Source organism: Microbulbifer hainanensis (assembly GCF_014904735.1).
Lineage (GTDB): Bacteria > Pseudomonadota > Gammaproteobacteria > Pseudomonadales > Cellvibrionaceae > Microbulbifer > Microbulbifer hainanensis.
Genome location: NZ_JACZCR010000003.1, coordinates 114,456 through 172,126, shown reverse-complemented (window position 1 = coordinate 172,126; position 57,671 = coordinate 114,456). Strand labels below are relative to the sequence as shown.

Annotated in this window: 45 protein-coding genes (2 of these 45 cut by a window edge); 29 read left to right on the top strand and 16 right to left on the bottom strand. The window is 59.3% G+C overall.

What is annotated here, in order from left to right:
* The 4 genes from IG168_RS01215 to mutT all read left to right on the top strand — a co-directional run.
* Window positions 1-511, top strand: the 3' portion of a protein-coding gene (locus tag IG168_RS01215; protein ID WP_193161316.1) for a M23 family metallopeptidase. Its footprint begins 425 nt before the window's first position; the window shows 511 of its 936 coding nt (coding positions 426-936); its start codon lies off the left edge, out of view; it ends in the stop codon at window positions 509-511.
* Between the two features lie 167 nt (window positions 512-678).
* Window positions 679-3,423 carry a preprotein translocase subunit SecA gene (gene secA / locus IG168_RS01210; protein WP_193161315.1) on the top strand — a complete coding sequence of 915 codons (2,745 nt, stop codon included), beginning with the start codon at window positions 679-681 and terminating at the stop codon, window positions 3,421-3,423.
* A gap of 165 nt (window positions 3,424-3,588) precedes the next feature.
* Window positions 3,589-4,806 carry a bifunctional glutamate N-acetyltransferase/amino-acid acetyltransferase ArgJ gene (argJ, locus tag IG168_RS01205; protein ID WP_319024635.1) on the top strand — a complete coding sequence of 406 codons (1,218 nt, stop codon included), beginning with the start codon at window positions 3,589-3,591 and terminating at the stop codon, window positions 4,804-4,806.
* A 10-nt stretch (window positions 4,807-4,816) separates the two neighbouring features.
* Window positions 4,817-5,230 (top strand): 8-oxo-dGTP diphosphatase MutT, encoded by a 414-nt coding sequence (mutT, locus tag IG168_RS01200; RefSeq protein ID WP_193161314.1) that lies wholly within the window; start codon window positions 4,817-4,819, stop codon window positions 5,228-5,230.
* A gap of 44 nt (window positions 5,231-5,274) precedes the next feature.
* On the opposite strand, the gene yacG is transcribed toward mutT, so the two are convergent.
* The 5 genes from yacG to pilB form a co-directional block, all read right to left on the bottom strand.
* The gene (gene yacG / locus IG168_RS01195; RefSeq protein WP_193161313.1) at window positions 5,275-5,499 is read right to left on the bottom strand and encodes a DNA gyrase inhibitor YacG; all 225 of its coding nucleotides are present in this window, start codon (window positions 5,497-5,499) and stop codon (window positions 5,275-5,277) included.
* 9 nt (window positions 5,500-5,508) lie between these two features.
* A complete protein-coding gene (gene coaE, locus IG168_RS01190; RefSeq protein ID WP_193161312.1) occupies window positions 5,509-6,108 on the bottom strand; it encodes a dephospho-CoA kinase in 600 nt (199 codons plus the stop codon).
* Between the two features lie 148 nt (window positions 6,109-6,256).
* Entirely contained in the window at window positions 6,257-7,141 is an 885-nt protein-coding gene (locus IG168_RS01185; protein WP_193161311.1) for a prepilin peptidase, read from the bottom strand.
* A 6-nt stretch (window positions 7,142-7,147) separates the two neighbouring features.
* Window positions 7,148-8,359, bottom strand: a complete 1,212-nt coding sequence (locus tag IG168_RS01180) for a type II secretion system F family protein (RefSeq protein WP_193161310.1) — start codon at window positions 8,357-8,359, stop codon at window positions 7,148-7,150.
* A 131-nt stretch (window positions 8,360-8,490) separates the two neighbouring features.
* Window positions 8,491-10,203, bottom strand: a complete 1,713-nt coding sequence (pilB, locus tag IG168_RS01175) for a type IV-A pilus assembly ATPase PilB (protein WP_193161309.1) — start codon at window positions 10,201-10,203, stop codon at window positions 8,491-8,493.
* Window positions 10,204-10,626: 423 nt separating this feature from the next.
* Here pilB and IG168_RS01170 point away from each other — a divergent pair, with 423 nt between their 5' ends.
* Window positions 10,627-11,073, top strand: a complete 447-nt coding sequence (locus tag IG168_RS01170; RefSeq protein WP_193161308.1) for a pilin — start codon at window positions 10,627-10,629, stop codon at window positions 11,071-11,073.
* A gap of 597 nt (window positions 11,074-11,670) precedes the next feature.
* On the opposite strand, the gene IG168_RS01165 is transcribed toward IG168_RS01170, so the two are convergent.
* From IG168_RS01165 to imuA, 3 genes are all read right to left on the bottom strand, one after another.
* Entirely contained in the window at window positions 11,671-14,832 is a 3,162-nt protein-coding gene (locus tag IG168_RS01165; protein ID WP_193161307.1) for an error-prone DNA polymerase, read from the bottom strand.
* Window positions 14,833-14,894: 62 nt separating this feature from the next.
* The gene (locus IG168_RS01160; RefSeq protein ID WP_193161306.1) at window positions 14,895-16,406 is read right to left on the bottom strand and encodes a Y-family DNA polymerase; all 1,512 of its coding nucleotides are present in this window, start codon (window positions 16,404-16,406) and stop codon (window positions 14,895-14,897) included.
* A gap of 21 nt (window positions 16,407-16,427) precedes the next feature.
* On the bottom strand, window positions 16,428-17,135 hold the full coding sequence (gene imuA / locus IG168_RS01155) for a translesion DNA synthesis-associated protein ImuA (RefSeq protein ID WP_193161305.1): 708 nt from the start codon (window positions 17,133-17,135) through the stop codon (window positions 16,428-16,430).
* Between the two features lie 256 nt (window positions 17,136-17,391).
* Between imuA and dcd the strand changes: the two genes are divergently transcribed.
* The 3 genes from dcd (at window position 17,392) to IG168_RS01140 (ending at window position 19,426) form a co-directional block, all read left to right on the top strand.
* On the top strand, window positions 17,392-17,961 hold the full coding sequence (dcd, locus tag IG168_RS01150) for a dCTP deaminase (RefSeq protein ID WP_193161304.1): 570 nt from the start codon (window positions 17,392-17,394) through the stop codon (window positions 17,959-17,961).
* A 65-nt stretch (window positions 17,962-18,026) separates the two neighbouring features.
* Complete coding sequence (locus IG168_RS01145; protein ID WP_193161303.1) at window positions 18,027-19,235, top strand: BaiN/RdsA family NAD(P)/FAD-dependent oxidoreductase; 1,209 nt, start codon at window positions 18,027-18,029, stop codon at window positions 19,233-19,235.
* A gap of 5 nt (window positions 19,236-19,240) precedes the next feature.
* The gene (locus IG168_RS01140; protein ID WP_193161302.1) at window positions 19,241-19,426 is read left to right on the top strand and encodes a hypothetical protein; all 186 of its coding nucleotides are present in this window, start codon (window positions 19,241-19,243) and stop codon (window positions 19,424-19,426) included.
* 56 nt (window positions 19,427-19,482) lie between these two features.
* Here the strand turns inward: IG168_RS01140 and IG168_RS01135 are convergent, their stop codons facing one another.
* Window positions 19,483-19,758: a hypothetical protein gene (locus IG168_RS01135; RefSeq protein ID WP_193161301.1), complete on the bottom strand. Its 276-nt coding sequence runs from the start codon at window positions 19,756-19,758 to the stop codon at window positions 19,483-19,485.
* Between the two features lie 126 nt (window positions 19,759-19,884).
* On the opposite strand from IG168_RS01135, the gene IG168_RS01130 reads away from it, so the two are divergent.
* Together IG168_RS01130 and IG168_RS01125 are read left to right on the top strand one after the other, a co-directional pair.
* A complete protein-coding gene (locus IG168_RS01130) occupies window positions 19,885-20,097 on the top strand; it encodes a putative quorum-sensing-regulated virulence factor (RefSeq protein WP_226876396.1) in 213 nt (70 codons plus the stop codon).
* Window positions 20,098-20,704: 607 nt separating this feature from the next.
* Window positions 20,705-23,575: a glycosyl hydrolase family 18 protein gene (locus IG168_RS01125; RefSeq protein ID WP_193161300.1), complete on the top strand. Its 2,871-nt coding sequence runs from the start codon at window positions 20,705-20,707 to the stop codon at window positions 23,573-23,575.
* A gap of 251 nt (window positions 23,576-23,826) precedes the next feature.
* On the opposite strand, the gene IG168_RS01120 is transcribed toward IG168_RS01125, so the two are convergent.
* From IG168_RS01120 to IG168_RS01105, 4 genes are all read right to left on the bottom strand, one after another.
* Window positions 23,827-24,375, bottom strand: coding sequence for a Tll0287-like domain-containing protein (locus IG168_RS01120; RefSeq protein ID WP_193161299.1), 549 nt, complete (start codon window positions 24,373-24,375; stop codon window positions 23,827-23,829).
* A 12-nt stretch (window positions 24,376-24,387) separates the two neighbouring features.
* A complete protein-coding gene (locus IG168_RS01115; protein WP_226876395.1) occupies window positions 24,388-25,773 on the bottom strand; it encodes a cytochrome c3 family protein in 1,386 nt (461 codons plus the stop codon).
* A complete protein-coding gene (locus tag IG168_RS01110; protein WP_193161297.1) occupies window positions 25,773-27,815 on the bottom strand; it encodes an FAD-dependent oxidoreductase in 2,043 nt (680 codons plus the stop codon). Before IG168_RS01110 ends, IG168_RS01115 begins: the two co-directional genes overlap by 1 nt.
* Before the next feature lie 266 nt (window positions 27,816-28,081).
* Window positions 28,082-28,603 (bottom strand): hemerythrin domain-containing protein, encoded by a 522-nt coding sequence (locus IG168_RS01105; protein ID WP_193161296.1) that lies wholly within the window; start codon window positions 28,601-28,603, stop codon window positions 28,082-28,084.
* Here IG168_RS01105 and IG168_RS01100 point away from each other — a divergent pair.
* Window positions 28,506-28,763: a hypothetical protein gene (locus tag IG168_RS01100; RefSeq protein ID WP_193161446.1), complete on the top strand. Its 258-nt coding sequence runs from the start codon at window positions 28,506-28,508 to the stop codon at window positions 28,761-28,763. The genes IG168_RS01105 and IG168_RS01100 overlap by 98 nt on opposite strands.
* 355 nt (window positions 28,764-29,118) lie before the next feature.
* Here the strand turns inward: IG168_RS01100 and IG168_RS01095 are convergent, their stop codons facing one another.
* Window positions 29,119-31,539, bottom strand: a complete 2,421-nt coding sequence (locus IG168_RS01095; RefSeq protein WP_193161295.1) for a TonB-dependent receptor — start codon at window positions 31,537-31,539, stop codon at window positions 29,119-29,121.
* A gap of 446 nt (window positions 31,540-31,985) precedes the next feature.
* Window positions 31,986-33,275, bottom strand: coding sequence for a citrate synthase (gene gltA / locus IG168_RS01090; protein WP_193161294.1), 1,290 nt, complete (start codon window positions 33,273-33,275; stop codon window positions 31,986-31,988).
* Window positions 33,276-33,923: 648 nt separating this feature from the next.
* Here gltA and sdhC point away from each other — a divergent pair.
* The 15 genes from sdhC to IG168_RS01020 all read left to right on the top strand — a co-directional run bounded on the left by sdhC (window position 33,924) and on the right by IG168_RS01020 (window position 50,695).
* On the top strand, window positions 33,924-34,298 hold the full coding sequence (sdhC, locus tag IG168_RS01085) for a succinate dehydrogenase, cytochrome b556 subunit (RefSeq protein WP_193161293.1): 375 nt from the start codon (window positions 33,924-33,926) through the stop codon (window positions 34,296-34,298).
* Complete coding sequence (gene sdhD, locus IG168_RS01080; protein ID WP_193161292.1) at window positions 34,292-34,660, top strand: succinate dehydrogenase, hydrophobic membrane anchor protein; 369 nt, start codon at window positions 34,292-34,294, stop codon at window positions 34,658-34,660. Before sdhC ends, sdhD begins: the two co-directional genes overlap by 7 nt.
* Before the next feature lie 3 nt (window positions 34,661-34,663).
* On the top strand, window positions 34,664-36,436 hold the full coding sequence (gene sdhA / locus IG168_RS01075; protein ID WP_193161291.1) for a succinate dehydrogenase flavoprotein subunit: 1,773 nt from the start codon (window positions 34,664-34,666) through the stop codon (window positions 36,434-36,436).
* Window positions 36,437-36,455: 19 nt separating this feature from the next.
* Window positions 36,456-37,160: a succinate dehydrogenase iron-sulfur subunit gene (locus IG168_RS01070; protein WP_193161290.1), complete on the top strand. Its 705-nt coding sequence runs from the start codon at window positions 36,456-36,458 to the stop codon at window positions 37,158-37,160.
* A 207-nt stretch (window positions 37,161-37,367) separates the two neighbouring features.
* Window positions 37,368-40,196 carry a 2-oxoglutarate dehydrogenase E1 component gene (locus IG168_RS01065; RefSeq protein WP_193161289.1) on the top strand — a complete coding sequence of 943 codons (2,829 nt, stop codon included), beginning with the start codon at window positions 37,368-37,370 and terminating at the stop codon, window positions 40,194-40,196.
* A gap of 47 nt (window positions 40,197-40,243) precedes the next feature.
* Window positions 40,244-41,443, top strand: coding sequence for a 2-oxoglutarate dehydrogenase complex dihydrolipoyllysine-residue succinyltransferase (gene odhB, locus IG168_RS01060; RefSeq protein WP_193161288.1), 1,200 nt, complete (start codon window positions 40,244-40,246; stop codon window positions 41,441-41,443).
* Window positions 41,444-41,507: 64 nt separating this feature from the next.
* Window positions 41,508-42,950, top strand: coding sequence for a dihydrolipoyl dehydrogenase (gene lpdA / locus IG168_RS01055; protein WP_193161287.1), 1,443 nt, complete (start codon window positions 41,508-41,510; stop codon window positions 42,948-42,950).
* Between the two features lie 126 nt (window positions 42,951-43,076).
* Window positions 43,077-44,243, top strand: a complete 1,167-nt coding sequence (sucC, locus tag IG168_RS01050; protein ID WP_193161286.1) for an ADP-forming succinate--CoA ligase subunit beta — start codon at window positions 43,077-43,079, stop codon at window positions 44,241-44,243.
* Window positions 44,244-44,245: 2 nt separating this feature from the next.
* Window positions 44,246-45,118 carry a succinate--CoA ligase subunit alpha gene (sucD, locus tag IG168_RS01045; RefSeq protein ID WP_193161285.1) on the top strand — a complete coding sequence of 291 codons (873 nt, stop codon included), beginning with the start codon at window positions 44,246-44,248 and terminating at the stop codon, window positions 45,116-45,118.
* A 170-nt stretch (window positions 45,119-45,288) separates the two neighbouring features.
* The gene (gene mtnP, locus IG168_RS01040; RefSeq protein WP_193161284.1) at window positions 45,289-46,188 is read left to right on the top strand and encodes an S-methyl-5'-thioadenosine phosphorylase; all 900 of its coding nucleotides are present in this window, start codon (window positions 45,289-45,291) and stop codon (window positions 46,186-46,188) included.
* A 37-nt stretch (window positions 46,189-46,225) separates the two neighbouring features.
* On the top strand, window positions 46,226-47,173 hold the full coding sequence (arsS, locus tag IG168_RS01035) for an arsenosugar biosynthesis radical SAM (seleno)protein ArsS (RefSeq protein WP_193161283.1): 948 nt from the start codon (window positions 46,226-46,228) through the stop codon (window positions 47,171-47,173).
* 79 nt (window positions 47,174-47,252) lie between these two features.
* Entirely contained in the window at window positions 47,253-47,939 is a 687-nt protein-coding gene (locus IG168_RS20545) for a TVP38/TMEM64 family protein (protein WP_319024634.1), read from the top strand.
* Window positions 47,936-49,408 (top strand): dihydrolipoyl dehydrogenase family protein, encoded by a 1,473-nt coding sequence (locus IG168_RS01030; RefSeq protein ID WP_226876393.1) that lies wholly within the window; start codon window positions 47,936-47,938, stop codon window positions 49,406-49,408. Before IG168_RS20545 ends, IG168_RS01030 begins: the two co-directional genes overlap by 4 nt.
* Entirely contained in the window at window positions 49,372-50,082 is a 711-nt protein-coding gene (locus IG168_RS01025; RefSeq protein WP_319024633.1) for a TIGR04283 family arsenosugar biosynthesis glycosyltransferase, read from the top strand. Before IG168_RS01030 ends, IG168_RS01025 begins: the two co-directional genes overlap by 37 nt.
* On the top strand, window positions 50,075-50,695 hold the full coding sequence (locus tag IG168_RS01020; protein ID WP_193161282.1) for a TIGR04282 family arsenosugar biosynthesis glycosyltransferase: 621 nt from the start codon (window positions 50,075-50,077) through the stop codon (window positions 50,693-50,695). The genes IG168_RS01025 and IG168_RS01020 overlap by 8 nt, the downstream gene beginning before the upstream one ends.
* Before the next feature lie 41 nt (window positions 50,696-50,736).
* Here IG168_RS01020 and mltF read toward each other — a convergent pair whose 3' ends face one another.
* A complete protein-coding gene (gene mltF / locus IG168_RS01015) occupies window positions 50,737-52,212 on the bottom strand; it encodes a membrane-bound lytic murein transglycosylase MltF (protein WP_193161281.1) in 1,476 nt (491 codons plus the stop codon).
* 406 nt (window positions 52,213-52,618) lie between these two features.
* Between mltF and purL the strand changes: the two genes are divergently transcribed.
* The 3 genes from purL to IG168_RS01000 form a co-directional block, all read left to right on the top strand.
* Window positions 52,619-56,488, top strand: coding sequence for a phosphoribosylformylglycinamidine synthase (purL, locus tag IG168_RS01010; RefSeq protein WP_193161280.1), 3,870 nt, complete (start codon window positions 52,619-52,621; stop codon window positions 56,486-56,488).
* A gap of 429 nt (window positions 56,489-56,917) precedes the next feature.
* Complete coding sequence (locus IG168_RS01005; RefSeq protein WP_193161279.1) at window positions 56,918-57,241, top strand: TfoX/Sxy family protein; 324 nt, start codon at window positions 56,918-56,920, stop codon at window positions 57,239-57,241.
* Window positions 57,242-57,358: 117 nt separating this feature from the next.
* A protein-coding gene (locus IG168_RS01000; protein WP_193161278.1) for a hypothetical protein crosses the window boundary here: on the top strand, window positions 57,359-57,671 show its 5' portion. The gene runs 215 nt beyond the window's last position; 313 of the gene's 528 nt are visible here — the first part of the coding sequence; its start codon is at window positions 57,359-57,361; its stop codon lies beyond the right edge, outside the window.

Genomic DNA, 57,671 nt, shown 5'->3' with positions numbered 1-57,671 from the left:
GCCACAGTTTATCGATTTGATTGAAAACCTGGCGTCCCAGATCGAAAACCGCCAGATGCAGCTCACCACGCTGGAATCTTTACTGGCCAAGCGCCATCTGCAGGACGAACAGTTCATCGCCGGTCGCCCGATCAAGCGCGGCTGGCTATCCTCCCACTACGGTTACCGCACGGACCCCTTTACCGGTCGTCGCGCATGGCACGGTGGTCTGGATTTCGCCGGCAAAATGGGTTCCGATGTGGTGGCAGTGGCCGCCGGTGTCGTGACCTGGGCCGGGGATCGCTACGGTTACGGCCAACTGGTCGAAATCAACCACGGCAATGGCTACAAAACCCGATACGGTCACAACAGCGCCCTCAAGGTGAAAGTCGGCGATGTGGTGAAGAAGGGACAGATCATTTCCCTGATGGGCTCCAGCGGACGCTCCACGGGGCCGCACGTGCACTTTGAGGTGTACAAGAATAACCGTCCGGTTGATCCTGCCAGCTACATCCGCCGCACCGGCAGATAGCATCTATCCTATCCATACCGCGCAGCCACTAGCTCTCAGAGGAGTTGCTAGTCGTTGCGCCTTCCTGTTTACTTGCACCCCTCAGTTAACCGAGTGTCGGTAGCAATGTTTACCCCCGGGCTCCGGATTTGCCCGCAGCGCAATACAGATTAAGTGGTTCCTACATAATGATTGGCAAACTGATAAAGACGGTCTTCGGCTCAAAAAATGACCGCGAATTGAAACGCATGCGCCGTGCGGTAACGCAGGTCAATGCTCTCGAAGACGAGTACCGCCAACTGGACGATGCGGCACTAAAGGCCAAGACTGACGAGTTCAAACAGCGCCTGGCGGATGGCGCGACACTGGATCAGCTGTTGCCAGAGGCTTTTGCTGCCGTCCGCGAGGCGGGTCGACGCGCCCTGGGCCTGCGGCACTTTGACGTCCAGCTCATCGGTGGTATGACGCTGCACGAAGGGCGCATCGCCGAGATGCGTACCGGTGAAGGTAAGACCCTGGTGGCGACACTGCCGGCCTACCTGAATGCCCTCGAAGGCAAGGGTGTTCATATCGTCACGGTCAACGACTACCTGGCCAGCCGCGATGCCAACTGGATGCGTCCGGTCTACGAATTCCTGGGCCTGACCGTGGGCATCATCGTGTCCCAGCAGCACCCGGAGGAGAAAAAAGCGGCCTACGAGGCTGATATCACCTACGGCACCAACAACGAGTTCGGTTTCGATTACCTGCGCGACAATATGGTTCTGCGCAAGGAAGACCGTACCCAGCGCCCACAGAACTTTGCCATTGTCGATGAGGTGGACTCCATTCTGATCGACGAGGCGCGTACGCCGCTGATCATCTCCGGCGCTGCCGAGGATTCGTCGCACCTCTACCTGGCTATGAACAAGATGGTACCGCAGCTGAAACGCGCGGAAGAAGAGGGCGGCGAGGGCCACTACACGCTGGACGAGAAGACCCGCCAGGTGGAACTGACCGAAGACGGTCACCAGCTGATCGAGGAACTGCTCGGCCGTAGCGGCCTGCTTAAGGAAGATGAGTCCCTGTATGCGCCGGGCAACCTGGGGCTGCTGCACCATGTGCACGCCGCGCTGCGCGCCCACGTGCTGTTCCACAAAGATGTGGACTATATCGTACAGAACGGTCAGGTCGTGTTGATCGACGAGCACACCGGTCGCACCATGCCGGGCCGTCGCCTCTCCGAAGGCCTGCATCAGGCACTGGAGGCGAAGGAAGGTGTGCAGATCCAGAGTGAGAGCCAGACCCTGGCCTCCACCACTTTCCAGAACCTGTTCCGCTTCTACCCGAAGCTGTCGGGCATGACCGGTACCGCCGATACCGAAGCCTTCGAATTCCGCCAGATTTACGATCTGGATGTTGTGGTCATCCCCACCAACAAGCCCAAGCAGCGGGAAGACCTGAACGACCTGGTCTACCTGACGAAGGAAGAGAAGCTGGAAGCCATCATCGAGGACGTGAAGTACTGCCGGGACAAGCAGGCGCCGATTCTCGTTGGTACCGCTTCAATCGAGACTTCCGAAGAGATGTCCCAGCGCCTGAGTAAGGCGGGTATTACACACCAGGTGCTGAACGCCAAGTATCACGAACGCGAAGCGCAGATCATCGCTCAGGCCGGCCGTCCCGGCACCGTTACCATCGCCACCAATATGGCCGGCCGTGGTACCGACATCGTGCTCGGTGGCAACTGGGAGGCGGATGTCGAAGAGCTGCGCCAGCGGGAACAGCGCGAACCCACCGAGGCCGAAATCGCCGCGATCAAGGAAGACTGGCAGAAGCGCCACGACACTGTGATCGAGGCCGGTGGTCTGCACATCATTGGCACCGAGCGCCATGAGTCCCGCCGTATCGACAACCAGCTGCGCGGCCGCGCCGGTCGCCAGGGTGACCCGGGCGTAACCCGTTTCTATCTGTCCCTCGAAGACAATCTGATGCGGATCTTTGCCTCCGACCGGGTGAAGAACTTCATGCAGATGCTGGGAATGGAAAAGGGCGAAGCCATTGAGCACCGCATGGTTTCCAATGCCATCGAGAAAGCCCAGCGCCGCGTCGAAGGCCGCAACTTTGATATCCGCAAGCAGCTGCTCGAATACGATGATGTTGCCAATGATCAGCGTCGGGTCATCTATTCACAGCGCAATGAGCTGCTGGAAGCGGAAAATATCAGTGACACCATTGCCGCCATTCGCGAGGATGTGGTCAACGATCTGATCTCCGGTTTCATACCGCCCCAGAGCGTCGAAGAGCAGTGGGATATTTCCGGCCTGGAACGACAACTGGCCGGCGAACTGGGTATGCAGTTGCCGATCCAGGAGTGGCTGGACGAAGACCGCACCCTGCACGAAGAAAGCCTGCGTGAAAAGATCGCCACCGCGGCCCAGGATGCCTACAAAGCCAAGGTCGAACGGATTGCGGAAACTTCTGGTGATGCCAATTTGATGCCGACCATTGAACGCCAGATCATGCTGCAGGTGCTGGACCAACTGTGGAAAGACCACCTTTCCAGCATGGATCACCTGCGCGCGGGCATTGGGCTGCGCGCTTATGCGAACAAGAACCCCAAGCAGGAGTTCAAGCGCGAATCTTTCCACCTGTTCCAGAGCCTGCTCGAGAACCTCAAGCACGAGGTCGTACGCATTCTCGCCCACGTGGAGCCGATGACCCGCGAGCAGATGGATGAGATGGAAGAGCGACGCCTGGAACAGCAGCGCCAGCAGCAGTTGGAACTGCAACACGCCCAGGCCTCGGCGATTCCGGAACCGGAGGCCGCGGAGATGGCTCCGGAGCCTGCTCGTCGCGGACCCAAGGTGGGCCGCAACGACCCCTGTCCCTGTGGTTCCGGCAAGAAGTACAAGCAGTGCCACGGCAAGCTGGCATCTTCCACTCCCAGCTGATCCCTTCTTTGCCCTCTCTCCCGCTTGCGGGAGGGAGGAGCCCCAGATATCTTTAAGATCTCGTCAGGCCGCCACGGGCTGAACCCCGAAAGCTGTACTTGATTTCGGGTTCCTGTGTTCGTCGGAATGACGGTATTAAGAAAACTCCTCCTACAGGCGTGGCCAGTGGCCGCGAAGAAAATGGTCGACCAGAAACTTCCCCAGATTCCCGGTATCCGTCTCGCCGCCGTTCCGGCGAAAATCAAAAACTGGCAGCGCGACGACCTGCTATTGATTGCCATCGACGAAGGTGCAGCCGTTTCTGCCACCTTCACACAAAACACTTTCTGTGCAGCACCGGTCACCGTGGCCAAAGAACATATCCGCGGTGGTCATATCCGCGCGCTGTTGATCAATGCGGGCAATGCTAATGCGGCGACCGGTGAGCGGGGCCTGCGCGATGCTCGTGCCTGTTGTGTGGCAGTGGCGGATGCGCTGCACATCGAGGAGCAGCAGGTACTGCCTTTCAGCACCGGTGTGATTGGCGAACACCTGCCGTTGCAGAAATTACTGGATGCCATTCCGACGGCTGCGGGCCAATTGCAGGCCGACGGCTGGAATACTGCGTCACGCGCAATAATGACTACCGATACCCGCGCGAAAGCGGCCTCCCGCACAGTAAAAATAGCCGGCGAGCAGATCAGTATCGTCGGTATTGCCAAGGGCGCCGGTATGATTCAGCCGAATATGGCCACGATGCTCGCCTACGTCGCCACCGACGCGGCCATAGCGCAACCTCTCCTCGACGAACTGGTCAGGGAGGCAGTTGCCGCATCTTTTAACCGTATCAGCGTGGACGGTGATACTTCCACCAACGATGCCTGTGTACTGATTGCCAGCAGTGCCACCGGGCCACAGATCGATGACCTTAAGAGCGCAGAATACGCTCTGCTGAAAGCGGCCATCACGGAAGTCCATATCGAGTTGGCCCAGGCCATCGTCAAAGACGGCGAGGGTGCAACCAAGTTTGTCACCGTACAGGTAAATGGTGCAGCCAGCAGTGCTGAGGCCATGCGGGTGGCCTTCGAAATCGGTGAATCACCCCTGGTCAAGACTGCGCTCTACGCGTCAGACCCGAACTGGGGACGGCTGGTCATGGCGATCGGCAATGCCGGCGTCGAGGGACTTGACACCGAAAAGGTGGATATTTTCCTGAACGATATTCAGGTGGTGGAGGCCGGCGGGCGTGCTTCGGACTACACCGAAGAGGCAGGCCAGAAAGTCTTCACTGAGGCGGAATTTACCATCACTGTAGAGCTGGGCCGCGGCGGTTGCAGCGAGCATATCTGGACCTGCGACTTCTCCCACGAGTACGTCACCATCAACGCCGAATACCGTACTTAAGGCGCACGTGATGGAGAAGATTGTACATGTGGCCGTCGGGGTGATCCGGCGCGAAGACGGCAAAATCCTGATTGCCCGGCGACCGGAGCATCTGCATATGGGCGGCCGCTGGGAATTTCCCGGCGGCAAGGTGGAAGCGGGGGAAACAGTTCAACAGGCTCTTGCGCGTGAACTGCGGGAAGAGATCGCCATTGAAGTGACCCAGCTGCAACCCCTGATCGAAATACGCCATGCGTATCCGGAGAAAACCGTGCTGCTGGATACCTGGTGGGTAACGGCTTTTAGCGGTGAGGCCCGTGGCGTTGAGGGCCAGCAGACTCGCTGGGTTACCGCAGAAGAGCTGGAGCAGTTTCAGTTCCCCGATGCCAACCAGCCCATTGTCGACGCGATTCAGGGAGTTGTCGGCGATACGCGGAACCTATAGGCGGCTGGCCGCGGGGCTGCCGCCTTTGCGAAAGTTTGCCCTTTTCAGTGCCGGGTCTTTGATGGATCCAGCTCCTCGCTCAACACATCGTCGTAAACCGGCTCTCCGGCAATCTTGTGCCCCTCGCTGGCCCATTCCCCCAAGTCGATCAGTTTGCAGCGCTCGCTGCAAAATGGCCGGTGTGGAAACTTGCTGTTCCACTCGATCGGTTTCTTGCAGGTGGGACAGTTGAGGGTGGGGCTGGTGGAAGTCGAGGATTTCTTACTCATATCACATCATCAGTCGGTTGTGGCCAGCTTGAGGTAGCGCTGGTGTAGCGGCTCTATTTGCGCCTGCAGGGCGGCCAAGTCGCCGGAATTGTCCAGTATATCGTCTGCTTTTGCCAATCGCTCTTCCCTTGGTATCTGGGCTGCGATTATCTTGCGAATCCCCTCCGGATCACTCTGGTCGCGGTTGGATGCGCGCTCTACCTGCAGATTTTCGGGCACATCCACCACACAGATTCGGTCTACCAATCGGTATTGCCCGGATTCGATCAGCAGCGGTGACTCGAGAATCGCATAAGGGCTGGTACTGGCCGCCAGGGCGCGAACGATTTCCTCCCGGATCAGGGGGTGCAACAGCGCCTCCAGCCAGGTCCTTTCCCCGGCACTTTCGAACACCAGTCCGCGGAGCTTGGCCCGGTCCAGCGCGCCGTTCTCCAGCAATATCTCGGCCCCGAAATGCGCCGCTATGTCCGCCAGCGCCGGCTGGCCGGGTTGCACTACAACACGTGCCGCCCAGTCTGCATCCACCACGTTGATACCTAGTGCCCGGAAAGCGTCCGCCGCTGCGGATTTGCCGCTTCCGATACCGCCGGTTAAGCCGATTGTTAACACTTACTGGCCTCCACAGATCCGCTGCTCGACATTGAAAGTTTATCAGTTCGTTGTGGCGGTCTGTGCCGCTATAACAAAAAAAGGCGAACCGCTCGGCTCGCCTTTTTCTCATTTTTGTTCCGGTGAAGGCCGGTTCCCCGATCGAACCTCAGTGGCCCAACCCGGAATAATCCAAGTACCACCCAACAATCTGGTGGCCCCAGAGCATCGCGATCCAGCCGGCACCGGCCAGATAGGGACCGAATGCGATTGGCAGGTTCTTGTCCCGCCCGGCAAGCGCGCTCCAGGTCAGCCCCGCCACTGCGCCCACGGCCGCAGACAGCAGGATGATCAGCGGTAGCATCTGCCAGCCAAACCAGGCCCCAATCGCCGCGAGGATCTTGAAGTCCCCGGCTCCCATCCCTTCTTTGCCCGTGAGCAGTTTGAAGACATGGAAAACCGACCACAGGGCCAGGTAGCCCGCAATCGCGCCGATAACGGCATCTTGCAGGGATACAAACACCCCCCAGCAATTGATCAGCAGGCCCGCCCACAACAGTGGCAATGTAATATTGTCCGGCAACAGCTGCTTGTCGAAATCAATTCCGGTCAGCGCAATCAATGCCCAGGTAAACACGCATCCCGCCAGAGCCTGCCAGGTGAAGCCCAGTTGCCAGACCACAATGGCGGTCAACAGTCCGGTTACCAGTTCTACCAGCGGATAGCGCTTGGAAATGGCCGTGCCACAGAACCCGCATTTTCCGCCTAACAGCAGATAACTAATTACCGGGACGTTATGCCAGGGCTTGATCTCGGCATCGCAATTGGGACAGTGGGAATGAGGCAGGATCAGATTGAATGGTTCATCCAGTTCTTTCTGCTCGGCCGGATCCGGCTTCATCCCAAAGTAGCTATAAAAGTCGCGCTTGTATTCGCGCTCCATCATGATGGGGAGGCGGTAAATCACAACGTTAAGGAAGCTGCCGATCAGGAGACCTAAAACAAAAGCGCTGCCCAGGAGCAGCGCTTGGTGGGTAAGTATAAATTGTAGCATTGGTGATTATACGACTTGTCCCAATTGGAAGATCGGCAGGTACATGGCAATCATTAGGCCGCCGACGAGAATACCCAGTACTGCCATGATCATGGGTTCAAGCAAGGTGGTGAGGTTGTCGACCATATTGTCTACAGCCTCTTCATAAAAGTCGGCGGCCTTGCCGAGCATATCATCCAGCGCACCGGACTCTTCACCGATAGCGGCCATTTGAACCAGCATAGACGGATATATGCCAGATGCGCGTAACGCTCCATTGAGAGGGATGCCAGTAGCAACCGCATCACGAATTTTCAGTGTGGCTTCTTCATAGACACTGTTGCCTGTTGCGCCGGCGACAGATTTCAGTGCATCAATCAATGGCACACCGGCTGCAAACGTTGTCGAGAGTGTGCGGGCAAAGCGCGCGGCGATGGAGTTGTAGGTAATCATTCCCAGAATTGGCAATTTGAGCACCAATCGGTCAAAAAATTCAGCAACTTTCTTGTTTCTTTTTCGAGCTTCAATCGTTCCGCCGATACTGACAAGGGCGGTGATCAATGCAATAAACCAGTTGGCCTGCATCCATTCGGACATTCCAACAACAAGTCGCGTGAATGCTGGCAGTTCTGCGCCAAAACTGGAAAATGTTTCCGCAAACTGCGGCACAACTTTGATTAGAAGTATCGAGGTAACGACAATGGCCACTACAATTACGGCTATAGGGTAAGTCATCGCCTTTTTAATCTTGGCTTTGAGTTGCTCAGTTTTTTCTTTGTAAGTGGCGATACGAGCCAGCATTGTTTCCAAGGAGCCGGACTGCTCACCTGAGGCCACAAGGTTGCAAAATAGGTTATCAAAGTATAACGGGTGCTTGCGCAATGAATCGGCGAAGGATGTGCCAGAAGCAACTTCATCCCGAATCTTGTAGACAAGTTGCTTTACCCCTTCATTTTCAAGGCCGTCTGCGACGATTTCAAAGCTCTGTACCAGCGGCACACCGGCCTTCATCATCGTGGCCAACTGGCGGGTAAAAAGTGCAATATCAGCGGGTTTGATCTTTTTGTTACCACCGAATAGTGGCTTGGGCTTTTTCTGGACACGATTGGCAATAATTCCCTGTCGGCGTAACTGTGCCTTGATCAGAGCCGGGTTAGAGCCGCTAATCTCCCCCTCGACCTTATTGCCCTTGCTATCTACACCCTTGTAGACGTATGCGACTGCGGTGGCATTGGCCATGGTTGTATTCCCGTATTTATTATCGCGGCTTTGGCGCCGCGCCTTTGTCGTATTTAAATATTGTTATTCCGGAGTAGGCCGGAATCCAGAAACTCGAGAGCTCGGATGTGTGCCCCCAGTATTCTTTGTATTTAATCGTTGGTGACCCGGTTTGCCTCCTCGAGGCTGGTAATCCCCATCACCACTTTCCGCAGCGCGGAAGTCCGTAGGTTATTGAAGCCTTCCTTGCGCGCCTGGTCGGCAATCTGAATGGAGTTACCTCCCTCCATTATAATTCTGGAAATGCCATCGGTGATGCGAACCACCTCATAGACACCAACCCGCCCTTTATAGCCCTTGGAGCAGTGCTCACAGCCGACCGGTTGGTAGACCTTCCATTCTTTCCGCTCGATTGTTACCGCGTCGAATCCTTCTTCTTTAAGCACTTCTTCGGGCAGAGTGATCGGTTTCTTACACTCGTTGCACAGCCGTCGGGCCAAGCGCTGGGCGATAATAACGCTGACGGAGGTGGCGATATTGAAGGTCGGAACTCCCATATTCATCAAGCGAGTCAACGTTTCTGGTGCCGAGTTGGTGTGCAAGGTGGAAAGCACCAAGTGCCCGGTCTGGGCAGCCTTGATGGCAATTTCCGCAGTTTCGAGATCCCGAATCTCCCCCACCATCACGATATCCGGATCCTGTCGCAGGAAGGAGCGCAGGGCTTCGGCAAAGTTCAGGCCGACTTTATTGGAGACGTTGACCTGGTTAATGCCCTCCAAGTTGATCTCCACTGGATCTTCCGCCGTTGAAATATTGCGCTCAGGCGTATTGAGGATATTCAGGCCGGTATAAAGGGAGACTGTTTTACCGGAACCGGTTGGGCCAGTCACCAGAATCATACCCTGGGGCTGGGCCAGGGCATCCATATAGATCTTCTTCTGCTCGTCTTCATAACCCAGGGCATCAATACCTAGTTTGGCCGAAGATGGATCCAGGATCCGCAGCACGATCTTCTCGCCCCACAGTGTCGGCAGGCTGTTGACCCGGAAGTCGATGGCCTTGGTCTTGGACAGCTTCATCTTGATGCGGCCGTCCTGCGGAACTCGACGCTCGGAGATATCCATTTTGGACATGACTTTCAGGCGGGCTGATATCCGAGCGGCCAGCTGGATGGGCGGTTTGGCCACTTCATGGAGTACGCCGTCGGTGCGCAGGCGTACCCGATAGGTTTTCTCGTAGGGCTCGAAATGGATATCCGAGGCCCCCGTACGGATCGCATCCAGCAATACCTTGTTTACAAACCGTACAACTGGGGCTTCGTCGCCACCGGGGTCGTCATCATCCTTGGGGCCGGAATCGTCGGAGCCGACTTCCAGCGCATCGAGCTCTTCGTCATCCATGCCCTCCAGGCCACCACCGATATCGCCGCTGTCCGACAGATAGCTTTCTATGGCCTTGGCGAGCTTGTCCGCTTCTACCAGTACGGCATCGGTATTAAGGCCGGTATTGAAGTTGATCTCGTCAAGGCCGGCGAGGTTGGTCGGGTCGGCGACGGCGACAAACAGGCGATTCCCCCTCTTATAAAGAGGGAGGGCAAAATGCTTGCTGATCAGTTTGTCATCAACCAGGTCTTTGGGGATCAGGTCGAAGTTATAGCTACTCAGGTCGAAGAGCGGGGATCCGAAGGCGTGGGCGGCAATGCTGGCCAACTCGCGGCTTTTTACAAGCTTGGTTTCCACCGCATGTTGCGCGAAGGTCTGGTTTTCACGGCGGGCGGCCTTGGCTGCCGATGACGCGGTGGCCTCGTCCAGGATCTGGTCGGCCACCAGCCGCTTGGCCAGTCCGCTCAGGGGTGTGCTGCTCATTCAGAAACCGCGTTTAATAATTGTTCAAATTGTTGGGTGCGAACAGTTCGTTTTTTGCTCGTCAAGTGTCGCTCGATCACTCGTTAAAGCGATATTCAAGAGGGCCAATATAGCGAAATCCCCTTAGTGAGCCAATGACTTAAGGGGACCAACTCGAAAACTTGTGAGCTCGGTTGGATGCTCGAATATGTTGAATGATGACAATTTTTGTCAGTAGATTGCAGCGGCTTGTCAGCTGGCGAGGGCGGTTAAAATTTATTCGCAGTATGGCGTATGACTTTCCTCTCATTCCTGATTCTTATGTTGGATTTGGCGCTTGCCAGAATTGGCACAAAGCTTGTATCTTGTTTCGCGACTTCCTCACGGGATGCCATCCCTTCAGGGATTTTCAAAAAACCAAAAGTCTGTATGGAGACGGTTACAATGAAAAAGCAACAGGGTTTTACTCTTATTGAATTGATGATCGTGGTTGCGATCATCGGTATTCTGGCTGCGGTAGCGCTGCCGGCGTATCAGGACTACACCATTCGCGCGAAGGTTTCCGAGGGCCTGGTTCTGGCCAGTGGTGCCAAGGTTACCGTTGCCGAGAATGCTGCAAACGGCAAGGCGTTTGATGCTGGTTTCACAGCACCTGCAAAAACTGACAACATTGACACTGTGGTTATTGACCAAGCAACCGGTTCCATTACTGTTACCACAACCGCTGCTATTGAAGGTGGTAAGACCATAATCTTTGTACCGACGTCTGGCGGTGCTGCTCTTGCTGGTACTGCTGCTGACTCTACTATTCCGGCTGGCGGTTCCATCGAATGGGATTGCACCACTGGTACGCTGTCTGCCAAGTACCGTCCGGCTCAGTGCCGTGCATAATAAGGGCTGGAGGGGTTAAGTCTTGAAATTTGACTTTACCTGACCGGATTCCTTTTAAAAAATCCCCGCTCTTGCGGGGATTTTTTTGTGCACGAGGCTGGCGCCTCGAGAAAAAGACAATGAAATTTTGACATAACGGTTTTGGTATCTGCGCTTTTCCTGTGAGCCGCACACTAAATCTGGAGTTTTCCGTAGCCTGGTACCACGTGATGAATCGTGGATTGGTCTGATAGGCCATTGTTTGCAATAGCGACTGCTCTCGATATACAGGGTGAAGTGCACCGGTGCACTGGCCTGCAGCTGAGTTCTATTACCTGGTGGATAATCATTGCTATTTGTTGATGCACAGGCCGCGCGGTAATTTGGGCTGGGCGATGCGATATATTAATGGCGTCTATGCACAATGTTTTAATCGTCATCTTCGCCAGGTTGGCTCTTTATTCCGTGGCCGCTACAAGGCGGTTCTTGTGGGCACTGGGAGTTATTGGTTATCACTGTCGCGTTGCACCCAGTGAAAGCCCGTTGAAACGCGCAAGCCGTTGGTTGGCAGTTTGGAAGGCTTCGCGTGGGCCAGTTATCCGGCCCCATTGTGCATTCTTAATGAAAACTTCTCACGGCCTGAATTTCCCTCCACTCCAGGCAATGAATGCTCTGTCCGACGAGATGAATCACTGAATAGCCTTTTTCGTTCTGCCCGGTATTGAATTGTAACGTTCCACTGATTTTCAGAATATTGCCTCGCTTGATTTCCACTCTATAACGCTGTTGCACCTGTTCCCACAGCACGATATTGACCACCCCGGTTTCGTCCTCCAGTGTCAGAAACATCACCCCCGAAGCACTCCCCGGCCGCTGCCGGCAGGTAACCAGCCCGATGACGGTAACCGGTTGGCCATTTTTATAGTGGGCAAGGTCCCGCGCTTTCGCGAAGTGGCGATATTTATCCCGCTTGCGCAGCAGGGCAATCGGGTGTTCGCGCAGGGTGAGGCCGGTGCTGGCGTAGTCGCTGTAGGTGTTGTCCTCGGTGGAGTTGCCCGGGTTGTGCTGGGTATCCGCCTGAGCGCTGCTTTCGCTGTCGAGTGATTGCCAGGTATCCAGGTAGCGGTTGCGGCTGAGGCTTTTGAAGGCGTCGGCGCTGGCGAGGGCGGCGAGCTGGTCCCGGTGGAGCTGGGTCAGCGTGCGGAAGTGGCTAACGGAGATGAATGTATCCGCTTCTCTCCGCTCGAGGATTGTACTGGCTGTCGTTTCGTCCAGGCCTTTGATCAGGCGCAGCCCCAGACGGAGGGCGGGCTGCATGTTTGCCGCTGTTGGCTCCGCTGATTTTGGAGGGGGCAGTCTGCGTCGGGGTGATGGCGAGGTGCCGGTGGGCGCGTTGGTTTCGGGCGCCCGGTCGGAGTTTGTCTCCAGGCGGTGTGCCCAATGGCTGTAGAGCACGTCGATGGGTAGCACTTTCACGTCGTGGCGCTGGGCGTCGTAGACCAGTTGGGCTGGGGCGTAGAAGCCCATGGGCTGGCTGTTGAGCAGGCCGCAGTAGAAGGCTGCCGGGTGGTGGCGCTTGATCCAGGCAGAGAAGTAAGCGAGCAGGGCAAAGCTGGCGGAGTGGGATTCGGGGAAACCGTAGGAACCGAACCCCTTCATCTGGTTGAACAGCTGTTCGGCGAAGTCGGCGCGGTAGCCGTTGCTGCGCATGCCCAGGATCAGTTTGTCCTTGAACTTGACCAGGTTGCCGTTTTTACCCCAGCTGGCCATGGCGCGGCGCAGCTCGTCGGCCTCGCCACCGCTGAAACCGGCGGCGACCATGGAAAGCTGGATGACCTGCTCCTGGAAAATGGGGACGCCCTTGGTGCGTTCGAGCACTGGTTTCAGGTTCTCATGGGGGTAGGTAACCGGTTCCAGGCCCTGCTTGCGTTTCAGGTAGGGATGCACCATACCCCCCTGGATGGGGCCAGGGCGGACGATGGCAATTTCAATGGTGAGTTCGTAGAAATTCTGCGGTTGCAGTCGCGGTAGCATGCTCATCTGCGCGCGCGATTCCACCTGAAAGACGCCGACCGTATCGGCGCGGCATAGCATTGCGTAGACCGCGGGGTCTTCCGGCGGGATGTCCTGCAAGCGCAGGCGCGGGCCGTAGAGGGCAATATACGTCAGGGACTTGCGCAGGGCGGTAAGCATACCGAGTGCGAGCACATCCACCTTCATTAACTTCAGGTCTTCGATGTCCTCCTTGTCCCACTGCACGATGGTGCGGTCTTCCATCGCAGCATTTTCGATGGGCACCAGCGTGTGTAGCGGCTGTTCGGTAATCACGAAGCCACCGACATGCTGGGACAGATGCCGGGGGAAGCCGTAGATCTGTTCCAGCAATTGCGGCAGGGCGCGGCCGGTGGTGCTGGCCGGATCGATACCGACTTTCTGCATCTGCTGGGGGAAGTCCTCCAGTTTGTCCCACCAGGCGCGCTCGGCGATCAGCTGTTCGACGGTGGCCGAGCCGATACCGAGTGCCTTGCCGATATCGCGCAGTGCGCTCTTGAAGCGATAGGTTATTTTTGTCGCGGCGAGACCGGCGCGCTCGCGCCCGTATTTCCGGTAAATGTACTGGATGATCTCTTCGCGCCTTTCGTGTTCGAAATCGACATCGATATCTGGTGGCTCGTTGCGCTCGCGGGAGATAAAGCGCTCGAACAGCAGACCGATCTTGTGGGGATCGATTTCGGTGATGAACAGGCAATAGCAGACCACGGAGTTGGCGGCGGAACCGCGCCCCTGATAGAGGATGTGCTGGCTGCGGGCATAGTGGACGATATCGTGAATGGTCAGGAAATAGTGCTCGTATTCCAGCTCGGCAATGATGCGGAGTTCTTTTTCGATCTGTTCTGCGATCCGTGCTGAGGGTCCCTGGGGCCAGCGGATTCTGGTGCCTTCTTCGACCAGTTCACGAAGGTAGGCGCTGACCTGTTTTTCCGGCGGGACGACTTCCGATGGATACTGATAGCGGAGCTCGACAAGGCTGAAGTGGCAGCGGTCGGCGACGGCGAGCGTGTTATCGATAGCCTGCTTCGGGTAGAGCGCTGCGATATCTTCCAGTGTGCGCAGATAGCGCTCGGCATTCTGCTCCAGGCGGTAGCCCAGCTGTTCCAGCGTGCAGCTGTGATAGGTGGCATTGAGCACGTCCTGCAGGGGTTTGCGGCTGCGGCAGTGCATCAGTACGGCATTGGTGGCGACCAGCGGCAACTGTTCAGCGCGGGCAAACTCGATCAGTTCGGTACTGTGCCGGTTCTGTTTGGGCAGCAGGTGATTGGTGAAGGCAATATACAGGCGGCCGCTGAAAACTGTGCGCAATTCGGCGGGCATCGCCAGTGGTGTTCGTTGTGGCAGCCAGATGGCGATACAGGTTCGACAGTATCTGGTGAGGTCGGCGAGGTGGGTCTGGTAGTGGCCCTTTTCGGCACGCAGGCGCGAGGTTGAAATGACCTGGCACAGTTCGCTGTAAGCGGTCTTGTCTGGTGCAAGCAGTACGACCTGTTGCCCCTCTTCCTGCAGGCGGAAGAGACTGCCGCAGATCAGCTTGAGCTGGCTGCCGGCAGATTTCAGGTTTTCCAGCTCCCGATAGGCGCGGACGACGCCCGACAGGGAGCACTCGTCGGTGATGGCCAGGGCCCGGTAGCCGAGTTGGTGTGCAGTCTGGATCAGTTCCTGCGGGTGCGAAGCCCCCTGCAGGAAGGAGAAGTTGGTCTGGCAGAAGAGTTCGGCGTACTGCATGGAAGGAGGGTAATGCTCGGTTGGCCGTGCCGACGGTTGCCGGCCGGGCGCAAATCATTGGTTCAGGCGTAGAGCCCGTGCAGGTACCAGTCCTCCGAGGTCAGGTCCTGATACACCCAGTAGAGGCTCCCTTCCTCTCCGCGGGCGATGTAGTAATCCCGCGCGTGGCGGCTGTGCTGCCACCAGTAACCATCGATGCGCTCCGGGCCCTGCAGCAGCTGGATTTCACCGCGGTAGAAGAGCTTGTGTTCGCGGCTCTGCAGCCTGTCCGGCCGCGGCAGCAGCCAGGCGGGGCGGGGGGCATTGACCGGTTGCAGCTGGTGACCCTTTGCACTGCGGTTGCTCTGCAGTACCAGGGTGTCGGCGCTCTGCCAGGCCTGTTCCGGCAGGTGGCTCTCTTTCAGAGTGACCCCGGAGAGTGCCTGGTGGCCGAGGCGGGCGCGGAGTTTGTCCAGCAGCTGGTGGCTGCGCTGTAACTGGCTGCTTTCACCAAAGAGATCGTCGTCCAGCTGTCCCTGTTCCAGCGGCAGTAGCTGGTCGCAGGTCAGGCTCAGGGCCTGTATCGGCTGTTCCAGTTGGATCCGTTCCAGCTGCAGTTTGGTCAGCGCAATCAGTCGCTGTGGATCCAACATCGGCCGCGACAGCTCCACACCGAACACCTTGCAGCCGAGCTGGCCGAAATCCAGTTTCCAGCGCAGCTGCAGGCTGTAGAGCTGACGGCGCTGCAGCTGCTGGTAGAGTTCACGCACCAGCCGGCCGGTGGGAAACAGCAGCTGTTCGCTGTTGTCCAGCGGGCTGGGGAAGAACAGCTCGCTGTGAAACTCCGGTGGCGGTGCGTAACTGGGAACCGGATCGTGGCGGGTGCCGTTCAGGCGAGCGAGGTATTCGACAAAACCGCGGCCGAAGCGGCTGCCCACTTCCGACAGCGGAATGGCCAGCAGCTGGCTGACCCGTTTGATGCCACAGGCGTAGAGCTTGGCGATGGTCTTGTGGTCGCAGTCGAGCAGTTTACTGGGAGAGAAACTGATCCACTGGCGCCATTGCTGTGGGGTGGGCGGCGTCTGGGTTTCCCGCAGCCACTGACGGTGTTCGGGTAGCTGGCTGAGCATTCGGGCGGCACTGGGGCTGTGGCCGAGCCCCATAAAATGGCTGATACGCATCTGGCGCAGCTCGCGGCGCAGCTGTTGCAGTAGTGGCGCCAGTCCGCCACTGGCCTTGAGACAGCCGCTCAGTTCCAGGTAGAGGCAGGCGAAGCGGTCGTCGCCGCTGTCGAGGGAGCCTGCGGCCTGGGGGGAGACTACCGGGGTGAAGCTGTAGCCCCACTGGGCCAGCTGCTGCAGCATCTGTGTTTCCCGCTGAACATCGCGGGACAGCAGTTTCAGGCCGGCGCACAGGGCACAGGCAGTGGCGATAGTGAGTCCGGCCTCCACGCCTCGCTCGGCGGCGGTGCGGTTGGCATCGACGACCAGTTGCTGCTCCACCACAGCCTGGGCACAGATCTGGGGGGCTTCGCGCTGGGCGCGGGTCAGCACTTCCAGCGGCAGCTTGGGAAACTGAATACACAACCAGAGCATGGCGGCGGCTCCCCGTGCCCGTCAGTGCAGTGGGCGGTCGCGGCGGACCAGGTCGGGGCTGCGGGCCAGGTGCAGGCGCTGGCCGGATTGGCCGCCGAGCTGTTTCAGCAGCTGCACCGCCAGCTGTTCGCCGTCGCTGTGCAGCTGCAGGCGCAGGCTGGCCGGCGACGGGCTGGCGGCGCTGGACTGTGGGCGGAAGTGAAAGTGAATGCAGTCGCCCTCGCGGGCGGCAACCTGCAGGCGGCGCAGGTCCTTGTCTGCCGGTGCCTGCTTGCCCTGCCAGCTGAGCAGGGCGCCGCAGCAGCCGGACTGCAGGGACTGTTCGGTGGCCCAGAGTGCGTCCTTTTGCCCGTGCGGGTGCAGGATCAGCAGCTTCTCCAGGCGCACACCGGCGGCGGCGAGGGCGGGGGCGTAGGGGATATACGGCGGGTTGACCAGAACCACCATCTGTTCCCGCTGGGTCATGGCAGCCAGTGCCGGCAGCAGCAGGGAGAATTCGCCGATACCGGACTGGTTGACCAGTAGTTCGGTGGTGGCACCGCGAGGCCAGCCGCGGCCGGCGAGCAGGGCGTCGAGACCGCTGTAGCCGGTGGCAATGCCGCTGCGCTGGCGCCGGTGTTCGTTGGCGGCCTGCCAGATATCCGGCCGGGAGAGCAGCTGGTTCAGCCGCTGGCGTTTGGACTGTTCCGCTAACTGATTGTTTTGCAAAAGATTTTCGGCATTGTTCACGACTCAGGCCCCCTGTTGTCCGCCCGCGCTGGGGCGGGAGCTGTATGTGTGTACAGTAGTTACTGTGAATTTATACAGTAGTTGCTGCCGGGCAACAAGGGGGCCGCCGGTCGATTCGGCAAATTTGGTGACAGGATCAGCGTTGCTGACTGGCGCCGCAGGTATAGGAGAGGCGATTGGCACTTTTTTGCACAGTGCAAACCGGCTATGATTCCGCCTCTTTCCAACTAGATGAATATGTACCCAGGGGGGCGGAGTGAGTATCAAATCCGACAAGTGGATTCGCCGGATGGCCGAGCGCGAAGGCATGATTGAGCCGTTTGAGCCGGGCCAGGTCCGCCATAATGGCAGCGGTGAGCGGCTGATCTCCTACGGTACCTCCAGCTATGGCTACGATGTGCGCTGTGCCGGTGAGTTCAAGATCTTCACCAACGTGCACTCCGCCACCGTGGATCCCAAGACCTTCGACGAGAACAGCTTCGTCGATGTTGAGGGGGATTCCTGCATCATCCCGCCAAACTCCTTTGCACTGGCCCGCACGGTTGAGTACTTCCGTATTCCGCGCTCGGTGCTGACCATCTGCCTGGGCAAGTCCACCTATGCCCGCTGCGGTATCATCGTGAACGTCACCCCGCTGGAGCCGGAGTGGGAAGGGCATGTGACCCTGGAGTTTTCCAACACCACCAACCTGCCGGCGAAGATCTACGCCAACGAGGGTGTGGCGCAGATGCTGTTCTTCGAGTCCGATGAAGTCTGTGATGTGTCTTACGCCGATCGCGGCGGCAAGTACCAGGGTCAGCGCGGCGTTACTCTGCCGCGGGCTTGATCGCCCCTTCTGTCTGCGGCCGCCGGCGCGGCCGCAAGATTCTCTCCCCCGTTTAGCACTTCCCAATGAATGACAACGCTCCCAGCCAGCTGCCCGAATCTGTCGATGTCTTGGTTATCGGCGCCGGCGCGGCGGGACTGATGTGTGCGGCTACTGCCGGCCAGCGGGGGCGCAGTGTGCTGGTACTGGATCATGCCAACAAGGTGGGCAAGAAGATCCTGATGTCCGGCGGTGGGCGCTGCAATTTCACTAACCTGTACACGGCGCCGGAAAACTTCTACAGCGAGAATCCGCATTTCTGCAAGTCGGCGCTGGCCCGCTATACCCAGTGGGACTTTATCGCGCTGGTGGAAAAGCACGGTATCCCCTATCACGAGAAAACGCTCGGCCAGCTGTTCTGCGACAACAAGTCCAAAGACATTGTCGACCTGTTGCTGGCGGAATGCCGCGCGGCGAAAGCGCAGATTCGCACCAAATGTCATATCGAATCGGTTGCGCCAGAGCAGGGCGGATACCGGCTGGAGACCAGCCTCGGCACTGTACGCTGCGAATCCCTGGTGATTGCCACCGGTGGCCTGTCGATCCCGACGATGGGCGCGACGGGGTTCGGCTACGACATCGCGCGTCAGTTTGGTCTCGATATTATCCCCACCCGCGCGGCACTGGTGCCGTTTACCCAGCACAAAAAACAGTTGGAGCAGCAGAGCGAGTTGCCGGGTAGCGCGCTGCCGGTGACGGCCAGCTGCAGCGCCGGTAGCTTCCACGAACAGATGCTGTTTACCCACCGGGGTTTGAGCGGCCCCGCGGTGTTGCAGATTTCCAGCCACTGGCGCGAAGGGCAGCCGGTTGAGTTCGATCTGGCTCCCGGCATCGAGCTGGTTCATTGGCTGCAGACACAGCGTACCGAAAGACCGGAAACGCACCTGCACAATGCGCTCGCGGATTTGTGGACGAAAAAACTGGTACAGTATTTTCTGCAACAACGGCAGATCACCAGCCGGCCGCTGAAGCAGTACAGTGAGCGGGAACTGAGTGAAATCGCAACGCGGCTGCAAACCTGGATACTGGTGCCGGCCGGTACAGAGGGATACCGCACCGCAGAAGTAACACTCGGCGGCGTGGATACCGATAGCGTCTCCTCGCGGACCATGGAGTGTAAAACCCGGCCGGGCCTGTTCTTTATCGGAGAGGTGCTGGACGTAACCGGCTGGCTCGGCGGTTACAATTTTCAATGGGCCTGGGCGTCGGGTCATGCAGCGGGGGAGGTGGCATAACGATCATGGGCGATGTGATTCCCTTCAAGAAAAAAACAGCGTGGCAGAAGCACAAGGGCAGCAGCCTGTGTCGCGATGGCTTCCACAAGTGGGTCGTGGTTACCGAACGGAAGTTCGATGTAAAGCAGGGCAAGCTGGTGACGGAATACCGCTGTCAGCGCTGCGGTAAAACCAAGACGAAACTGCTATAGCCGCTGAATGGGCAGTATGAAGAAGGGGGAATCCTTAAATGGATTCCCCCTTACTGTCAGCGTCTTTCGTAGACGCGATTGCCGTGGCGATCGTAGTAGTAGCGCTTTTTCTTGTTGCGGTCGTAGAGCCAGCCGGCGCCGGCACCGATTACCGCCCCGGCTGCCGTAGCGCCCGCATGACCACCACTGATCAGCGCCCCGGTGGCGGCACCGATACCGATGCCGGTGCCGATCCGGCGGTCTTGTGGGCTCATATTGGCACAGCCGGCAAGAATCAGGCTGGCCAGCAGGAAGGAAATGAGGCTCAACTGTTTAACGGATCGCTTGTACATAAGCACTCCCGGAACTGCCATCTTGGGTTGGTTCGCAGCAGTGTATGGTGGTGCAGCGGCGGCGACGAATTTAATTGGACTGGCAAATTGTCTGCCGGACATCACTCTGATATCGGGATGAACGATATGCTGGAAAAACAGGATCTGCTGGATATCGCGCGAACCCCGATGCCGTTTGGCAAATATGCCGGTCGGCCGCTGATCGACCTGCCGGAAGAGTATCTTTTGTGGTTTGCAAAAAAAGAATTCCCGGCCGGGCGGCTGGGCAGTCTGATGGCGCTTACCCTGGAGATCAAAATCGAGGGGCTCGAAGGACTGGTGAAGCCCCTCAAACGATAGCGACTGCTGCCGTATTTGGAATTGAGCTCGTGCACACTACTATAGAAATACCCGGGCAAAGGCAGTCCCCGAGGGAAAAGGGGAGCAACAAGAAGCGGTCCGTGATCGAGACTGGACTAACCCGTAAATAGACCCACAGCGGGTGACCACTGGTCTGAGGATGACTTCAGCGAGGTGAACAGCGGGAGTAGAGCCAGTCAGCTTGTTGGGTATGAGGGAGGCGGTCGAACAGTATTCGGCCGCTTTTTTATTGTCCTCCCGAAATCAACACCGAAAGGCAGACCGAACGGGGTGTGCCAGTTCACTTTCAACGAGTAAGCCAGTCCACAAGCCATGTAGTGTCGCCAACAGGTAAATGGTGCCGGCGTTCACGAAAAGATGGATTGGGTGCCAAAAGCTGCAGTCGCAGCGTGACCCTTGTCTCTTTCTTGTCTAATCGCTCTGGTATGGAGTGAACTCCCCCTTTACTGTGATCCCTAGATGACATCGCTGTCATATTTTTTTGATTCGAAATGACAGCGATGTCATTTGTTTGTTCCCCGGCCATGCCGGGCGGGCCCAAGGCCCACAGCAGTAAAAACAATAAAAGCGTACAAGGTGAAACTTTATGATCAGTCCCAGCCACTGGCGCCGCGCACTCCTCGCGCTCGGCCTGGCCAGTTCCTCCGCACTCGCCGCCCCCGGCGCTCCCCAGATCGAATGGATGGAAACCACTTACGCCCTCGTCGAAGTGGATGACACGGCCACGGCCTATGAAAGCCTGGTAACTCTCCACGACGCAGTTGATGTGCCGGTCTCCTGGACCAAGTGGTCCGGCGACGACGGCAATACGGTGCAGTACTTGCTGAACGGGCAGGTTGTACTGGAGCAGAGTGCCTCCGGCAGCGGCAGCCAGAGCGGCTCCGCTACCCTGCAGGTCGACAAGGGTGGCAAGTACGATCTGCAGGTCGCGCTGTGCGACGATACCGGGTGCACGGCTTCTGCGGCGACCGAAATCGTGGTGGCCGATACGGATGGCAGCCACCTGGATCCGATTACGCTGAGTGCGGGCGAGAACAACCAGCCCTATACCAACACCACCAATTCTGTTGTGGGCACTTATTTTGTCGAGTGGGGTGTTTACGGGCGCAACTTCACCGTGGACAAAATCCCGGCCTACAACCTCACCCATATCATTTACGGCTTTGTACCGATCTGCGGTGGCGACGGCATCAACGACAGCCTGAAAACCATCGATGGCAGCTTCGAAGCACTGCAGCGTTCCTGCTCCGGCCGTGAAGATTTCAAAGTATCGCTGCACGATCCCTTCGCCGCGGTACAGAAATCCCAGGCAGGGCAGACTTACGCCTCTGCCTACAAGGGTAACTTTGGCCAGTTGATGGAACTGAAAAAGGCCTATCCGGACTTGAAAGTCCTGCCCTCCATCGGCGGCTGGACTCTGTCCGACCCCTTCTACCAGTTGGGTGATGCGGCCAAGCGCAAAGTGTTTGTCGATTCGGTCGAAGAGTTTATGCGCACCTGGAAGTTCTTTGACGGTGTGGATATCGACTGGGAGTACCCGGGCGGTGGTGGTGCCAACCCGGCCCTCGGTGCCGGCACAGACGGCGAGACTTATCGCCTGCTGATGCGCGATCTGCGCGCCATGCTCGACAAGCTGGAACTGGAGAACGGACGCACCTACGAGCTGACATCAGCCATTGGTGCCGACCCGGACAAGATCGCGCGCATCGATTACAACAATGTCCAGCAGTACATGGACTACTTCTTCGTCATGACTTACGACTTCTACGGTGCCTGGAGCAATACAGTCCTCGGCCACCAGACGGCGCTCTACGCACCGAGCTGGAATCCTACTGACGACTTCAATGCCAGTAGCGGCATTCAGGCGCTGCTCGGTACTGGTGTGGCCCCGGGCAAGGTGGTCATGGGTGCAGCCATGTACGGCCGCGGCTGGACCGGTGTTTCCGGCTGGACCGGCGGCGATCACCTGACCGGCACCGCCACCGGCCCGGTGGCTGGTACCTGGGAACCGGGTATCGTCGATTACCGCGAGATAGCCGCAGACCTTGCCAGCGGCGAGTGGGAATACCACTACGACAGCACTGCCCAGGGCCCGTACATCTTCAAGCCCTCTACCGGTGAGCTGATCACCTACGACGATGCCACTTCTGTTGGAGCCAAGGGCGCCTATGTGCGCAGCAACGGCCTTGCCGGTCTCTTTTCCTGGGAGATCGATGCGGACAACGGTGACATCCTCAACGCCATGCACGAAGGACTCGGCCATGGCGACAGCAGTGGCAACCGTGCGCCCCAGGCCAATGCTGGCGCCGACCAGTCTGTGGATGAGGGCGCGAGTGTCACCCTGGATGCGAGTGCTTCCATCGATCTCGATGGCGACAGCCTGACTTACAGCTGGGTGCAGACTGCAGGCAGCGTCGTGGCATTGAGCGATGCCGACACGGCGACACCGGCCTTTACCGCACCGGACGTAGACGCGGACGAAACGCTGACCTTTGAGGTCACGGTGAGTGATGCCGAGTTCAACCGTACCGACAGCGTGGATGTGGTGGTTCAGGATATTCCGGCCAACCGCGCGCCGAACGCCGACGCCGGTGCCGATCAGAGCGTCAATACGCCCGCAACCGTCACACTAGACGGCAGCGCCTCCAGCGATCCCGACGGCGACAGCCTCAGCTACAGCTGGGTGCAGGTCAGCGGCACTGCCGTGACCCTGCAGGGGGCCGACCAGGCCAGCGCCAGCTTCAGCGCGACGGAAGTCACAGCGGCGGAAACCCTGGTGTTCGAACTGACGGTCAGCGACGGCACGCTGGATGACAGCGACACGGTCAGTATCCAGCTGCAGCCAACGTCAAACAACACACCGCCGCAAGTAACACTGCCGGCCGTGCCTGCAGTAGCCGAAGGGCAGACCTTCACCATTGCGGTCGACGCCAGTGATGCCGATGGCGATCTGCTCACCTACAGCTGGGACGCGCCGGCATTCAATGTCGCCGACGGCGACAGCGCCATAGTGACGCTGACGGCGCCGCAGGTGGGTGGAGACACGAGCTTTACCGTCATGGTCGCCGTAGATGACGGCACTGACGTGGTTACCGCCAGCACCACGGTTACCGTTACCGACAGCACCGGCGGCGGCACTTGCGAGCTGTCCGACCCGGATGCCGCCAACTACCCGGCGTGGACTTCCGGGGCTACCTATCTCGGCGGCGACCGCGTCAGCTACGACAACCTGGTGTGGGAGGCCAAGTACTGGACCCAGATGCAACCGGACTTTACTGCGGCCGACTGGACTCTGGTCAGCGACGTGGAAGTGCCGTGGAACGCGGAGACTGCGTACAACGGCAACGACGAGGTCAACTACAACGGCCGCCGCTACCGCGCCCAATGGTGGACCAAGGGCGAAGAACCCGGCGTTGCCAGTGTCTGGGTGGATATCGGCGAGGCGAGCTGTAACTAACAGGTGGGTGAAAAATACTTATTCAACAGCCTGCTAATTTCTCTGGAACATGTTTGAGCGCCACGGACGGCGCAATGCATCGGTTCTTTCTCACTGGAAAGCAGGCAGCAGTTGGCAAAGGGCGTTTTGGCGCCCTCTGTTATTGATGGATCATTGGTTTCACCGCAACGGCCGCGCCGGGGTTGGGCGAACTTGGAGTTCGCCCTGAACGCAGCCTGCGGATGCACCCGTGCCGGGGCGGAAGGAGGGGGCTAGAGTGGAATCCGGATCACCACACCGCCCATGGTATCCCCCAGTTTGAAATCCGTACGCGGACTGTCGATATGTTCGTTGTGGCAGCCGACGCAGGCCGGGGAGACGGCGACGTCCGGGTACACGGCAGTGAAATATTCGGTATCGCCCAGGGTTTCGCGGCCGTAGAAATTCTTGCCGGGATTGTCCATCACATACTGCAAGCCCTGCTTCTCCAGGTCGGTACGCGGCTTGTTCTGCTTATTGATGGCCCACAGCGACAGCAGCGCATAATTGAAGCCGGCATCCTGTTCCGCGACCCGCTCTGCGCCCATACGCAGCATCTGCGCCGGCAGCGGTAGCGCCTGGCTGTCCTGCCAGTGCTCGTCGGCCTTGATCACCTTGTCCTCGTTCTGCAGGCGGTTGACTACCTTCTGGGTATAGCTGGCACGGTCGGCCTCGATGACGGCGAAGACGGCATCGGCCATACGCTGCGGGGCTATGCCCTGTTCCTGGCCACAGGCGGTTAGCAGGGCCGCAACGGCGGCGATAACAGCGGCGATACGCATAGTGGTTCCCTCCTATCGGGTATTACTGGATTGCAGGTTGTTTGAGTGAGCGTCACGGGATGGCACGCTGCGGTCTTTGGCGGAAATTCTCGCGATGCGATCGCGGATCAGGTCAAAACTCTGGTGTCCGCCGCGGGGCGCGGCGGCAAAGTTGTTGGCAATCAGTCCATCGTCCGCCAGCGCGGCCAGGGCAAATTCGGCGCCGTGGCAGTTCAGGCACACCGGCAGCATTTTGTCGTTGGGGCGCAGGTTGTGATTCTGGTTGTGATTGACCACCACCCGCTTGCCGCGCTGCTCGCGCGGCAGGTGGCAGCTGGCACAGCTGGCGCCGTCGCCGTGCCCGGCGGCCAGGGCACGGAAGTGGGGGGATTCCTTGTAGGCCAGACTGTGCTCGTCGTTGTGGCAGCCCAGGCACGCGTCTACAGCGGCGAACTGCAGATTGGTCTTGTGTGGTCCGTGGCAGCTGGTACAGCTGAGTTCGCCGCGCGCCTCGGCTTTCATCGGCAGCCAAGCCTGCTGGGGTGTCATGGCGGCGACACTGTCGATAAAGCGCTGCGGTAACTTGCCCGACAACCGCATGCCGTGTTTGCCCTGGGTAAAGGCGTCGCGCTGTTCACGGTGACAGCGGCCGCATTGGGCGACGATTTCGCGGCTGGAAAATTGCATCTGGCCGCCCTGATGACAACCACTGCAGTTGACCGCTGCGCGGGCGTGGCCGCTCTCCGCCCAGGCCGCAGTCACTTCCGCGGCTGCGCCGTTATGCGTTATATCGGCCTGCTGCGATTCCAGTGGCTGCTCGTGGGGGTGCTCCCGCAACCACGACTGCATGGCGGTGCGCGCCGGCAGGCCGGCATCGGCGCGCTGTGCGGGTTCACCGATGTGGGCAGTGAGGAAATCTTCATACAGGGCGCGGTTGTCGTGGAAGTTGTGGCAGCCGGCACTGGCGCAGCTGTTGAAGGCGAAGTCCTTGTGACTGGGGCGGTCTGCGGCAATATCCCGATGGCAGTGGAAGCAGAAATCACCCGCGAGGGTGACGCCCATGGAGTCGGTGATTTCCGGTTTGTGCTCCGCGTGGCAGGTCACGCAGCGACGCGCATCCAGGTTGGATAGCAGCGGCGCATTGCGCGGGTCGAGAAACTTCTTGCGCGGGTGCGAGTCGTTTGCCTGTGCCAGCTCATCAGCGTGGCAGTTCAGGCAGGCCTGCTGCATGGCGTCGGGGCCGGCAAAGCCGTCGCCGTGGCAGGCGGTGCAGGCGAGCTCTATCTGGTGGTGGCCGTGGGTCATTTCGCCGCTGATAAACAGGGTCTTGTCGGCAAACGCCAGGTTGTAGGCCACCAGGCCACCGATCAGTAGTGTGGCGATGACTCCGTAGTGCCAGAACTTGAACTGATATTTCATCAAAAGTAATACACCGCCATTATGTGGTAAGCGAGAAGGGCCGGCAGCGTCCACAGCAATATGTAATGCACCCGCGACCACCACTTGCGGTGTTCGCGCAGTTTCAGGTCGGTCCAGTGGTGGTTGCGGGCCATGAAGACACCGACCAGCGCGCCGGTGGTGGTGGCCGCGAGAAATACCAGCATCAGTGCCAGGTTGAGGTTTTCACCGAGGCGGAAACCGGTGTGCACCACCAGCACCACCAGGGCGCCACAGCCGATCACACTGTGCACGTAGCGCCAGTGGTCCACATGGCCATAGCTGAGGCTGCGCCAGCGTTTGCGCAGGCTGAGGCTCGCCGTGAGCAGGCAGAACCCGAGCAGGCTGTAGCCGCTGACCTGTTTCCAGAAACTGCCGTACCAGAGACTCTGCCAGTACCAGTCGGTTTGCACGGTTTCGGAGACCGGCGCCGGCGGCATGGTGAGTGCCAGCGCGATCAGGATCAGGGATATTACCGAGGTGACGAAAATACCGCGCGCATGGCGCATCACCAGGTTGGTGGCGGGCATGTCCAGCAGTTCGGCGATCAGTGGCCGGCAGCTGCCGCAGACGGAGCCCGCATTGGTGGCCTGTTGCAGGTCCATCAGGTTGCGCTTGCCCTGGGAGATCGCCCGGCAGAGTTCGCCTTTGCTGACGGCGTTGCACTGGCATACTAGGTAGCTGTCGGGTTGCTCCTTGATACCGAGGGGCGTCTGCTGCTGCCATAGGTGGCCGTGCTCCTCGAATTGCTGCAGCGCGCGCGCGGTAACGGCTCCCTGCTCGTTGATAACCTGGCGCACCCGGTTGGCCTCGTCCCAGCTGCCGATGTGCACCGCGCCGACAATACGGTCATTCTCCACCAGCAGTTGCCGATAGATGCCCTTGAAGCGATTGCGGTAGCTGTAACGCTGGGCGCCGCCGTCTGTTCCCGCCTCGACCGCTTGATCACCATGTTGCACCGCCCCGATCAGCGCGCAGGAGATATGGGCGATTTTCAGCTGGATGTCGGTCAGGCTGCCGGCATAGGGGTTGGCGACCGGTTGCAGATTCGGTCCGCTGCAGATATGCGCGGCACAACTCTCCACCTGTTCGTAGCCGGGCCGCACGAACTGGTACACCTGCTGCGCAAATTCGGCGCACTCCCCCACGGCATAGATGTCCGGGTTGGAGGTCTGTAGCCACTCGGAAACAAGGATACCGCGCCCGGTTGCCAATCCGCATGCGCGTGCGAGGGTGATTTCCGGCTGGATACCGGTGCACACCACCACTGCGTCTACCGCTAGGGTTTCGCCGCTGGCAAACCTCACCTCCTGTACTGCGGTACCGCCGGCGAGCGCGGTTACTGGGTCGCCGATCCTGAGTTCGACGCCCAGTGCGGCGAGTGACGACTGTAGGTATTCCTCGGCTTCTTCCTCTAGCAATCCCCCTAGCAGGCGCGCACGCGACTGTAGGACGACGCGGTTGTTCTGGGTCTTCAATGCGGCGGCTGCTTCCAGTCCCAGCGCGCCGGAACCAATCACGCAGATGCGCCGGTTGTCTTCGCGCAGCCGAATTAGTGTTTCGGTATCGTGCAGGCTGCGGAAGGTGTGGACATGCTCGAGTGTTATGCCGGGAATCTCCGGCAGGGTCGGGGTCGAGCCGGTCGCCAGTACCAGTTTGTTGTAAGGCTGTACCCTGCCGGTTGCATCGATGACGGTTTTGGCGGCGAGATCGATAGCGGTGACGGGCTGATTGATCCGCTCCGCGAGGCGACTTTCCGGTTGACTGACGACAGGATTGTCGAGGTCTGCACGGGTGAGATGATCGGAGAGATACTGGGAGAGTTTGACGCGATTGTAGGGTGCTTCGGCCTCTGCCCCGAAAAGCACCACCTGTGCTTCCTCGCTATGCCGGAGCAGTTTCTGGGCACAGCGCACACCGACTGGACCGCTCCCCACGACGACATAGATCGGGTAGTCCACGTCGCTTCTGATATCGGAACTGGCGGGCTGCGACGGAGCGAGTCGGTCCTGCAGCTCAGCCATATCTCCCCCGGAAATACTGGCTCTCATCAACGGCTTTGCCTTATCGTAAATTTTTTGGCGATGAGTCCGAAAACTTTGGTCGGATATTCTAATTTGTAATTATTATATAGATCTTAATGCTCATATATTTAAATAAAATAAAACAGTTCGCAATTGAAATGTGACCTAGGACCAATTGTCGCGATGATCAGTGCGGTGGCCGGAAGTGGTGATAACGTGTGGGGAGTGGCGGGCGGCCCGGATGGGCAGCCGCGGAGAAGAGCGGATCAGGAGGGTTGGTAAAGGGTGTACAGCTCGCCTTCCTCCAGCGTCACGCGCCGGGTCAGGGCCTCGCCGATCTTGTGGTAGTCGCGTTTGAAGTCCCGCACCATCTCCTGGGTGTAGGCCTCGTGGGTGTAACGCTTGCAGAACTGCACCACGGCGTTGGCAATTTCGTTCATATCGGTGCGGAAATCCTTGACGATCTGCAGTGTGTGTACATCTTCCGCCAGGGCCTGTTCCAGGTAGACGTAAAAGCGCACATTCTCCTTGATTAGGTGTGCCTGGAATCCCGATTTGAACTGCCTCAGGAGGTCGGACAGCTTGCGAAAGTTATGTACCTCATACCCCTCAGACCAGACACGCTGAAAAATCTCGACGAGATCATGATGATCATTTTTAAGTGAAGTAATTAGGCCGGGATCGTAGTTTATGGTGCGTGTTGGTTTTGCGCCTGCTCTGGTGCCGCCAGCGATTGCTTCCTCTGTGGGGCGTCCACCTTTTGATTTCTTAGAGAAGATGCCGAACATCGTTTCTGTGCTCTTGTTAGTTTTGAAAAGGGCAGTGCCGTCGCCCGGGGCCAGCCGAAAATGGGCTATTCAGGGTCGGCATGATTCTTATATAAATAAAGTTGGGAATTTTGCCCTCTATTCTTCATCTTTTGTAGAATTTTATTTTATCTTGAGGTGATTCTCGTTTAATGTGGGAACAGGTTCACGCTTTCCTGGCGTGCGAGCACGAAAACCCGGCAGTAGTCGGGCTTTTTATGGCAGTGGAGTGCATCTTATTGCTGCTCGAGGGGCGCCTAGTCGCGCTGGGTATGGCCGGACTACAGCTGACACGGGCGGATGAAGCGAGAAGGTCCGCTTAACACCTGGTGAAGCATTCGGTATTCCGCGAGTCCACGAATGTAGAAACTGTATAGTGGACCGGCGATCTCCAACGGAAGGGCAGGGGCAATATGCCGGCAGTCGAATATAAAAAAAGCGGCCACGCGGGCCGCTATTCCTAAGTGACCACCGCAGCGATGGTCGGCTGGATGGAATCAGAAGTTGTAAGACAGAGTTGCACCGAAGGTGCGTGGCGCGCTCCAGCTGGAGTAGTTGTTTAAAATGCCGTCGTCATTGGTGCTGGTGCGATAGTGACGATCGGTCAGGTTCCTGCCCCACAGTGACACGGTCCAGTCGCCGGCTTCCTGGAACAGTTCCGCGCGGGCATTGACCAGGGTGCCGCCATCTTCCTTGGCGTAGGGCTCGTTGGTGATGCTCAGGTAGTAGTCATCGGTCCAGTTAACACCCAGCTGCAGTGCCGCGCCGAGCTCGTCAGTAACGCCAAACTCATAGCGCGCCAGGGAGCTCACGCTCAGGCCGGGGGCGTTGTTGAGCTCGTTGCCGACCACATCCACTTCCCGACCGAAGAGATCGTAGATACGGCCGGTGCCGCTCGGGCCCTTCACGATTTCAGTGTCCATGTAGCCGACGCCTACACGCAGATCCAGCCCCATGATCGGCAGCCAGCGCAGATCCAGCTCGGCGCCACGGGTCTCGACGTCACCCATATTGGTCAGGCCCGAGAAGGTAGCGTTGCCGTTCTGGATTTCCAGCGGCGACTGGAAGCCCTTGTAGTCGTAGTGGAAGATGGCACCGTTCAGCTGCATGGTGTCCTCCGCCAGGGTGGACTTGAAGCCCAGCTCTACCGCTGTGTTGGTTTCCGGCTTGTAGGATTCCACCGCCTCGGCATTGAAGAAGAAGCCGCCGAAGAATCCGCCGGACTTGAAGGTGTGGCCCACGCTTGTGTAGAGCAGGGTGTCTTCGGTGGGTTTCCAGTCCAGTGTCACTTTCCACGACGGATCCTTCTCATCGTAGGTCGCCGGCGTGCCGGAAGACAGCACAAATGGCTTGTCCTCATATTCAGCAAGACAGGCCTGATAATCATCGATGCCCCAGGCGTTACAGGCCCAGGCGCCGGCGTTGAGCACCACGCCGCCGACATAATCTTTCTGCTCGCGGGTGTAGCGCAGGTCGGTGGTCAGGGTGAAGGCTTCGTTGAAGTCGTATACCAGCTGACCGTACACGGAGCTGACCTTGGTCTCCTGCTCGTATTCCATGGTGCCGCAGCCGGGGAAGGCGACCCAGTCGGCGTACAGGTTGGCACTGAAGGTACAGGTCCGGTTTTCGTCGAGCTGATCCTGGGCGTAGCTGGCGCCCGCCATCCAGTTGAAGGGCCCGTCGCTATTCGACAGCAGGCGCAGTTCCTGGGACAGGGAGTTGATATCCGAGCTGTAGTTGGTGATGTAGTTGTCGTCGAAGTTGATGTCGCGACCGACCAGCTCGGCATAGGCCTCCCACTCGTCCTGGTTCGCCGCGCCGGTGCCGACACTGCCGGAGCCGTTGACGTGGAAAAAGTCCAGGGTCGTAAAGTTGGTCACGGATACCAGGGTCACGGCATCCAGGTCCCACTCCACGTTAAACGAGGTGGAATTGAAGGTGTCGTCGAAGTGGCGCACGGTAGCATCTTCACCGCGGTAGATACCGTCCGGCGCCTTGCCGTTGATGTTCACACAGCTGGCATCGGGAATGCCGGTGTTAATGATCGCATCACAGTAATCGCCGGGAATGGGCCCGGTGAAGTCGGGGAGGGCGTTGCCCCGCCCGTCCCCGATATAATAAGGCTGGGACCAAGGGCTGCTGTTCGGCTTCCAGTAACCTTCGGGCTCCGGAATACCCACCTCGGACTTGTCGCGGCCGAAAGTCTGGCGCAGGTCCAGATGCAGGTTGTCGGTGGGCTCGTAGGACAGGGTGATGCGCGCCTGGGTCTTGTCGCGGCCGCCCTGTTTGCGGTCCAGGTAGGTGTTTTCGAACCAGCCTTCGCTCAGTTCGTTCTGCAGCGCCACCCGCGCCGCCAGGTTGTCGGCGATGGACAGGTCGGCACCGGCGCGCACGTTGAAGGTGCCGTAGTTGCCTACATCCACGGCGGCGTTGGCCTGGTTCTTATCAAATTCGGGCCGGCGGGACACGATATTGATGGCGCCGCCGGTGGAGTTGCGTCCGTACAAGCCGCCCTGCGGGCCCTTCAGTATTTCCACGCGCTCGGTGTCAAACATCGCAAATGCGCCGTAGACGCCGAAGGGCTGGTACACATCGTCCACCACCACGGCGGTGGTCGGGGTGTTGTTGGCGTTGTAGTCCTGCAGGCCCACGCCGCGAATCACGAAAATGGGGATGCCGGAGTCGGGTGACGTGCTCAGCTCCATGTTGGGCACAAATTCGGTGAGTTGTGAGGCTTCCATTACGCCGAGTTTTTCCAGGTCATCGCTGCCCATGGCGGCAATGCTGATGGCCACGTCCTGTGCGCTCTGTGCACGCTTTTGCGCCGTTACAGTCACTTCTTCCAGGGTTTGGGCAAAAGTTTGCGGCGCCACGACCACGCTGGTGGCAATTGCTAGGGAAAGTAAGTTGCGTCTCATCTCGTCTGTCCTCTGGTCTTTATTGTTTATCGAGGTCACTCCGTCGGGGTATCTCCTTTCACAACTGCGTGGCCGCTAAGTTGATAGCGTCCTGTGAGGGGCTGGTGCTGCCGAGCTGCCATCCCGCCGGGTTACGACGGGAGTTAGCGTTTGCAACAAGTTGCGACCAGGCCGGTATGCGGTTCGCAATCGCGCCTTTAAGTAGTGCATAAGTTACAGCTACTGTAAGTACCCAGTTCAGAAATTACAGCCACTGTAATTACCTGTCAAGGGGCGGAACTGTTTGCCGTTATTTGGTTTTATTGGGGGTATCTGCGTCGGTGAGCAGTGGTAGCGGGCAGCCGGGAGGAGTGCTGGACGGGCGTAGTGTAGGTGACAGAAGGCTGGCTTGAGGGACAAAAAAACCCGGCAGTTGCCGGGTTTTTTATTGCTGGAGCGGTCCGCCCTTAGCGATCGTTCAGGGCAACGTAATCGCGCGGCGTGTGGCCGGTGTACAGCTGGCGCGGACGGCCGATCTTGTAAGGGTTGGAGATCATTTCGTTCCAGTGTGCGATCCAGCCAGCGGTGCGGCCGGTGGCGAAGATCACGGTGAACATATCGGTGGGAATACCGATCGCCTTCATGATGATGCCGGAATAGAAGTCCACGTTCGGGTAGAGCTTCTTCTCGACGAAGTACTCGTCTTCCAGTGCAATCTTTTCCAGCTTCTTGGCGATCTTCAGCAGCGGATCGTTCTCCGCGCCCATCGCGCCCAGTACTTCGTCGCAGATGCCCTGCATCACGCGGGAGCGCGGGTCGAAGTTCTTGTAGACGCGGTGGCCGAAGCCCATCAGGCGGAACGGATCGCTCTTGTCCTTGGCTTTCTTTACGTACTCGTCGATGCGGCTCTCGTCGCCGATCTCCTGCAGCATGTTCAGTACCGCTTCGTTGGCACCACCGTGCGCGGGTCCCCACAGGGTGGCGATACCGGAGGAGATACACGCAAACGGGTTGGCACCGGAGGAGCCGGCCAGGCGCACGGTAGAAGTCGAGGCGTTCTGCTCGTGGTCGGCGTGCAGCAGGAAGATGATATCCATTGCCTTGGCCACGATCGGATCGATCTTGCTCGGCTCACAGGGATTGCCGAACATCATGTGCAGGAAGTTCTCGGAGTAGCTGAGGCTGTTGTCCGGATACATGAACGGCTGGCCCTTGGAGTGCTTGTAGCACATCGCCGCCAGGGTCGGCATCTTGGCGATCAGGCGGTCCGCAGAAATTTTGCGGTGTTCCGGATCGGTGATGTCGAGAGAATCATGGTAGAAGGAGGCGAGGGCGCCGACAACACCACACATCATGGCCATCGGGTGGGCGTCGTAGCGGAAGCCCTTGAAGAAGTTGACCAGGGACTCGTGCACCATGGTGTGGTTCATGATGCTGCTGACGTATTCCTTTTTCTGCTCCGCGTTCGGCAGTTCGCCGTTCATCAGCAGGTAGCAGGTTTCCAGGTAGTCAGACTTTTCCGCCAGCTGTTCGATGGGGTAGCCGCGGTGCAGCAGCTGGCCCTTGGCGCCGTCGATAAAAGTGATCTGGGATTCGCACGCGGCGGTGGACATAAAGCCCGGGTCGTAGGTGAACAAGCCCTTGCCGGCCAGGCTGCTGACATCGACAACGTCGGGGCCGAGGGTGCCGGAAAGAACCGGCAGTTCCAGGCTGCCGTCGATCCCGTCGACCATTAGTTGCGCTTTTTTATCGGACATTGCGGACTCCTCAAATGTTCTTTTGCTGCCTTCGCGGACGGCCACTGATACAGGGTTGCTTGCCGGGCCATTGTGCTTGGGTACAGGGCAGGGCCCTGTACACGGTATGGCGACCCGCCAGAACTGGCGGGGCCGGGGTTGAATCGAATTCCCTGGGAAGGCGCCGGATCAGGCGACTGCAGAGTTCCAATGCCGGCACCAAATGCATGCAGCCCGCTCCTGGTAAGGCGCGATTTTGCGCCTTTTTGGGCTCCGGTGGGCTTTTTGAGCGGGGCCAAACTTAAGTGGCGCGCCGGGAATTGTCAAACCAAATAGGGTGGACGATCAGTCTCCTAACAACAGGAAATGCGGCCCGGGCCACTACCACTAGAGCTTTTACCTGTATCCGGTACAGATTTTCCGTGGAAATTTTGCCATCTGGTTCCGAGTCGGCTTCGCTAAATAGGAGGCTGTTATTGCCGTGCTGGCGGAGGCGTTCATTGTGTTTTGAAGATCGAATGCCTATAATCCGCGCGGCTTGCGCCATGGTACGGCCGCTTTGTACAGAGCTTAAACGAGTCGTGCGCAAAGTGATCAGCAAGCAGTCCGCCCCCTCCATTGAAAAGCTAACGGGCGCCCGGTCGTTCAGGGCAACAAGGTGTTTTTCCTGTGAACAAAAACAGACCTGTCAATTTAGACATTTCCACTATCAAGCTTCCCGCTGCCGCTCTGGTTTCCATTTTGCATCGTGTATCCGGCGTGGTTCTCTTCGCCGTGGTGGCATTGCTGCTGTACATGCTCGATGCGAGCCTGGAATCCGAACAGGGCTTCGCCGATATGGCGGCAGCATTCAACAGTATTCCCGCCAAGCTCATTTTGTGGGCTTCCCTGGCGGCTCTTATCTACCACCTGTTGGCTGGTGTACGTCACCTGCTGATGGATCTGGGGATTGGTGAGTCCCTGGAAGGTGGTCGTCGCGGCGCCGTGCTGGTGCTCGTGCTGAGTGTAATCCTTATTCTGCTGGCGGGGGTATGGTTGTGGTAAGAACAGTAACAAGCTTCGGACGCAGCGGTACTTTCGACTGGTTGTACCAGCGGGTCACTGCTCTGGTGTTGATCGCCTATACCCTCTTTATTGTTGGGTTCATCTTTTTCAGTGACGATTTCGGCTACGAGAGCTGGTCGGCGCTGTTCGCCCAGAGCTGGGTGCGTATCTTCAGCCTGGTAACGCTGCTTTCCACGGTCGTCCATGCCTGGATCGGTCTCTGGTCTGTCGTTACCGACTACATCACCAACCGCATGATGGGCCCGAAGGCCACCGCACTGCGCCTTCTCGTGGAAGTGCTGCTGGCGGCGGTTGCCGTGATCTATGTGGTGTGGGGCGTTGAAATTCTGTGGGGGGTGTAATTTATGTCGAACATGCGAACCATATCCTTTGACGGGATTGTAATCGGCGGCGGCGGCGCGGGTATGCGCGCGGCCCTGCAGATGGCCCAGTCCGGCTTCAAGACTGCGGTCATCACCAAAGTATTCCCGACGCGCTCGCACACCGTATCCGCCCAGGGCGGTATCACTTGTGCGATCGCCAGTGACGATCCCAACGACGATTGGCGCTGGCACATGTACGACACGGTCAAAGGCTCCGACTATATCGGTGACCAGGACGCGATCGAGTACATGTGTTCCGTAGGCCCAGAAGCCGTGTTCGAGCTCGAGCACATGGGCCTGCCGTTCTCCCGTACTAAAGAAGGCCGCATCTACCAGCGTCCGTTCGGAGGCCAGTCCAAGGATTTCGGTCGCGGCGGCCAGGCTGCCCGCACCTGTGCGGCGGCTGACCGTACAGGTCACGCACTGCTGCACACGCTTTACCAGAACAACGTCAAGCACAATACCGTATTCCTGAACGAGTGGTTCGCGGTCGACCTGGTGAAGAACCAGGACGGTGCTGTGGTGGGTGTCATCGCCATCTGTATCGAAGATGGCGAAGTGGTATTCATCAAGTCCAAGGCGACCGTATTCGCCACCGGTGGTGCGGGTCGTATTTTTGCCTCCACTACCAACGCGCACATCAACACCGGTGACGGTGTCGGTATGGCCCTGCGCGCCGGTATGCCGGTGCAGGATATCGAGATGTGGCAGTTCCACCCCACCGGTATTGCCGGCGCGGGTGTACTGGTAACGGAAGGTTGTCGCGGTGAAGGCGGTTACCTGATCAACAAGGACGGCGAGCGCTTCATGGAGCGTTACGCGCCGAACGCCAAAGACCTGGCTTCCCGCGACGTGGTAGCCCGCTCCATGGTGCTGGAAATCCTCGACGGTCGCGGCGCCGGCCCCAACGGCGATCACGTGTTCCTGAAGCTTGATCACCTGGGTGAGGACGTGCTGCACAGCCGCCTGCCGGGTATCCTTGAGCTGTCCAAGACCTTTGCCCACGTGGATCCGACCAAGGACCCGATTCCGGTTGTGCCGACCTGTCACTACATGATGGGTGGTATCCCCACTAACGTGCATGGCCAGGCCCTGACTCAGGACGCCGCTGGCAATGACCAGGTGATCGACGGTTTCTACGCCTGTGGCGAAGTCGCCTGCGTATCCGTGCACGGCGCCAACCGCCTCGGCGGCAACTCGCTGCTGGACCTGGTGGTCTTCGGCCGCGCTTCCGGTCTCTTCATCGAGAAGGCCCTGCGCGAAGGTATCGAGAACCGCGAGGCTTCCGAGTCCGATATCGAAGCGGCCATGGCGCGCCTGAACCGCCTGGAAAACAGCAACGACGGCGAGTCCGCTGCGAGTCTCCGCACCGAGCTGCAGAATGTCATGCAGAACCACTTCGGTGTATTCCGCCGCGGCGACTACATGGCCGAAGGTGTGAAGAAACTGGAAGACCTGCGCACCCGTATCGAGAATGTGCGCCTGGATGACAAGAGCAAGGCATTCAACACCGCCCGTGTTGAAGCGCTGGAGCTGCAGAACCTGCTGGAAGTGGCAGAAGCTACTGCCATCGCTGCGGAGACCCGCACCGAGAGTCGCGGCGCCCACGCCCGCGAAGACTTCCAGGAACGCGACGACGAAAACTGGCTGTGTCACTCCATGTTCTTCCCGGCGGAGAAGCGTGTCGGCAAGCGCGCGGTTAACTTTGCGCCGACCACCATGGAAGCCTTCGAGCCGAAAGCTCGGACTTACTGATTCGGGAGCGGAATAGAGTATGTTGAAAGTAAGCATTTACCGTTACAACCCGGAAACCGACAAAGCGCCGTACATGCAGGACTACGAGCTGGACACCGAGGGCAAAGACCTGATGGTGCTGGACGTACTGGAACTGCTGAAGGCCCAGGATCCGACCCTGTCATTCCGCCGCTCCTGCCGCGAAGGTGTGTGCGGTTCCGACGGTATGAACATTTCCAGCAAGAATGGCCTGGCCTGCACCACGCCGCTGTCCGAAGCAGCGCCCAAGGGCAAGCTGGTACTGCGCCCGCTGCCGGGCCTGCCGGTCATCCGTGACCTGGTTGTGGACATGGAGCAGTTCTACGAGCAGTACAAGAAGATCGAGCCGTACCTGCAGAACGACACGCCGGCCCCGGCGATCGAGCGCCTGCAGTCGCCGGAAGACCGCGAAAAGCTGGACGGCCTGTACGAATGTATCCTGTGTGCGTGCTGCTCCACCGCCTGTCCTTCTTTCTGGTGGAACCCGGACAAGTTCATCGGCCCTGCCGGCCTGCTGCAGGCTTACCGCTTCCTGGCGGACAGCCGCGACACCGCCACCGACGAACGCCTGTCCAACCTGGACGATCCGTTCAGCGTATTCCGCTGCCACGGTATTCAGAACTGTGTGAACGTGTGCCCGAAAGGTCTCAACCCGACGCGCGCTATCGGTCACATCCGCAATATGTTGTTGACTCGGGCCGTGTGATCGGGCCGAGAGCATTTTGAGCCCGGTTGAGCCCGCTGGTCGGGCTTGGCGCCAACGGCGGCGCCTATCTACAAGAAAGTCGGCCAAAGAGCCGGTGCTAAGTTGAAAAGGGGAGGTGACTTTTGGCGCCTCCCCTTTTGTGAGTGAAAGGAAAGCGCAGCGCGACAGCCAGAGAGCACGAGCGCTGCAATCGAGGTAGGCATCAACATGCACGAAAGTACCATGGAGCAGCTGTGGCGTAGCTCCCATATCTCCGGGGGCAACGCCGCCTATGTGGAGGAACTGTACGAGACCTATCTGCACGACCCCAACGGCGTGCCGGAGGAATGGCGCAGTTACTTCGACAGTCTGCCCCGGGTCCAGAGCGGCGGTGACGTATCCCATTCGGCGGTGCGCGCACACTTTGAACTCCTGGCAAAAAATCGCTCCCGTCCGCTGGCCGCTCCCGGTGCCGGCGCTATCAACATCGAACACGAACGCAAGCAGATCAAAGTTCTGCAGCTCATCAGTTCCTACCGCCACCGCGGCCACAAGAAGGCCACGCTAGACCCGCTGGGCCTGATGGCACGCGAACAGGCGCCGGATCTGCAGCTGAACTACCACGGGCTGACCGAAGGCGACTTCGATACCACGTTCCAGACCGGTGATCTGTTCTTCGGCAACGGCGAAGCCACCCTGCGTGAAATCGTAGAGGGGCTTGAGCGCACCTACTGTGGCAATCTCGGCGCCGAAATCATGCACCTGTCCAACCTGGACGAGCAGCACTGGTTCCAGCAGCGCCTCGAGCGCAGCCAGGCCAGGCCGAATTTCGGTAACGATATCCAGATTGAAATCCTGCAGCGCCTGTCCGCCGCCGAGGGCCTGGAGCGCCATCTGGATTCCAAGTACCCGGGCACCAAGCGTTTCGGTGTTGAGGGCGGCGAGAGCCTTATCCCGATGCTGGACGCGCTGATCCGCCGCTCCGGTACTTACGGTGTGAAGGAGATCGTGATGGGTATGGCCCACCGCGGCCGTCTCAACACCCTGGTCAATATTCTGGGCAAGAACCCCACTGACCTGTTCGAGGAGTTCGAGGGCAAGAAGACCCTGGATACCTCCGGTGACGTGAAGTACCACCAGGGCTTCTCCTCCAATGTCATGACTCCCGGTGGCGAAGTGCACCTGGCGCTGGCCTTCAACCCGTCGCACCTGGAAATCTGTGCGCCGGTGGTCGAAGGTTCCGTGCGTGCCCGCCAGGATCGCCGCGGCGATGCGACTGGCGAGAAGGTCATGCCGATCAACATCCACGGCGACGCCGCTTTTGCCGGTCAGGGCGTGGTGCAGGAAACTCTGCAGATGTCGCAGACCCGCGGTTACTATACCGGCGGTACCGTGCATATCGTGTTGAACAACCAGGTGGGCTTTACCACCAGCAAGCGCGAGGACGCGCGCTCTACCGAGTACTGCACCGACGTCGCCAAGATGATCGATGCCCCGGTACTGCACGTAAACGGCGACGACCCGGAAATGGTTGTACTGGCCGCGCTGCTGGCCGTGGATTACCGCTACGAGTTCAAGAAAGACATCGTCATCGACCTGGTGTGCTACCGCCGCCGCGGCCACAACGAGACCGATGACCCGTCCGGCACCCAGCCGCTGATGTACCAGGCCATTCGCAAGCACAAGACCACCCGCACCCTGTACGCGGAAAAACTGGTCGGTGAAAATGTCCTGGACAAAGCGGCTGCCGACAAGCTGGCCAACGACTACCGCGACAAGCTGGATCGCGGCGAGGATGTGGCGACCGGACTGGTTAAACAGCCGGACTCCTCGATGTTCGTGGACTGGACGCCTTACCTGAACCACGACTGGCAGACGCCGGCGGACACCGGTATGGCGCTGCCCAAGTTGAAAGACGTGGCCAGCCGCATGACCACTGTGCCCGATGGCGTGGTAATGCAGCGTCAGGTAGCGAAAATTTACGAAGACCGCCGCAAAATGGCCGGCGGCGGTCTGCCGCTGAACTGGGGCATGGCCGAGACCCTCGCGTACGGCACACTGCTGGAGCAGGGCTACATGATTCGCCTGGCCGGTGAGGATGTGCGTCGCGGTACCTTTTCTCACCGCCACGCCGTGGTCCACAGCCAGAAAGACGGCTCCTGCTACGTACCGCTGGAAAACATGTACGAGGACCAGCCGGCATTCGATATTTACGACTCGCTGCTGTCGGAAGAAGCGGTGCTGGCGTTCGAATACGGTTATGCCACCACTACGCCGAAATCACTGATTATCTGGGAAGCCCAGTTCGGCGATTTCGCCAACGGCGCCCAGGTGGTGATTGACCAGTTCATCACCTCCGGTGAGCACAAGTGGGGCCGTATGTGCGGCCTGGTGATGCTGTTGCCGCACGGGTATGAAGGGCAGGGTCCGGAGCACTCCTCCGCGCGGCTGGAGCGCTTCATGCAGATGTGTGCCGAGCACAATATCCAGGTGTGCAATGCCACCACGCCGGCACAGATTTTCCACCTGCTGCGCCGCCAGGCCATCCGCCCGATGCGCCGCCCACTGGTAATCATGAGCCCGAAATGGATCCTGCGTCACAAGCTGGCTACCTCCAGCCTGGACGAGCTGGCCAACGGCAAGTTCCATAACGTCATCCAGGACGACAATGTCGATCCGGCCAAGGTCAAGCGCCTGGTGCTGTGCTCCGGCAAGGTCTATTACCATTTGCTGGAAGCGCGCATGGAGCGCGAACAGGAAGATGTGGCGCTGGTGCGTATCGAGCAGCTGTATCCCTTCCCGGACGAGGAATTTGTCGACGCGATTTCCGCGTACAAGAACCTCGGCAGTGTGGCCTGGTGTCAGGAGGAGCCGATGAACCAGGGCGCCTGGTATCACAGCCAGCACCACTTGCGTCGCCTGCTGGCAGAGCAGCATCCGAAGCTGGAACTGGAATACGTGGGGCGCGCGGCCTCTGCCGCACCGGCGGCGGGCTATATGTCCACGCACCTGGAAGAACAGAACACGTTCATCAACGAGGCGCTGACCGTCAAGTAAATCGGCGGCAGTAATTAGTGAAGAGTCAATCTCAGGAAACAGGAACAATGACGATCGAGATTAAAGCGCCAACTTTCCCGGAATCCGTTCAGGACGGCACTGTTGCCACCTGGCACAAGAAACCCGGCGAAGCCGTGTCCCGCGATGAACTGATCGTGGATATCGAAACTGACAAAGTCGTACTGGAAGTTGTAGCTCCGGCAGACGGCGCCCTCAGCGAAATCATCAAGGACGAGGGCGATACTGTCCTGTCCAACGAAGTGATCGCCAAATTTGAAGAAGGCGCTGGCGGCAGTGCCGGTGGCGAAGAAGCCAAGGCTGAAGAGAAGCCTGCGGAAGAAGCCGCGGCTCCGGCCGCTGGCGGCGAGAAAATCGCCATGCCGTCCGCCAAGAAAATGGCGGCGGAAAAAGGCGTTGACCTGGGTGGTGTCGAAGGCACCGGCAAGGGCGGCCGCGTTCTGAAAGAAGACGTTATGAAGGCCGGTACCGCACCGGCAGCGGCGACTACCGCGGCCGCTGCAGAAGTTTCCGTTGCCCCGGGTGAACGTGTCGAGAAGCGCGTACCAATGACCCGTATGCGCAAGCGTATCGCCGAACGCCTGCTCGACGCTTCCCAGTCCACGGCCATGCTCACTACCTTCAACGAAGTGAACATGAAGCCGATCATGGACCTGCGTAAAAATTACAAGGATCTGTTCGAGAAGACCCACAACGGCACCCGCCTGGGCTTCATGGGCTTCTTTGTTAAAGCTGCCGTGGAGGCGCTGAAACGCTATTCCGCAGTGAACGCTTCCATTGATGGTGACGATATCGTCTACCACGGCTACCAGGATATCGGTGTGGCCGTTTCCTCACCCAAGGGCCTGGTCGTGCCGATCCTGCGCAACGCCGAAAATATGGGCCTGGCGGATATGGAAAATAACATCCGCGACCTGGGTGTGCGTGCGCGCGACGGCAAACTGTCCATCGAAGAGATGACCGGCGGTACCTTCACCATCACCAACGGCGGTGTATTCGGTTCCCTGCTGTCCACGCCGATCCTGAACCCGCCGCAGACTGCAATTCTGGGCATGCACAAGATCCAGGAGCGCCCGATGGCGGTCGACGGCAAGGTGGAAATCCTGCCGATGATGTACCTGGCGCTGTCCTACGATCACCGCCTGATCGACGGCAAGGAAGCGGTTGGCTTCCTCGTGGCGATCAAGGAAATGATCGAAGATCCGGCGCGTATCCTGCTGGAAGTCTAAATAAGTTTACGGGGGCCTCTGGCCCCCGCTGTCACACTGAATTCACGAACATCTGGGACTGATCATGTCGGATAAATTTGACGTAATCGTAATTGGCTCTGGTCCGGGGGGATACGTAGCTGCGATCCGCGCTGCGCAACTGGGCCTGAAAACCGCCTGTGTCGAAAAATGGGTCAACAAAGAAGGCAAGACCGTTAATGGCGGTACCTGTCTGAATGTGGGCTGTATCCCGTCCAAGGCGCTGCTGGACAGCTCGTGGAAATATCACGAGGCGAAAGACTCTCTCGACGCGCATGGCATCGATACCGGCAAGGTCAAGATCGACGTCAAGAAAATGATCGAGCGCAAAGACGGCGTCGTGAAGCAGATGTCCGGTGGTATCTCCGGTCTGTTCATGGCCAACAAGGTCACCTCCATTGAGGGTACCGGCAAGCTGCTGGCCAACAAGAAAGTGGAAGTGACCGGTCACGACGGCAAAACCACTGTCTACGAAGCCGATAACGTGATCCTGGCCTCCGGCTCCGTTCCGGTCAACATTCCGCCGGCTCCGGTAGACAACAAGATTATCGTCGACTCCACTGGCGCACTGGAATTTACCTCGACGCCGAAGCGCCTGGGCGTGATCGGCGCCGGTGTTATCGGCCTGGAACTGGGTTCTGTCTGGAGCCGCCTGGGCTCTGAAGTGGTTGTGCTGGAAGCGCTGGACAATTTCCTGTCCATCATGGATCAGCAGATCGCCAAGGAATCCCAGAAGATCCTCAAGAAGCAGGGTCTGGATATTCGCCTGTCCTGCCGCGTTACCGGCACCGAAGTGAAAGGCAAAGAAGTCGTTGTCACTTACGAAGACAAAGACGGCAAGGAGCAGCAGGAAACTTTCGACAAGCTGATCGTGTGTGTGGGCCGTCGCCCGTTCACCGAGGGCCTGCTGTCCGAAGACGCCGGTGTGAAACTGGACGAGCGCGGCTTCATCTACGTCAACGATCTGTGCATGACCTCCGCCCCGGGCGTGTGGGCTGTCGGTGACGTGGTGCGCGGCCCGATGCTGGCCCACAAGGCCTCTGAAGAAGGCGTTGTGGTTGCCGAGCGTATCGCCGGCCAGAAGCCGATGATGAACTACGACGTTATCCCGAATGTGATCTACACCCACCCGGAAATCGCCGCAGTCGGTCGCACCGAAGAACAGGTGAAAGCCGACGGCGAGCCCTACAACGTCGGTGTTTTCCCGTTTGTGGCGTCCGGCCGTGCCGTGGCCGCGAACGAAACCGCAGGCATGGTGAAGATCATCGCCCACGCGGAAACCGATCGTGTACTGGGTGCCCATATCGTCGGCCCGTCTGCGGCGGATCTGGTGCAACAGGTGGCGATTGCAATGGAATTCGGTTCCAGCGCGGAAGACATCGGTATGACCGTATTCGGTCACCCGACTTTGTCCGAAGCAGTGAAGGAAGCCGCACTGGCGGCCAACGGCCACGCGATCCATATCGCCAACCGTAAAAAACGGAAGTAACAGTCAGGACGTGGGGCGGACCCTGTGTCCGCCCTTTCTGAAAAGGGCAAACTGAGTTTTGCCTCTACGGATGCGGGAAACGGAAAACCCCACCTCTAATCTTTCAAAAGTGAATTGGTATCAACTATGAACTTGCATGAGTATCAGGGCAAACAACTGTTTGCGGAATACGGATTGCCGGTTTCCAAAGGCATTGCAGCGGAAACCCCGGCAGCGGCAGCAGCGGCAGCAGACGAAATTGGCGGCGACAAGTGGGTGGTAAAAGCCCAGGTGCACGCCGGTGGCCGCGGCAAGGCCGGCGGTGTAAAGCTGGTGGATTCCAAGGCGGAAATTGAAGCATTCGCCCAAAAGTGGCTGGGTGAGAACCTGGTTACCTATCAGACAGACGAAAACGGTCAGCCGGTCTCCCGTATTCTGGTTGAGAGCTGCACCGACATCGACCAGGAGCTGTACCTGGGCGCGGTAGTGGATCGTTCCACCCGTCGCATCGTTTTCATGGCCTCCACTGAAGGTGGCGTGGAAATCGAAAAGGTTGCAGAAGAGACCCCGGAAAAAATCCTCAAGGCCACCATCGATCCGCTGGTAGGCGCGCAGCCTTACCAGGCGCGCGAGCTGGCCTTCAAACTGGGCCTGAACCCGACCCAGGTGAAGCAGTTCACCAAGATCTTCCTGGGTCTGGCCAAGATGTTCGAAGAGAAAGATCTGGCCCTGCTGGAAATCAACCCGCTGGTGATCACCACCGAAGGCAACCTGCACTGCCTGGACGCCAAAGTCGTGATCGACAGCAACGCCCTGTACCGCCACGCGGACCTGCGCGAAATGCACGACCCGTCCCAGGAAGACGCGCGCGAAGCACACGCGGCCAAGTGGGAACTGAACTACGTAGCCCTCGATGGCAACATCGGCTGCATGGTTAACGGCGCGGGCCTGGCCATGGGCACCATGGATATCGTCAACCTGCACGGCGGCAAGCCGGCCAACTTCCTCGACGTTGGCGGTGGCGCGACTAAAGAGCGCGTGGTTGAAGCCTTCAAGATCATCCTGTCCGACGACAACGTCAAAGCGGTTCTGATCAACATCTTCGGCGGCATCGTGCGCTGTGACATGATCGCCGAAGGCGTGGTTGGCGCAGTGAAGGAAGTCGGCGTAAAAGTACCGGTTGTTGTCCGTCTGGAAGGCAACAATGCCGATCTGGGTGCCGAAGTGCTGAGCAACAGCGGTCTGAACATTATTGCAGCCACCAGCCTGACCGACGCTGCCGAGCAGGTGGTTAAAGCTGCGGAGGGTAAATAATCATGTCTGTACTGATTAATAAAGACACCAAAGTGATTTGTCAGGGCTTCACCGGCTCCCAGGGCACTTTCCACTCCGAGCAGGCGATTGCCTACGGTACCAAAATGGTCGGCGGTGTGACGCCGGGCAAAGGCGGCCAGGAACACCTGGGCCTGCCGGTATTCAACACCGTTAAAGAAGCGGTTGAAGCTACCGGTGCAGAAGCTTCCGTTATCTACGTACCGGCGCCTTTCTGTAAGGATTCCATCCTGGAAGCAGCCAACGGCGGTATCAAGCTGATCGTGTGCATCACCGAAGGCATTCCGACCCTGGACATGCTGGACGCGAAAGTGAAGTGCGACGAGCTGGGCGTGCGCCTGATCGGCCCGAACTGCCCGGGTGTGATCACTCCGGGTGAGTGCAAGATCGGCATCATGCCGGGCCACATCCACAAGCCGGGCAAAGTGGGCATCGTTTCCCGCTCCGGTACCCTGACTTACGAAGCCGTTAAGCAGACTACTGACTACGGTTTCGGCCAGTCTACCTGTGTCGGCATCGGCGGCGACCCCATCCCGGGCTCCAACTTCATCGACATTCTGGAAATGTTCCAGAATGACCCGCAGACCGAAGCCATCGTCATGATCGGCGAGATCGGCGGTACTGCTGAAGAAGAAGCGGCTGCTTACATCAAGGAAAACGTCACCAAGCCGGTGGTTTCCTACATCGCTGGTGTAACCGCTCCTCCCGGCAAGCGCATGGGCCACGCCGGTGCGATCATCTCCGGTGGTAAAGGCACTGCCGACGAGAAGTTCGCTGCGCTGGAAGACGCCGGTGTCAAAACCGTGCGCTCCCTGGCCGAGATCGGCAATGCGCTGAAAGAAGCTGCGGGTTGGTAATTCACCACCTCTCAGCATTCTGAAAAAGCCGCCTTTGGGCGGCTTTTTTTTGCCCGGAAATTACCCACCTCGCGCGCTTATCGAAGTACCGTGAGTCGGGTTGCCGAACGATATACAGGCAATGCTGTCATTCCCTATACTGCAACAAAATAATCAGTCACGGAGCGAACATGAGCAGAGCACTGATCGGTGTTATCGGCGGCAGCGGCCTTTACGCAATGGAAGGGCTGGCCAATATGCGTGAGCTGGAGCTGGAAACACCATTTGGCGCACCGTCCGATGTAGTCGTCTGCGGAGAACTCCACGGCGTATCCGTCGCCTTCCTCGCCCGCCACGGCCGAGGCCATCGCCTGATTCCGTCGGAAGTCCCTTACCGCGCCAACATCCACGCCCTGCGGCAGCTGGGCGTGCGCTATATCCTGTCCCTGTCCGCCGTCGGCTCGCTGCGCGAAGAGGTGCGCCCGCTGGATATGTTGATTCCCGATCAGTTTATCGACATGACCCGCAAGCGCGACAACACTTTTTTCGGCGACGGTGCGGTGGCCCATGTCTCCATGGCGGATCCGGTCTGCCCCGAAGTCGCCGACCGGCTCGCGCGCGCATTTGCCGCCACTCAGGACAGCGAGCCCGTTAACCTGCACCGCGGCGGCAGTTATGTCTGTATTGAGGGGCCGCAATTTTCCACCCGCGCAGAATCGCACTGGTACCGCAGCATGGGCGCTTCGGTCATCGGCATGACGAATATGCCCGAGGCAAAACTCGCGCGGGAGGCACAGATTGCTTACGCCACCCTGGCCATGGCTACCGATTACGACTGCTGGCACCCGCGCGAAGCCGCCGTTACCGCGGAAGTGGCCATCGCCAACCTCCAGCAGAATGCGGCGCGGGCACAGCGGATCGCCGCAGAGGCCATTCGCCTGCTGGGGCAGGAACGGCCCGCGTCACCAGCACACAGCGCTTTGGCGAGTGGACTGGTAACACCACTCGAAGCCATGCCCGCGGCCACGGCAAAAGCCATTGCGCCCCTGCTTGCCGAAGTCGAGGACTCGGTAGAAGTCGTAGCTTCCTAAGTACCGCGCCCCCCAAGTCTGACTAACCGGAGTCGCCATGCACGAAACACTACCCCTGTTGGAGCTTTCCGACTTCCCGGCGATCCGTCGTCAACAGATCGACACGCTGCAGGTCAATATCGGCTATCGCTGCAACCAGAGCTGCGTACACTGCCATGTCAACGCGGGGCCAAACCGCACGGAGATGATGAGTGCAGAGAACCTGGCGCTGATTCCCGAGGTGCTGCGTACTCGAAATATCACCACGCTGGATATCACCGGCGGTGCCCCCGAGCTGCACGAGGGCTTCCGGCCACTGGTCGAGGCGGCGCGCAAGCACGGCGTGCATGTCATGGATCGCTGCAACCTGACGATTCTGCTGGAACCGGGGCAGGAGGAACTGGCGGAATTTCTCGCGGAGCATCGCGTGGAAGTTGTGGCTTCGCTGCCGTGCTATTCCATCGACAATGTCGACAAGCAGCGCGGTAAAGGCGTTTTCGACAAAAGTATCGCCGCATTGCAGAAACTGAATGCGCTGGGTTACGGCAAAGAGGGCAGTGGACTGGTACTAAATCTCGTCTACAACCCGCAGGGACCGGTCCTGCCACCTAACCAGCAGGCGCTCGAGGCGGACTACCGCCGCGAACTGATGGCGCACTTCGGGATAGTGTTCAACCAGCTGTTTGCTCTGGCCAATATGCCGATCAAACGCTTTGGGTCGACGCTCGTTTCAAAGGGCCAGTTCGACGATTACATGCAGCTGCTGCGGGACAGTTACAGCCAGGAGAACCTGAACGGCGTCATGTGCCGCAGCCTGGTCAGTGTCGACTGGCGGGGCCAACTTTACGACTGCGATTTCAATCAGCAGCTGGATATCGGTGTGCCCGGCCGTCTGCACCTGCGGGATTTGCTGGAGCGCGATATGGCGAACAGCGCCATTCGCGTGGCGGATCATTGTTACGGTTGCACGGCGGGGCAGGGTAGCAGTTGCGGCGGTGCCCTGTAACGGCGGCTTCGACATCGCGGGTGCCTGTAGGCTCCCCCGATGGGTTTTGACAACACTTCTTTTTGTGGGAAGGGCTCGGGTGAGTAAAAAGCTGCTGCTGATTGCCGTATTACTGGCGCTGGGCCTGGCATTTTATTTTTTTGACCTGCATCAGTGGCTGACGCTGGACAGCCTCAAACAGGGGCAGCAACAGTTTGCGCAGTGGCGGGCGAAGGCGCCGCTCCTGGTCGGTCTGCTTTTTACTTTGCTGTATATCCTCGTTACCGGATTGTCACTGCCTGGCGCAGCGATCCTGTCGCTGGCCGCCGGCGCGATGTTCGGCCTGCTGTGGGGTTCGGTAATCGTTTCTTTCGCGTCCAGTATCGGCGCGACCCTGGCTTTTCTCGTGGCCCGCTATCTGCTCAGCGACTGGGTGCGGGAACGATTTGGCGAACGTCTGCAGTCGGTCGATCGCGGTATCGAGAGGGACGGTCCCTTCTACCTGTTTGCCCTGCGCCTGGTGCCGGTTTTTCCATTTTTCCTGATCAATATCCTGATGGGGCTGACCCGAATAAAGCCCTGGACATTTTACTGGGTCAGCCAGCTCGGCATGCTTCCCGCCACTCTGGTCTATGTCAATGCCGGCACCCAGCTGGCACGCGTTAGCGAATTGTCAGACATCCTGTCTCTGCCGCTGGTGCTGTCCTTTGTGATGCTGGGCCTGTTTCCTTTGCTGGCAAAACGGTTGCTGCACTGGATCAAGCAATTCAGGAGTCGCCCGGAATGAGCAAGCCAAAGAAGTTCGATCGCAACATGATCGTCATCGGTGCGGGCGCTGCCGGGCTGGTGAGTGCCTATATCGCCGCGGCGGTGAAGGCGCGGGTCACCCTGGTGGAGGCCGGCCCGATGGGCGGCGACTGCCTGAACACTGGCTGTGTACCCAGCAAGGCGCTGATTCACTGTGCCCGTGTCGCGCAGCAGGCGCGGACGGCAGGGGAGTTTGGAATCGGCATCGGCGGGGTGGAAATCGATTTTCCGCGGGTGATGGGGCATGTTCGCGATGCCATCGCGCGGATAGCGCCCCACGACAGCGTGGAGCGCTACACCGGGCTAGGCGTTGAAGTGCTGCAGGGGCGCGCGCAACTCATCGACCCATGGACGGTCAAAGTGGCGTTGAACGATGGCGGTGAGCTGCTGCTGACTGCGCGCGCAATCGTCCTGGCCACCGGAGCCGAGCCGCTGGTACCGCCGTTGCCAGGCCTTGAGCAGATCGATTTCGTCACCAGTGAAACACTCTGGGACAGGCTGTCCGGCCTGGCACGGGCGCCAGAGCGGATGTTGATCCTCGGTGGCGGCCCCATCGGGTGTGAGCTGTCGCAGGCGCTGGCACGGCTGGGGTCGCAAGTCACGTTGGTGGAGATGGCGCCGCGGCTGCTGCCGGTGGAAGACGAGGATATTGCCGCCGCAGTGACCGAATCCCTGCGCGCCGATGGTGTCACTGTGCTGACCGGACATGAGGCCCTGGCCTTCACCGCGGCGGCCGCAGGCGGCGGCAGTGTGCGCCTGCGCGAGAGCGGTGGCGAGATGGATGTCGATTTCGATCTGCTCCTGCTCGCTCTGGGGCGGCGGGCGCGGGTTCAGGGGTTTGGCCTGGAAGAATTGGGAATGCTCGAAAACGGCAAATTGCAGACAGATGGCTTTCTGCGCACGCGCCACCCGCACATTCTCGCCGCCGGCGATCTGGTGGGGCCCTTCCAGTTTACCCATATGGCCTCACACCAGGCCTGGTACGCGGCGGTGAACGGCCTGTTTGGCGACCTGAAGAAGTTTCGTGTCGATTATTCGCTGGTGCCGCGGGCGGTTTTTGTCGATCCCCAGGTGGCGAGTGTCGGACTGAGCGAGCAACAGGCTGCGGAGCAGGGCGTGGCGGTGGAGGTCACCCGCTACGGGCTAGATGATCTCGACCGCGCGATCGTCGACGGCAGTGCCCGCGGGTTCGTCAAGGTGCTGACTGCGCCGGGCAAAGACAAAATCCTCGGTGTCGCGATGATTGGCGACAATTCCGCGGAGCTGATCGCAGAATTTATTCTGGCAATGAAATACGGTCTGGGACTGAATAAATTGCTGAGTACCACCCACATTTACCCGACTATGGCAGAAGCGAATAAATACACCGCTGGCAACTGGAAGCGCGCACATGCGCCGGCCACGGCACTGCGGTGGCTGGAGCGCTTTCACCGCTGGAGACGCCGGTAGTGCGCCTGAGCATCGTCGTCCCTCTGTTAAACGAGCGCACGCAGTTGCCCCGCCTGATCGAGCACCTGACGCCCCTGCGGGATCGCGACGATTGCGAGATCCTGCTGGTCGATGGCGGCAGCGAGGACGGCAGCGCTGAACTGGTGGCGGAGGCGGGGTTTCGGGTACTGACGGCCCCGCGGGGGCGGGCCCTGCAGATGAACGCCGGTGCCGCCGCGTCCAGTGGCGATACGCTGCTGTTTCTGCATGCGGATACGCGACTGCCGGACAATGTGCTGTCGCTGGTGGAGCGCGCTCTGGCGGATGGCAAGAGCTGGGGGCGTTTCGATCTGCGTATCGGCGGCGACAGTTTCTGGTTTCCAATGATTGCCGCGCTGATCAACTGGCGCTCGTGTCTCACGGGGATTGCCACCGGGGATCAGGCCATGTTCGTGCGCCGCGATGTGTACGAGTGGGTGGGCGGTTTCCCGGTGCAACCACTAATGGAAGATATCGAGCTCAGCAAGCGCCTGCGCCGGCATTCCCGCCCCGCCTGCCTGCGCGCGCGGGCGGTCACATCCGGGCGCCGCTGGCAGCGCTACGGCGTTGTGCGCACGATATTGCTGATGTGGCGGCTGCGTTTCGACTACTGGCGCGGCGTGCCCGCGAAAGTGCTGGCGCGCCGCTATGAGTGATTCTCCCCGCCTGCTCGTCTTTGCCAAAGCCCCGTTGCCGAACACTGCCAAAACCCGCCTGATCCCGGCGCTGGGTGCGCGCGGCGCGGCCGCACTGGCCGAGAAGATGCTGCATCACACGCTGCGGGAATGCACTGCTGCGGCCATCGGCCCGGTTGAACTGTGTGTGGCGCCGGATCGGGATCATCCCTATTGGCGCGAATGCACGCTGCCAGCGGATATCGAAGTGTCTGATCAAGGCGAGGGGGATCTGGGGCAGCGCCTGTGGCGCGCGGCTGCCAGGACCACCACAACTGGCGAGCCGGTCCTGCTGCTCGGCACCGATTGCCCGCAGTTGACGGCCGCGCGCCTGCGCGCGGCGGCCGCCGCCCTGCAGGAAGCGGATGCGGTGATGCATCCGGCCCGGGACGGCGGCTATACGCTGTTGGGGCTGAATCGCGTGGAGTCGGCGCTGTTCGAAGGGATAGCCTGGAGCACCGCTGCCGTCGCGCGGCAGACACGCGAGCGGCTGGTACAGTGCGGTATGCGCAGTATCCAGCTGGAAACGCTGACTGATATCGACGAGCCGGAGGATCTGGAAGCTTTACCCGCTGACTGGGGGTTTGCGGGCTAAGGCGGGGAGCGGTCGCAAACCACTCCCACGGCAGTGATGCGTCAGAGTGCCGAGGCGGCGCCCGCGGTTTCGGACTGCAGGTTTTCTGCCAGGGCTTCTGCCGGTTCGTTATTGGCAGTGGCGATGCGCTGCTCTTCGATACGGCTGCTCCAGGCCAGCAGTGTCTGGTAGTGGCGGATATTCTGCACGTAGGTGACCGGCTCCCAGCCGCGCGCGTAACCGTGCTTGGTGCCCTTGTAATACTGGCGCTTGGCCAGCAGTGGCAGGTGGTCGCGCACATCGGTCCAGCGATCCGGATTGCCACCCATTTTCTCGGTCAGTACGCGGGCATCCTCGAGGTGCCCGAAGCCCACGTTGTAGGCCGCCAGGGCCATCCAGGTGCGGTCCGGTTCGCGAATGCGTTCGGGGATCTTGTCGCGGATCTGGCTGATATAGCGGGCGCCGCCCTCAATGCTCTCCTTGGGATCCAGCCGGTTGACGCCGAGTTCGCGGGCCGTGCCGCGGGTCAGCATCATCAGGCCGCGTACGCCGGTGCGGGATTTCGCGCGCGGATTCCAGTGGGACTCCTGGTAGCTGAGCGCAGCCAGCAGGTGCCAGTCGAGATCGTATTCGGTCGCCACCTTCTCCATGGTTTCGCGCCATTTGGGCAGGCGCTCGCGGGTGCTCTTGGCAAAAGCCTGGGCGCCGCCGGCATTCAGCTTGCTGACATGGCCGAAAAACTCTTCGCGCAACTCCGCCACCAGCCCATTGGTGTTGGCGCGCAGCATGAAGCGGCGCGCAGCGCGATAGAGGCTGTCGTCATCGCTCTTGGGGAAGGCCCAGGCAACCGGCTGGAACTGGGTCAGGTTGAAGGCAACGTAGGTGTTGGGGTAGAGGCCGCGGTGCACGGAGTAGGCGTTGGAATCGACCACCGCGTAGTGGTATTTGCCCTCGTTGACCATCTCAACCAGTTCCATGGTGTCGACGTCGGATACTTCCTTCCACTGCAGGCCGGGGTAGCGCTGGGCGAGCTTGCGCATCTCCTCGGCGTGGGCACTGCCGGCCATCACGGCCACCGTCTTGCCCACCAGGTCGGCCACCGAACTCGGGCGGTCTTCGCCGAGGCGGTAGATGAGCTGCTGGCGAATCTCGAAATAGGACGGCGTAAAGCGGACTTCTTCCCGGCGCTCCGGTGTCACCGTAAGGCCTGCCGCCGCCATTTGCGCGTTGTCTTGCGGGTTCTGCAGACGGGTGAACATGTCGTTCAGGTCGTGGACATCGCGGATGACCAGCTTCACGCCCAGCTCGTCGGCGAAAGACTGGAGCATGCCGTATTCAAAGCCGGTCTGGGTGCCGCTGGCATCCTCGTAATGCGTAGTGGGACCGTTCTGGGACAGGACCACCAGTTGGCCGGATGTCTTGATCCGCTCCAGCGTGTCCGGCGCCTTGCTCGCCACGATCAGGGAGGCACAGCACGCCAGCGCCAGGCCCTTGGCCAAGCGGAAGCTGTAACGCAACATGCGTCTTTTCATGATCATAGGCTGTCCCCTCTAGTCCCTTAGGTGTTATCGCTTTTATCCGAGCGGATACCGGCGGTGCTCTTCCTGAGCGGCGGGGCCGGTACAAATTCCATCAATTTTACCCCATTTGGCGACAATTTGCCCAATGCGGCCAATCGACGATGTGACATGCGGAGTTGCATCTATGCAGTAACTTTAGTAGAGCCCGCTAGACTGATTGAGGCGTGGGCACGAAAGGCACGCCATTCTTTGCGTCATTGTCGACGTATTTGATCCGCCAGTGAGTAATGCGTTCAACAGGGCCCCGGAGCAGTGTTGGAGTCGCCGAGCTTCGGGTACAATTGCGCCCACTCCAACTCCCGGGGCTTTGTGTGGTCTTCTGCTGCGCAAATTCTCACATTCAGACAAGAGGCAAACTCCCGCGATGCTAGTTCTGCGTGGTGCACCCGCACTGTCGAAATTCCGCCATCAAAAACTGCTCAATCAACTGCGCGCGCTGCAGCCTGCAATTGGCGAACTCTACGCCGAATACGTGCACTTCGCCGATACCCCGGCGCTCGACGACAAGGAACAGGCGCTTCTCGAACGCCTGCTGCAGTACGGCCCCACCGAGGAAAAACACCAGCCGGAAGGCGCGCTGCTGCTGGTGGTGCCGCGTCCGGGCACTATCTCGCCCTGGTCTTCCAAGGCCACTGACATCGCACACAATGCCGGCCTGACGCAGATTCACCGCCTCGAGCGCGGTGTCGCCTACTACATTAGCGGCGTCGAATTAACCGATGCTGAACAGGCAGCGCTGTCGGCGCAGTTGCACGACCGGATGGTGGAGAGTGTTTTCACCGAGTTCGACCAGGCTGAACAGCTGTTCCGCGAAGAGGCTCCGCGCCCGCTGGGCAGCGTGAACCTGCTCGATGGCGGCCGCGAGGCGCTGGAAGAGGCCAACGTAACGCTGGGCCTGGCCCTGGCCCAGGATGAGATCGACTACCTGCTCACCAGCTTCCAGGAGCTGGAACGTAACCCCACCGACGTGGAACTGATGATGTTCGCCCAGGCGAACTCCGAGCACTGCCGCCACAAGATCTTCAACGCCAGCTGGACCATCGATGGCGAGGAAATGCCGCACTCCCTGTTCGGTATGATCAAGAACACCTACCAGAAGGGCGGCGACAATGTCCTGTCCGCCTATGCGGACAACGCCGCAGTAGTGGTGGGTACCGAGGCCGGTCGCTTCTACCCGGATCCGGAGACCAAGGAATACGGCTTCAGCCACGAGGCCATTCACTTGCTGATGAAGGTGGAGACCCATAACCACCCGACTGCCATCGCTCCCTTCCCGGGCGCGGGCACGGGCGCCGGCGGCGAGATCCGCGATGAGGGCGCTGTCGGCCGCGGCTCCAAACCCAAGGTGGGCCTGACCGGCTTCACCGTGTCCAACCTGCAGATCCCCGGCTACGAGCAGCCCTGGGAGGCGGACTACGGCAAGCCCGAGCGTATCGTCACCGCCCTGGATATCATGATCGAGGGGCCGATCGGCGGCGCCGCATTCAACAACGAGTTTGGCCGCCCGAATATCTGCGGTTATTTCCGCACCTTCGAAGAGGATTTCGGCGACGAGCGCCGCGGTTACCACAAGCCGATCATGATCGCCGGTGGTTACGGCAATATCCGCGAAGAGCATATCGACAAGCCGGAATTCGCTCCCGGTGCCAAGCTGGTGGTGCTCGGCGGCCCGGCGATGCTGATCGGACTCGGCGGCGGTGCCGCTTCCAGTATGGCCAGCGGCTCCAGCTCCGAAGACCTGGACTTCGCCTCGGTACAGCGCCAGAACCCGGAAATCGAGCGCCGCTGCCAGGAAGTGATCGACCAGTGCTGGCAGCTGGGTGACAGCAACCCGATCGCCTTTATTCACGACGTCGGTGCCGGCGGCCTGTCCAATGCCTTCCCGGAACTGGTGAAGGACGGCGGCACCGGTGGCAGTTTCGAACTGCGCAACGTGCCCTGCGACGAGCCGGGCATGAGCCCGCTGGAGATCTGGTGTAACGAATCCCAGGAGCGTTACGTACTGGCGGTGATGCCGGAAGACCTGGAGCGCTTTGAGAAAATCTGTGCACGCGAGCGCGCGCCCTACGCCGTGGTCGGCGAGGCCACCGGCGACAAGCATCTGCTGCTGAACGACAAGCAGTTCGATGCCAAACCGGTGGACCTGCCCATGTCTGTGCTGTTCGGCAAGCCGCCGAAAATGCACCGCGAGGCGGAACAGCGCACCGTAGAAACCCATGAATTCGAAACCAAGGGTATCGACCTGAACGAGGCCGCGGAGCGCGTGCTGCGCCTGCCGACTGTGGCGAGCAAAAGCTTCCTGATCACCATCGGCGACCGCACAGTAACCGGCCAGGTCGCCCGCGATCAGATGGTCGGCCCCTGGCAGGTGCCCGTCGCCGACTGTGCCGTGACCACCGTGGCCTACGACAGTTACGCGGGCGAGGCCATGTCCATGGGCGAGCGCACGCCGGTCGCACTGCTGGATGCCCCGGCTTCCGGCCGCCTGGCCGTGGGTGAGGCGATCACCAATATCGCCTGTACCCCGATCAAACAGCTGTCCGACATTAAATTGTCCGCCAACTGGATGTGTGCTGCCGGCCACCCGGGCGAAGAGGAAAAGCTCTACCGCACGGTGGAAGCCATCGGCATGGAGCTCTGTCCGGAACTCGGTATCACCATTCCGGTAGGCAAGGATTCCATGTCCATGCGCACGGCCTGGAATGACAGCGGTGAAGACAAATCGGTTACCGCGCCGTTGTCGCTGATCATTTCCGCATTCACCCCGGTTACCGACGTGCGCAAGACTGCCACACCGCAGCTGCGACGCACCAAGAAAGGTGACAGCGAACTGATATTGGTTGACCTGGGTGCCGGTAAAAACCGCCTCGGCGGCTCTTGCCTGGCGCAGGTTTACAGCCAGTTGGGCAGTGTGCCGGCGGACCTGGACGATCCGAAGCTTCTGAAAGGCTTCTTCGAAGTCGTGCAGCAGGCGCTGCGCGAAGACCAGATCATCGCCTACCACGACCGCTCCGATGGCGGCCTCTTTGCCGCCCTGGCGGAGATGAGTTTTGCCGGCCGCGTGGGTCTGGATATCGAGATCTACGAACTGGGTGCGGATCCGATCGCGGCACTGTTCAGCGAGGAACTGGGTGCAGTGCTGCAGGTGCCCGCCTGTGATGCGGAGCAACTGGTTCAGCGTTTCGCTGCCGTCGGTGTGCCGGCACACCAGATCGGCGAGCTGAACAATCACGAGCACCTGTGCATCACCAACAACGGTGTGGAGATCTTCAAGCGCTCCCGTGCCGAGCTGCAGCAGATCTGGTCGGAGACCAGCTATCGCATCCAGGCGCTGCGGGATAACGCCGACTGTGCCGAGCAGGAATTCGCCGCTATTGCCAAGAGTGATCCGGGCCTGTCGGTCAACCTCACTTACGATATCAATGAAGATATCAGCGCACCCTATATCAACAAGGGTGTGCGGCCGAAAGTGGCGATCCTGCGGGAGCAGGGCGTCAACAGCCAGGTGGAAATGGCGCACTCCTTCCACCGCGCGGGCTTCAATACCGTCGACGTGCATATGAGCGACATTCTCGCCGGCCGCGTGACCCTGGACGCCTTCCAGGGGCTGGTCGGTTGTGGCGGTTTCTCTTACGGCGACGTACTCGGCGCCGGCGAGGGCTGGGCCAAAACGATCCTGTTCAACGACCGCGCTCGCGACCAGTTTGAAGCCTTCTTCAACCGGAAAGACACCTTCGGCCTGGGGGTGTGCAACGGCTGTCAGATGTTCTCGGTGATCAAGGAATTGATTCCGGGTGCCGGCCACTGGCCGCGCTTCGTGCGCAACCTGTCCGAGCAGTACGAGGCGCGCTTTGCGCTGGTGGGTATCGAGGATTCCCCGTCGGTACTGTTCAAGGGCATGGCCGGAACCTACATGCCGGTGGCGGTTGCCCACGGTGAGGGCCGGGTGGAATTCGCCGATCAGAAAGCGCTGGAGGCCTGTGAGAAATCCGGCACCATCGCGATGCGCTACCTGAACAACCATCAGGAAATTACCGAGACTTACCCGGCGAACCCGAACGGTTCTGTGAACGGGATTACCTCGCTGTGTTCCGAGGATGGCCGCGTCACCATCATGATGCCGCACCCGGAGCGCGTCGCTCGCGCTGTCAGCAATAGCTGGCACCCGGACGACTGGCAGGAAGATTCCGGCTGGATGCGCCTGTTCCGCAACGCGCGGGTATTTGTGGATTGATCTGCAGTCCCGCAACCGAAAGCCCACTCAATTGAGTGGGCTTTTTTTATCGCCCGGGATCTTCGGCAAAAAATAGCCTTCAGATAGGATCTGGTTTGCGTCGAAAAACTCACCGGGCCGGCCCCTTGAGCACGTCATTTCACCGGCCGCCGGTGGACTTCATATTTCCTGCTACACTTAAAAAGTTACCCACAATAACTTTTTACATATGGTGCAGCTTTCGCAACTCGTCATTGAAGACACTGGCTCGCTGACTTCTCCGAACAGCGAATGTCGTTATTTTTTGCACCAAGTAGTCGCCGCGAATTCTCTCCCGATACCGTATTTCCCAGTAAACCTCCCCATCGGCTGCCATTGCCGCGATAGTGCTGTGGCAGTCCGGATGTGAGGTAAATCCAGAGTTCAGTTAGGACCGCAAAGGAGGTCACTATGGCTTACAACGAAGACTTGGTAGAAAAAGTGCGTGAGCTGTTGCAGGACAACGATGGACTCACGGAAAAGCAGATGTTTGGCGGACTCGCCTTCATGCTCAACGGCAATATGGCCTGCGGTGTCGTGGGAGAAGAATTGATGGTCCGGGTCGGGCCGGAAAAATACCAGGACGCTCTCGCTGAGCGCTATACGCGACCGATGGATTACACCGGCCGCCCGTTAAAGGGGATGGTGTATGTGGAGGAGGATGCTGTGGCTAGGGATCTGGATGGGTGGATTAGCAGAGGTGTAGAGTTTGCTGGTACTCTGCCTCCCAAATAAAGCAATAACAGAATAGATTTAGTGTTGGTATCAAGGTGATCCGCATAGATGATATGGGCAAGTTTCGGGGTATTTAAAATTGCCTTAGTTGCGCATAATTAATTGTGCGAGGTAGAAATGAATCTTCCAATAGTAATTGCCCTTGCAGCGGCTGCCAGTGTTCCGAAAGTTCCGATGTCATATGTGGTAATTGATGCAGTCACTGCAGGGGAAGGTCAGAGAAAGCCGGAAAGAATTGCATTTTGTTCTGAAAAATCTAATTGTATTCATGTTCCTGTTAATCGTTATATATTCCCGATTAAGCCGGGTACTTATGAGTTGGATCATATTGATTTTTTCGGAAGCAAGTCGGAAGTTGTAAGGGTGGAGATAGGCGCTGGCGGTATAATTGATATAGAAGGACCTATAGTGTTTCCGGATGGGTTTTTAC

Bases quoted from the DNA above. Each gene is read 5' to 3' on its own strand.
- IG168_RS01020 (WP_193161282.1), top strand. From the start codon at position 50,075: ATGAGTGATTCTCCCCGCCTGCTCGTCTTTGCCAAAGCCCCGTTGCCG.
- IG168_RS01110 (WP_193161297.1), bottom strand. From the start codon at position 27,815: ATGGCTGAGCTGCAGGACCGACTCGCTCCGTCGCAGCCCGCCAGTTCC.
- sucD (WP_193161285.1), top strand. From the start codon at position 44,246: ATGTCTGTACTGATTAATAAAGACACCAAAGTGATTTGTCAGGGCTTC.
- IG168_RS01095 (WP_193161295.1), bottom strand. From the start codon at position 31,539: ATGAGACGCAACTTACTTTCCCTAGCAATTGCCACCAGCGTGGTCGTG.
- mutT (WP_193161314.1), top strand. From the start codon at position 4,817: ATGGAGAAGATTGTACATGTGGCCGTCGGGGTGATCCGGCGCGAAGAC.
- IG168_RS01180 (WP_193161310.1), bottom strand. From the start codon at position 8,359: ATGGCCAATGCCACCGCAGTCGCATACGTCTACAAGGGTGTAGATAGC.
- pilB (WP_193161309.1), bottom strand. From the start codon at position 10,203: ATGAGCAGCACACCCCTGAGCGGACTGGCCAAGCGGCTGGTGGCCGAC.
- IG168_RS01125 (WP_193161300.1), top strand. From the start codon at position 20,705: ATGATCAGTCCCAGCCACTGGCGCCGCGCACTCCTCGCGCTCGGCCTG.
- sdhA (WP_193161291.1), top strand. From the start codon at position 34,664: ATGTCGAACATGCGAACCATATCCTTTGACGGGATTGTAATCGGCGGC.
- lpdA (WP_193161287.1), top strand. From the start codon at position 41,508: ATGTCGGATAAATTTGACGTAATCGTAATTGGCTCTGGTCCGGGGGGA.
- IG168_RS01135 (WP_193161301.1), bottom strand. From the start codon at position 19,758: ATGTACAAGCGATCCGTTAAACAGTTGAGCCTCATTTCCTTCCTGCTG.
- IG168_RS01160 (WP_193161306.1), bottom strand. From the start codon at position 16,406: ATGCTCTGGTTGTGTATTCAGTTTCCCAAGCTGCCGCTGGAAGTGCTG.
- yacG (WP_193161313.1), bottom strand. From the start codon at position 5,499: ATGAGTAAGAAATCCTCGACTTCCACCAGCCCCACCCTCAACTGTCCC.
- odhB (WP_193161288.1), top strand. From the start codon at position 40,244: ATGACGATCGAGATTAAAGCGCCAACTTTCCCGGAATCCGTTCAGGAC.
- purL (WP_193161280.1), top strand. From the start codon at position 52,619: ATGCTAGTTCTGCGTGGTGCACCCGCACTGTCGAAATTCCGCCATCAA.
- IG168_RS01065 (WP_193161289.1), top strand. From the start codon at position 37,368: ATGCACGAAAGTACCATGGAGCAGCTGTGGCGTAGCTCCCATATCTCC.
- IG168_RS01120 (WP_193161299.1), bottom strand. From the start codon at position 24,375: ATGCGTATCGCCGCTGTTATCGCCGCCGTTGCGGCCCTGCTAACCGCC.
- arsS (WP_193161283.1), top strand. From the start codon at position 46,226: ATGCACGAAACACTACCCCTGTTGGAGCTTTCCGACTTCCCGGCGATC.
- IG168_RS01165 (WP_193161307.1), bottom strand. From the start codon at position 14,832: ATGCAGTACGCCGAACTCTTCTGCCAGACCAACTTCTCCTTCCTGCAG.
- IG168_RS01115 (WP_226876395.1), bottom strand. From the start codon at position 25,773: ATGAAATATCAGTTCAAGTTCTGGCACTACGGAGTCATCGCCACACTA.
- IG168_RS01185 (WP_193161311.1), bottom strand. From the start codon at position 7,141: ATGCTACAATTTATACTTACCCACCAAGCGCTGCTCCTGGGCAGCGCT.
- IG168_RS01100 (WP_193161446.1), top strand. From the start codon at position 28,506: ATGGTGCGTGTTGGTTTTGCGCCTGCTCTGGTGCCGCCAGCGATTGCT.
- IG168_RS01140 (WP_193161302.1), top strand. From the start codon at position 19,241: ATGGGCGATGTGATTCCCTTCAAGAAAAAAACAGCGTGGCAGAAGCAC.
- mtnP (WP_193161284.1), top strand. From the start codon at position 45,289: ATGAGCAGAGCACTGATCGGTGTTATCGGCGGCAGCGGCCTTTACGCA.
- secA (WP_193161315.1), top strand. From the start codon at position 679: ATGATTGGCAAACTGATAAAGACGGTCTTCGGCTCAAAAAATGACCGC.
- IG168_RS01130 (WP_226876396.1), top strand. From the start codon at position 19,885: ATGCTGGAAAAACAGGATCTGCTGGATATCGCGCGAACCCCGATGCCG.
- IG168_RS01105 (WP_193161296.1), bottom strand. From the start codon at position 28,603: ATGTTCGGCATCTTCTCTAAGAAATCAAAAGGTGGACGCCCCACAGAG.
- IG168_RS01005 (WP_193161279.1), top strand. From the start codon at position 56,918: ATGGCTTACAACGAAGACTTGGTAGAAAAAGTGCGTGAGCTGTTGCAG.
- IG168_RS01070 (WP_193161290.1), top strand. From the start codon at position 36,456: ATGTTGAAAGTAAGCATTTACCGTTACAACCCGGAAACCGACAAAGCG.
- sucC (WP_193161286.1), top strand. From the start codon at position 43,077: ATGAACTTGCATGAGTATCAGGGCAAACAACTGTTTGCGGAATACGGA.
- IG168_RS01030 (WP_226876393.1), top strand. From the start codon at position 47,936: ATGAGCAAGCCAAAGAAGTTCGATCGCAACATGATCGTCATCGGTGCG.
- gltA (WP_193161294.1), bottom strand. From the start codon at position 33,275: ATGTCCGATAAAAAAGCGCAACTAATGGTCGACGGGATCGACGGCAGC.
- mltF (WP_193161281.1), bottom strand. From the start codon at position 52,212: ATGATCATGAAAAGACGCATGTTGCGTTACAGCTTCCGCTTGGCCAAG.
- IG168_RS01170 (WP_193161308.1), top strand. From the start codon at position 10,627: ATGAAAAAGCAACAGGGTTTTACTCTTATTGAATTGATGATCGTGGTT.
- IG168_RS01145 (WP_193161303.1), top strand. From the start codon at position 18,027: ATGAATGACAACGCTCCCAGCCAGCTGCCCGAATCTGTCGATGTCTTG.